This is a genomic window from Brevundimonas sp. (genome assembly GCF_035627475.1).
Classification (GTDB): domain Bacteria; phylum Pseudomonadota; class Alphaproteobacteria; order Caulobacterales; family Caulobacteraceae; genus Brevundimonas.
On record NZ_DASPLR010000058.1, the window covers coordinates 1 to 40,928 of the forward strand.

The 40,928-nt window shown below is 69.9% G+C and carries 38 protein-coding genes and 1 pseudogene; 15 read left to right on the forward strand and 24 right to left on the reverse strand.

All coding sequences use genetic code 11. The features are described from left to right. From VEA62_RS14975 to VEA62_RS15000, 6 genes are all read left to right on the forward strand, one after another. Window positions 1–121: hypothetical protein (locus tag VEA62_RS14975; RefSeq protein ID WP_324823350.1), on the forward strand; the 121-nt coding region annotated here is incomplete at its 5' end. After that, entirely contained in the window at window positions 121–1,233 is a 1,113-nt protein-coding gene (gene mraY, locus VEA62_RS14980; RefSeq protein ID WP_324823275.1) for a phospho-N-acetylmuramoyl-pentapeptide-transferase, read from the forward strand. The genes VEA62_RS14975 and mraY, both read left to right, overlap by 1 nt. Before the next feature lie 4 nt (window positions 1,234–1,237). Further along, window positions 1,238–2,662, forward strand: a complete 1,425-nt coding sequence (murD, locus tag VEA62_RS14985; protein ID WP_324823277.1) for a UDP-N-acetylmuramoyl-L-alanine--D-glutamate ligase — start codon at window positions 1,238–1,240, stop codon at window positions 2,660–2,662. After that, window positions 2,659–3,837 (forward strand): putative lipid II flippase FtsW, encoded by a 1,179-nt coding sequence (ftsW, locus tag VEA62_RS14990; protein ID WP_324823279.1) that lies wholly within the window; start codon window positions 2,659–2,661, stop codon window positions 3,835–3,837. The genes murD and ftsW overlap by 4 nt, the downstream gene beginning before the upstream one ends. Before the next feature lie 8 nt (window positions 3,838–3,845). Beyond that, window positions 3,846–4,931, forward strand: coding sequence for an undecaprenyldiphospho-muramoylpentapeptide beta-N-acetylglucosaminyltransferase (gene murG / locus VEA62_RS14995; RefSeq protein WP_324823281.1), 1,086 nt, complete (start codon window positions 3,846–3,848; stop codon window positions 4,929–4,931). A gap of 43 nt (window positions 4,932–4,974) precedes the next feature. Continuing rightward, on the forward strand, window positions 4,975–6,090 hold the full coding sequence (locus VEA62_RS15000) for a mechanosensitive ion channel family protein (RefSeq protein ID WP_324823283.1): 1,116 nt from the start codon (window positions 4,975–4,977) through the stop codon (window positions 6,088–6,090). Here the strand turns inward: VEA62_RS15000 and VEA62_RS15005 are convergent. Further along, window positions 6,053–6,535 carry a hypothetical protein gene (locus tag VEA62_RS15005; protein WP_324823285.1) on the reverse strand — a complete coding sequence of 161 codons (483 nt, stop codon included), beginning with the start codon at window positions 6,533–6,535 and terminating at the stop codon, window positions 6,053–6,055. The two genes, VEA62_RS15000 and VEA62_RS15005, sit on opposite strands and share 38 nt — an antisense overlap. A gap of 48 nt (window positions 6,536–6,583) precedes the next feature. Here VEA62_RS15005 and VEA62_RS15010 point away from each other — a divergent pair, with 48 nt between their 5' ends. Both VEA62_RS15010 and VEA62_RS15015 read left to right on the forward strand, forming a co-directional pair. Next, a complete protein-coding gene (locus VEA62_RS15010) occupies window positions 6,584–7,315 on the forward strand; it encodes a WecB/TagA/CpsF family glycosyltransferase (protein ID WP_324823287.1) in 732 nt (243 codons plus the stop codon). A gap of 31 nt (window positions 7,316–7,346) precedes the next feature. Further along, window positions 7,347–7,817: a GNAT family N-acetyltransferase gene (locus tag VEA62_RS15015; RefSeq protein ID WP_324823289.1), complete on the forward strand. Its 471-nt coding sequence runs from the start codon at window positions 7,347–7,349 to the stop codon at window positions 7,815–7,817. 294 nt (window positions 7,818–8,111) lie between these two features. Here VEA62_RS15015 and smc read toward each other — a convergent pair whose 3' ends face one another. The 7 genes from smc to VEA62_RS15050 form a co-directional block, all read right to left on the reverse strand. Continuing rightward, the gene (gene smc, locus VEA62_RS15020) at window positions 8,112–11,552 is read right to left on the reverse strand and encodes a chromosome segregation protein SMC (protein WP_324823291.1); all 3,441 of its coding nucleotides are present in this window, start codon (window positions 11,550–11,552) and stop codon (window positions 8,112–8,114) included. A gap of 12 nt (window positions 11,553–11,564) precedes the next feature. Continuing rightward, the gene (locus VEA62_RS15025) at window positions 11,565–12,203 is read right to left on the reverse strand and encodes a thioredoxin domain-containing protein (protein ID WP_324823293.1); all 639 of its coding nucleotides are present in this window, start codon (window positions 12,201–12,203) and stop codon (window positions 11,565–11,567) included. 7 nt (window positions 12,204–12,210) lie between these two features. Beyond that, entirely contained in the window at window positions 12,211–12,855 is a 645-nt protein-coding gene (locus VEA62_RS15030) for a thioredoxin domain-containing protein (RefSeq protein ID WP_324823295.1), read from the reverse strand. Window positions 12,856–13,032: 177 nt separating this feature from the next. Next, window positions 13,033–13,962 (reverse strand): TraB/GumN family protein, encoded by a 930-nt coding sequence (locus VEA62_RS15035; RefSeq protein WP_324823297.1) that lies wholly within the window; start codon window positions 13,960–13,962, stop codon window positions 13,033–13,035. 128 nt (window positions 13,963–14,090) lie between these two features. Next, complete coding sequence (locus VEA62_RS15040; protein ID WP_324823299.1) at window positions 14,091–14,507, reverse strand: hypothetical protein; 417 nt, start codon at window positions 14,505–14,507, stop codon at window positions 14,091–14,093. Further along, a complete protein-coding gene (locus tag VEA62_RS15045) occupies window positions 14,504–14,818 on the reverse strand; it encodes an autorepressor SdpR family transcription factor (protein WP_324823301.1) in 315 nt (104 codons plus the stop codon). Before VEA62_RS15045 ends, VEA62_RS15040 begins: the two co-directional genes overlap by 4 nt. A gap of 73 nt (window positions 14,819–14,891) precedes the next feature. Then, the gene (locus tag VEA62_RS15050) at window positions 14,892–15,458 is read right to left on the reverse strand and encodes a DUF721 domain-containing protein (protein WP_324823303.1); all 567 of its coding nucleotides are present in this window, start codon (window positions 15,456–15,458) and stop codon (window positions 14,892–14,894) included. A 21-nt stretch (window positions 15,459–15,479) separates the two neighbouring features. Here VEA62_RS15050 and VEA62_RS15055 point away from each other — a divergent pair, with 21 nt between their 5' ends. Next, window positions 15,480–16,532, forward strand: a complete 1,053-nt coding sequence (locus tag VEA62_RS15055) for an A/G-specific adenine glycosylase (protein ID WP_324823305.1) — start codon at window positions 15,480–15,482, stop codon at window positions 16,530–16,532. Here VEA62_RS15055 and VEA62_RS15060 read toward each other — a convergent pair. The 3 genes from VEA62_RS15060 to VEA62_RS15070 form a co-directional block, all read right to left on the reverse strand. After that, entirely contained in the window at window positions 16,529–18,676 is a 2,148-nt protein-coding gene (locus VEA62_RS15060; protein WP_324823307.1) for a glycogen debranching N-terminal domain-containing protein, read from the reverse strand. The two genes, VEA62_RS15055 and VEA62_RS15060, sit on opposite strands and share 4 nt — an antisense overlap. Before the next feature lie 116 nt (window positions 18,677–18,792). Beyond that, window positions 18,793–19,905, reverse strand: coding sequence for a glycosyltransferase family 4 protein (locus tag VEA62_RS15065; RefSeq protein ID WP_324823310.1), 1,113 nt, complete (start codon window positions 19,903–19,905; stop codon window positions 18,793–18,795). 123 nt (window positions 19,906–20,028) lie between these two features. Beyond that, the gene (locus tag VEA62_RS15070; RefSeq protein WP_324823312.1) at window positions 20,029–21,108 is read right to left on the reverse strand and encodes a site-specific DNA-methyltransferase; all 1,080 of its coding nucleotides are present in this window, start codon (window positions 21,106–21,108) and stop codon (window positions 20,029–20,031) included. A gap of 132 nt (window positions 21,109–21,240) precedes the next feature. Here VEA62_RS15070 and VEA62_RS15075 point away from each other — a divergent pair, with 132 nt between their 5' ends. The 3 genes from VEA62_RS15075 to VEA62_RS15085 all read left to right on the forward strand — a co-directional run bounded on the left by VEA62_RS15075 (window position 21,241) and on the right by VEA62_RS15085 (window position 26,483). After that, window positions 21,241–22,509, forward strand: coding sequence for an alpha/beta hydrolase (locus VEA62_RS15075; protein WP_324823314.1), 1,269 nt, complete (start codon window positions 21,241–21,243; stop codon window positions 22,507–22,509). A gap of 564 nt (window positions 22,510–23,073) precedes the next feature. Next, on the forward strand, window positions 23,074–25,764 hold the full coding sequence (ppdK, locus tag VEA62_RS15080; RefSeq protein WP_324823316.1) for a pyruvate, phosphate dikinase: 2,691 nt from the start codon (window positions 23,074–23,076) through the stop codon (window positions 25,762–25,764). Window positions 25,765–25,952: 188 nt separating this feature from the next. Then, the gene (locus VEA62_RS15085; RefSeq protein ID WP_324823318.1) at window positions 25,953–26,483 is read left to right on the forward strand and encodes a porin family protein; all 531 of its coding nucleotides are present in this window, start codon (window positions 25,953–25,955) and stop codon (window positions 26,481–26,483) included. Between the two features lie 61 nt (window positions 26,484–26,544). Here VEA62_RS15085 and VEA62_RS15090 read toward each other — a convergent pair whose 3' ends face one another. Next, window positions 26,545–26,808 (reverse strand): hypothetical protein, encoded by a 264-nt coding sequence (locus tag VEA62_RS15090; RefSeq protein WP_324823320.1) that lies wholly within the window; start codon window positions 26,806–26,808, stop codon window positions 26,545–26,547. A 131-nt stretch (window positions 26,809–26,939) separates the two neighbouring features. On the opposite strand from VEA62_RS15090, the gene VEA62_RS15095 reads away from it, so the two are divergent. Next, a complete protein-coding gene (locus VEA62_RS15095) occupies window positions 26,940–27,419 on the forward strand; it encodes a hypothetical protein (protein ID WP_324823322.1) in 480 nt (159 codons plus the stop codon). Between the two features lie 2 nt (window positions 27,420–27,421). Here the strand turns inward: VEA62_RS15095 and ychF are convergent, their stop codons facing one another. The 7 genes from ychF to VEA62_RS15130 all read right to left on the reverse strand — a co-directional run bounded on the left by ychF (window position 27,422) and on the right by VEA62_RS15130 (window position 34,142). Then, entirely contained in the window at window positions 27,422–28,519 is a 1,098-nt protein-coding gene (gene ychF, locus VEA62_RS15100; protein ID WP_324823324.1) for a redox-regulated ATPase YchF, read from the reverse strand. A gap of 73 nt (window positions 28,520–28,592) precedes the next feature. Further along, window positions 28,593–29,075, reverse strand: a complete 483-nt coding sequence (locus tag VEA62_RS15105) for a copper chaperone PCu(A)C (RefSeq protein ID WP_324823326.1) — start codon at window positions 29,073–29,075, stop codon at window positions 28,593–28,595. A 76-nt stretch (window positions 29,076–29,151) separates the two neighbouring features. After that, window positions 29,152–29,772: an aminoacyl-tRNA hydrolase gene (pth, locus tag VEA62_RS15110; protein ID WP_324823327.1), complete on the reverse strand. Its 621-nt coding sequence runs from the start codon at window positions 29,770–29,772 to the stop codon at window positions 29,152–29,154. Between the two features lie 76 nt (window positions 29,773–29,848). Next, the gene (locus tag VEA62_RS15115; protein ID WP_324823329.1) at window positions 29,849–30,535 is read right to left on the reverse strand and encodes a 50S ribosomal protein L25/general stress protein Ctc; all 687 of its coding nucleotides are present in this window, start codon (window positions 30,533–30,535) and stop codon (window positions 29,849–29,851) included. Window positions 30,536–30,681: 146 nt separating this feature from the next. Then, a complete protein-coding gene (locus tag VEA62_RS15120) occupies window positions 30,682–31,788 on the reverse strand; it encodes a hypothetical protein (RefSeq protein ID WP_324823331.1) in 1,107 nt (368 codons plus the stop codon). Between the two features lie 128 nt (window positions 31,789–31,916). Next, complete coding sequence (locus VEA62_RS15125; protein ID WP_324823334.1) at window positions 31,917–33,122, reverse strand: hypothetical protein; 1,206 nt, start codon at window positions 33,120–33,122, stop codon at window positions 31,917–31,919. Between the two features lie 84 nt (window positions 33,123–33,206). Further along, window positions 33,207–34,142 (reverse strand): ribose-phosphate pyrophosphokinase, encoded by a 936-nt coding sequence (locus VEA62_RS15130; protein ID WP_324823336.1) that lies wholly within the window; start codon window positions 34,140–34,142, stop codon window positions 33,207–33,209. Window positions 34,143–34,346: 204 nt separating this feature from the next. Here VEA62_RS15130 and VEA62_RS15135 point away from each other — a divergent pair, with 204 nt between their 5' ends. Together VEA62_RS15135 and recN are read left to right on the forward strand one after the other, a co-directional pair. Then, entirely contained in the window at window positions 34,347–35,207 is an 861-nt protein-coding gene (locus VEA62_RS15135; RefSeq protein WP_324823337.1) for an outer membrane protein assembly factor BamD, read from the forward strand. 91 nt (window positions 35,208–35,298) lie between these two features. After that, the gene (gene recN / locus VEA62_RS15140) at window positions 35,299–36,999 is read left to right on the forward strand and encodes a DNA repair protein RecN (protein WP_324823339.1); all 1,701 of its coding nucleotides are present in this window, start codon (window positions 35,299–35,301) and stop codon (window positions 36,997–36,999) included. Window positions 37,000–37,003: 4 nt separating this feature from the next. Here the strand turns inward: recN and VEA62_RS15145 are convergent, their stop codons facing one another. The 5 genes and pseudogenes from VEA62_RS15145 to VEA62_RS15165 form a co-directional block, all read right to left on the reverse strand. Next, entirely contained in the window at window positions 37,004–37,909 is a 906-nt protein-coding gene (locus VEA62_RS15145) for a cobalamin biosynthesis protein CbiG (protein WP_324823341.1), read from the reverse strand. 92 nt (window positions 37,910–38,001) lie between these two features. Next, entirely contained in the window at window positions 38,002–38,517 is a 516-nt protein-coding gene (locus VEA62_RS15150; RefSeq protein WP_324823343.1) for a hypothetical protein, read from the reverse strand. A gap of 2 nt (window positions 38,518–38,519) precedes the next feature. Beyond that, complete coding sequence (locus VEA62_RS15155) at window positions 38,520–39,317, reverse strand: exodeoxyribonuclease III (RefSeq protein WP_324823345.1); 798 nt, start codon at window positions 39,315–39,317, stop codon at window positions 38,520–38,522. Between the two features lie 107 nt (window positions 39,318–39,424). Beyond that, window positions 39,425–40,411 carry a hypothetical protein gene (locus VEA62_RS15160; protein ID WP_324823347.1) on the reverse strand — a complete coding sequence of 329 codons (987 nt, stop codon included), beginning with the start codon at window positions 40,409–40,411 and terminating at the stop codon, window positions 39,425–39,427. Between the two features lie 211 nt (window positions 40,412–40,622). Continuing rightward, window positions 40,623–40,928 (reverse strand): annotated as a pseudogene (locus tag VEA62_RS15165) (hypothetical protein); the annotation flags it as partial.

Genomic DNA, 40,928 nt, shown 5'->3' on the forward strand with positions numbered 1-40,928 from the left:
GGCGGCCCGCGCCGTGCGGCCGAACGATCTGGTGATGGTGAAGGGATCCAACGGCTCGAAGGCGTCGCTGATCGCCCGGGCCCTGGCGGCGCTGGACGCCGCCGCGGGGGAGAACGCCTGATGTTCTATCTGCTGTACCAGTCGCTGGCGGACTACAGCGACCAATTGCCGTTCCTGAACCTGCTGAAGTACCTCACGGTCCGCATCGGCCTGGCCCTGTTCACGGCCTGGATCGTCTGCCTGGCCATGGGCTCGCGCTTCATCCGCTGGATCCAGGCGCGCCAGGGCCGCGGCCAGCCGATCCGCGAGGACGGTCCGGAGGGTCACCTGCTGACCAAGCGCGGCACGCCGACCATGGGCGGGCTGATGATCCTGGCCGGAGTCACCGTCGCGACCCTGCTGTGGGCGGACCTGACCAATGTCTACGTCTGGGTCGTGCTGGGCGTGACCGTGGGCTACGGCATCCTCGGCTTCATCGACGACTACGCCAAGGTGACCAAGCAGACCTCGGCGGGGCTGTCGGGCAAGCAGAAGCTGTTCTTCCAGTTCCTGATCGCCATCATCGCCGTGGCGGTGCTGATCCTGCTGGCGCCGCGCTCGCCGTCCACGCCGGGGCTCGAGACCTCCGTGGCCTTCCCGTTCGTGAAGACCTTCCTGCTGGACCTGTGGTGGTTCTACATCGCCTTCGGGGCCATCACGATCGCCGGCTTCTCCAACGCCGTGAACATCACCGACGGGCTGGACGGCCTTGCCGTCGTGCCGGTCATGATGGCGGCCGCCGCCTTCGGCCTGATCTCCTACGCCGTAGGTCGCTTCGACTTCACCGAGTATCTCCAGGTCCACTTCGTCCCCGGCTCGGGCGAGGTGGCGATCATATGTGCGGCCCTGATCGGCGGGGGCATGGGCTTCCTCTGGTACAACGCGCCCCCGGCCAAGATCTTCATGGGCGACACCGGCTCGCTGGCGCTCGGCGGCGCGCTCGGCTCGATCGCCGTGGCCACCAAGCACGAGCTGGTGCTGGGCATCGTCGGCGGCCTGTTCGTCATCGAGGCGCTCAGCGTCATGATCCAGGTCGGCTACTTCAAGGCGACGAAGAAGCGCATCTTCCTGATGGCCCCGATCCATCATCATTTCGAGAAGATGGGCTGGCCGGAGTCGACTGTGGTGATCCGCTTCTGGATCGTCTCGGCCATGCTGGCCCTGGCCGGCCTCGCCACCCTGAAGCTGCGCTAGTGCGATGATCCCCGTCCCCGGCTTCGAAGGGCGGCGCATCGCGGTCTTCGGCCTCGGGAGGTCGGGGCTGACGGCCGCGCGCGCGCTCAAGGCCGGCGGCGCCCTGCCGGTGCTGTGGGACGACAGCGTCTCCAGCCGCATGCAGGCCGAGGCGGAGGGGTTCGCGGTCGAGGATCTGACGTCGGCCGACTGGTCCGGCTTCGCGGCGCTGGTGCTGGCCCCCGGCGCGCCCCTGACCCATCCCAAGCCGCACTGGAGCGTGGACAAGGCGAAGGCGGCGGGCGTCGAGATCATCGGCGACATCGAACTGTTCGCCCGCGCCCTGGCCGCCCTGCCGCAAGCGGAACGGCCGAAGGTCGTCGCCATCACCGGCACCAACGGCAAGTCGACCACCACCGCCCTGATCGGCTGGGTGCTGAAACAGGCCGGCATGACCGTCCACGTCGGCGGCAACATCGGCATCGGCGTGCTCGCCCTGCCGGCGCCGACGCCGGGCGCGGTCTATGTGATCGAGGTGTCCAGCTACCAGCTCGACCTGACGACGAGCTTCGCGCCGGACGTCGCCATCCTGACCAACATCACCCCCGACCACCTCGACCGTCACGGCGGCATGGAAGGGTATGCGGCCGCCAAGATGCGGATTTTCGGCGCGCAGGGGCCGGAGTCGACGGCCCTGGTCGGCATCGACGACCCCTACGGCCTGAACATCGCCGAGGATCTGGCGGGGCGAGGCGACCGGCTGACCCTGGTCACGACCCACAAGCATCATCACTGGGACGACTGGCGCATCGGCTTCGAGAAGGCGCGCGCGATCACGGCGATCGATGGAAAGCTGGCCAGCCTCGGGGAGTATGTCTGCGATCTGGCCATCGCCCGTTCCCTGCCGGGCCGCCACAACGCCCAGAACGCCGCCTTCGCCTGGGCCGCCGCCCGCGCGCTCGGCGTCAGCCGGGAGGCCGCCGTCGAAGGCCTCCTCACCTTCCCCGGCCTGGCCCATCGCATGGAGCACGTCGCCACGCTCGGCCGTGTCCGCTTCATCAACGACTCCAAGGCCACCAACGCCGACGCCGCCCGACAGGCGCTGTCCTCCTACGAGCGCAGCTTCTGGATCGCGGGCGGCCGCGCCAAGGCGGGCGGCATCGACGACCTCGAGGACCTCTTCCCGCGCGTGGCCGAGGCCTTCCTGATCGGCGAGGCGGCCGGGCCTTTCGCCGCACGGCTCGGCGACACCCCGCACCGCATCAGCGGCGACATGACCAACGCCGTGCGTCAGGCCGCCGAGGCCGCCGCCGCCACGGGGCGGGAGGAGGTGGTCCTGCTGTCGCCCGCCGCCGCCTCCTTCGACCAGTATCCCGACTTCGAAGCGCGAGGAGAGGCTTTCCGCGCCGCCGTCCTCGCCCTCGGCGCAACCCCGGCAGGTGGGTCATGAGCGAAGCCTACAGCCCCGCCTTTTCGCGCAACGACCAGAGCCCCATCGCCAAATGGTTCTGGACCGTCGACCGCGGCCTGCTGGCGGCGGCGCTGACGCTGATGGCGCTCGGAGTCGCCCTGAGCTTCGCCTCCAGTCCGGCGGCGATCAACGCCGACCAGTCGATCACCGACCCCTTCCACTACTCGTGGCGGATGATGGTCTGGGCCTCGATGGGGCTGGTGCTGATGCTGACCACCTCGCTGCTGTCGCCACGGGGAGTCCGCCGCATCGCCGTCCTCGCCCTGCTCGGCGCCATCGTCACCATGATGGCCCTGCCGTTCATCGGCGACGAGGTGAAGGGCGCGGCGCGCTGGATCAACCTCGGCCCGTTCAGCCTGCAGCCGTCCGAATTCGCCAAGCCCGGCCTGATCGTGTTCGCCGCCTGGATGTTCGCCGAGGCCCAGAAGGGGCAGGGCGTGCCCGGCGTCAGCATCGCCTTCGGCTTCTGGGCCCTGACGGTCGGCCTGCTGCTGATCCAGCCCGACATCGGCCAGACCCTGCTGGTCACCACCACCTTCATGGCGGTCTTCTTCATGGCCGGGGTGCCGCTCAAATGGGTGGCGGTGATCGCCGCCGCCGGCATGGCAGGGCTGGTGTCGCTGTATTTCGCCTTCGGCCACATGCGCGACCGCCTCAGCCGCTTCCTGTCGCCCGAGAACACCGACACCCACCAGATCGACCGCGCCTCCGAGGCCATACGCGCTGGCGGCCTGGTCGGACGCGGGGTGGGCGAGGGGGTGATGAAGCGCCACGTCCCCGACCTGCACACCGACTTCATCTATTCCGTCGGGGCCGAGGAATTCGGTCTCGTCCTGTCGCTGACCATGATCGGCCTCTACGCCTTCATCGTCGTGCGCGGCATGAAGCGGGCGATGAAGCTGAACGACGCCTATGAGCAGACCGCCGCCGCCGGCCTGTTCGTGCTGATCGGCCTGCAGGCCTGCATCAACATCGCGGTCAATCTGAACCTGATCCCGACCAAGGGCATGACCCTGCCGTTCATCAGCTATGGCGGCTCGTCGATGCTGGCCATGGGCCTGACCATGGGCCTGGCCCTTGCTCTGACCCGCCGCCGGCCCGGCGCCTACGAACCGGGCGCCACCTTGCCGCAGCGGCGGCGGATACTGCCGTAGGAGACCCGATGTCCAAGGTCTGCGTCGTCGCCGCCGGGGGCACCGGCGGGCATATGTTCCCCGCCGAGGCCCTGTCCCGCGAGCTGGCCGCGCGGGGCTGGCGCATCGTGCTGGCCACCGACCACCGTGGCGAGCAGTACGCCCACGCCTTCCCGGCCGAGGAGCGGATCGCCCTGGACGCGGCGACCGGACGCGGACCGATCGGACTGGCGAAGGCCGGTCTGACCATCGTGCGCGGCGTGGTTCAGGCCCGGCGCGCCCTGAAGCGGCTGGACGCGGCGGTGGTGGTCGGCTTCGGCGGCTATCCCTCGGCCCCGGCCCTGCTGGCGGCGCTGAGCCAGGGCCGTCCCACCCTGTTGCACGAGCAGAACGCGGTGCTGGGCCGCACCAACCGCTGGCTGGCGCCCCATGTCGGCGCGATCGCCTCGTCCTTTCCCAACCTGCAGAAGATTCCGCAGGGGGTCGGCGCCCGCGTGACCCTGGTCGGCAATCCGGTCCGCCCCGACATCCGCGCCCTTTACGAGCGCCCGTTCAAGGCCCCGCGGCCCGGTGAGCCGATCCGCGTGCTGGTCACCGGCGGCAGCCAGGGCGCCCGCATCCTGTCGGAGACCGCGCCCCGTGCGCTCGCAGCCCTGCCCGAGGCGATCCGCGCCCGGCTGAAGGTGCAGCAGCAGTCTCGCCCGGAGACGCTCGAGGCCGCGCGCCAGATCTATCTGGACGCCGCCATCGACGCCGAGGTCGCCCCCTTCTTCCGCGACATGGCCCAGCGGCTGTCGGCGGCGCATCTGGTCATCGGCCGGGCCGGAGCCTCGACCTGTTCCGAGCTGGCCGTTGCGGGCCTGCCGTCGGTCCTGATCCCGCTGAAGATCGCCATGGACGACCACCAGCGCTTCAACGCCGCCGGCCTCGCCGGGGCCGGCGGGGCCGAGGTCATTCTGGAGGACGACGTCACCGTCGAAGGCCTCACCGCCGCCCTCGCGGCCATCCTTGGGGACTCCGCGCGGCTTGAGGCGATGAGTCGCGGTGCGCGGGCGGCGGCCCTGCCGGACGCCACTCGCTCGCTCGCCGACATGGTCGAGGCGGCGGCGCGCTAGCCGTCGACGGCGACGCTTTCCCGGTTCGCGCGTTACCCGGCGCATGCCCCCGTTCATCACCGAACTGACCCACGGGGTCTTCCGCCTCTGGCGCCGGCTGTACTGGTTGCCCGAATGGGCGGTCGTGGTCGTCATCGTCGCCGGCTTCGTCTTTGTCGGGTGGGCGGCCAACCAGATCGTCTTCGCCCTGCTCAAGCTGGCGGTGCGCAGGCGGGATGTCTTCTGGCGCGGCGTCGTCGGACGGGCGCGGCTCAAGGTGCGGATCGCCCTGATGATCGTGGCCATGGCGCTGGCGGTCACCGTTTCACCGCTCGACCCGGGTCCGTCCGACGTGATCCGCCAGGCGCTGCTCTTCCTGTTCATCCTGACCATCGGCTGGATGGCGATCGGCGCGTCTGACATGTGGGCGGTGGTCTATCTGCGCCGCTTCAACATGGCGACGGAAGACAATCTGATCGCCCGCAAACACATCACCCAGACCCGGATCCTTCAGCGCGTCGCCTCACTGCTCATCGGCGTGGTCACTCTCGGCCTGGCGCTGCTGACCATTTCGGCGGTGCGCCAGTGGGGCATGAGCCTTCTCGCCTCTGCCGGCGTGGTCGGCATCATCGCCGGCTTCGCCCTGCAGCCGCTGCTGACCAATATGATCGCCGGGGTCCAGATCGCCACCGATCAGCCGATCCGCCTCGACGACGCCGTGATCGTCGAGGGCGAGTGGGGCACGGTCGAGGAGATCACCTCGACCTATGTCGTCGTGAAGCTGTGGGACTGGCGGCGGATGATCCTGCCGCTGACCTACTTCATCCAGAAGCCCTTCCAGAACTGGACGCGCGAGACGGCCCGCCTCATCGGCACGGCCTTCCTGTATGTCGACTACGAGGCGCCAATCGAGCGGTTGAGGGCCGAACTGGAGCGCATCTGCCGCGACAGCCCGCTCTGGGATGGCGACGTGATCAGCCTCCAGGTCACCGAAATCACCGACCGGGTCGCCCAGGTGCGCTGCCTGGCCAGCGCCCGCAACGGCTCGATCGCCTTCGACCTGCGCTGCGAAATCCGCGAGAAGATGCTGGCCTTCATGCGCGACCAGTGCCCGGAGGCGCTGCCGCGGGACCGGCTGTGGCTCAATTCGCCGCCCGAAGCGCCGCCCGCCCGACCCTGACAGCGTCCTCCAGATTGTCCGCGTCGGCCTCGCCCGCGGAGGCGGGATCGCAGGCCACGGCCAGAAGCTCGGCGGCGTCTCCTCCCGGCGCGGCGGGATAGGCCGTGGCGGCGTCCGGCGTGGCTGGCCCCTCTTCGCCGCCCTCGCGCACCGAGGCGAAGTCGAGCCGGTCGGCCGTGTGCGCCCGGCAGTCGAAGGCCCACCACGACCAGCCGCCCCAATAGCTCTGGCCGCCGACCGCGAAATTCTCTTCAGCCACCTGCAGAGCGCGCATCCGCGCCCTGTCGCCGTCCCGGCTGATCGTCGACAGATCGGCCAGCACCGCGAACCGGCCCACGCCGGTCAGCACCAGCCGCGGCCCCTCCTGCGGCGGCGAGGCCGGCTCCGCGCAGGCCGGCGTCGTCACCATCAGGCCGAGCAGGACCGCGTGCGTCGCTGTTCTCATGCGCCTGTCGTAACCGCGCGTTGACCGGCTGGCGAGTAGGCTTGGTCGATGACCCGCTTCATGACGCTCGACTTCGCCGACGGCGATCGGCCCGCCCTGCTGGCGAGGGTCGTCGGCATGGCGCGCGCGGAGGGTTACGCCTGGGTCGTCACGCCCAACGTCGATCATGTCATCAAGCTGATGGACGGCCGGGTCGAGGCGGACGTCTATCGCGACGCCGATCTGAAGGTCTGCGACAGCCGCATCCTCGCCCATCTGGCCCGGCTCAGGGGCAAGGCGCTCGCGGTCTATCCCGGCTCCGACCTGACCGCCGACCTGCTGGCCTCGCCCGCCTCCGACGGCCTGATCATCGGCGTGTTCGGTCCTGATCGGGCCGCCTTCGACGATCTGGCGGCCCGCCATCCGCGCCGTCGCCTCACCTTCATCGACGCGCCGATGGGGCTGACCCCCGGGACAGGGGCCTGGATCACGGCCGTCGATACGGCCGCCCGCGCCGACTGGGACGTCCTGCTGGCCTGCATCTCCTTCCCCAAACAGGAGCGTTTCGCCTACGCCCTGCGCGCCGCCGGCCGCGAGCGCGGCGTCGCCTTGTGCGTCGGCGCTTCGGTCGACTTCCTGACCGGCCGCCAGCAGCGCGCGCCGCGCCTGTACCAGCAGCTGTCGCTGGAATGGCTGCACCGCCTGATGACCCAGCCGCGCCGCATGTTCCGCCGCTATGTCATCGAGGGCCCGGCGATCTTCGGGTGGTTCATCCGGCACGAGGTGCTGGGACAGGGTTGAACTCCGCCGCCGCGGGCCTCAGCTTGGCCGTATGACCAGCTTCACCCGCATCGATTTCCGCACCTCCGGGACGCGATCCGCCGACGATCCCGCCGCTCGCCGGCCGCTGCTGCTCGAGGGCGAGGCTCTGCACCGGCAATTGCGGCCCTTGCTCGAAGCGGACTACCCCGCCCAGATCGAACGGCTGGCTCTCGAGGGCGCACGGCTGGCGCAGCTCGTGGACGAAGGCGAGGTCCGCGCCGTCGCCCTTTGGCGGGTGTTCGAGACCACCTACTGCGGCCGACGGCTGGAAATCGAAGACCTGGTTTCGGACGAGGCGCATCGCTCGAAGGGCTATGGCGCCGCCATGCTCCGCTGGCTCGACGAACAGGCGTTCGCCCTCGGCTGCCCCACCACCACCCTGCACTCTGCGGTCCATCGCGACCGGGCGCACCGCTTCTATTTCCGCGAGGGCTATCACATCATGGGCTTCCACTTCGTGCGGAAGACGGCGCGCGGTTAAGCGATGCGCCGATGGGGAGGAATTTATTCCTCCTCCCGCCTTGATCAGGGACCGGCTCTACCCACCTCATCTGTGAAGACGGTCTTTGAAAAGTCAGGACGGGCGCGACGAGCCAGTGGCGCTTTCGATGAGGAATTTCCGATAATCTGGCACGGGTCGGTCATTCCAGGGGGGAAGCGCATCCCGCAACGTGTTGATAGTGCTGCCCAACCCGCTGTTGGTGTGATGGCACGGTTGGCACGCCGGTTTCACAAAACAGTGCCACGGCCCAGCTCCGGTTCGCGGTGGCGAATGCTAGGCGGCCACGATCTCTTCCGCCTGCGTCAGGTCCACGCTGACCAGCTGGCTCACACCCCGCTCCGGCATGGTGACGCCGTACAGCCGGTCCATCCGGCTCATGGTCACCGGATTGTGGGTGATGACGATGAAGCGGGTGTCGGTCCGCTTCCGCATCTCGTCCAGCATGCGGCAGAAGCGATCGACGTTGGCGTCGTCCAGCGGCGCGTCGACCTCGTCCAGCACGCAGACCGGGGCCGGATTGGCCAGGAAGACCGCGAAGATCAGCGCCGCCGCCGTCAGCGCCTGCTCGCCGCCCGACATCAGGCTCATCACCGACAGCCGCTTGCCGGGCGGGCAGGCGTAGATCTCCAGCCCGGCCTCCAGCGGATCGTCGCTCTCGACCAGCTTCAGCTCGGCCTGCCCGCCGCCGAACAGCGCCTCGAACAGCGTCTTGAAATTCTCGTTGATGATGTCGAAGGCCGCCACCAGCCGCTCGCGGCCCTCGGCGTTCAGCTCGTCGATGCCGTCGCGCAGCTTGGCGATGGCCTGGGTCAGGTCCGAGCGCTCGACCTTCATCGTCTGCAGCCGGTCGCCGTATTCCGACGCCTCGTCCTCGGCCCGCAGGTTGACCGGACCGAGGGCCTCGCGCTCGCGCTCCAGCCCGTACAGAAGGCTCTCGGCCCCGGCGGCGTCCGGCGGCCGCGCGATGGCGTCGTCGGTCAGCTTCTGGCCCAGTTCCTCCGGCGACATCTGGGCCGTCTCGCGGACGTTGGCCTCGGTCTCCGCCAGCTTCTCGGCCGCCGCCTCGGCCCGCGCCGCCAGCCCGGCGCGCGCTTCCCGGGCCGAGGACGCCGCCGCCTCAGCCGCCCGGGCCGCCCGGTCGGCCTCTCCGGCCTGACCCTCGGCCAGCGCCAGCGCGTCCGCCGCCGCCTTGCGCCGGGTCTCGGCCGCGGTCAGCGCGTCCAGCAGCGACGATCGCTGCGCCGCCAGTTGTCCCGGCGCCTCAGCCGCCGCCTTCAGCCGCGCCGCAGTCCTTTCCGCATCCTTCTCAAGCGCCGCGATCCGGGCCGTCGAGTCCTTCGCCCGCGCCGCCCAGCTGTCGCGCTCGCGCTTCAGGCCGTCCAGCCGCGCCTGCCGCCCGGCGACCTCGCGCGCCTCGGCGTCGCGTTCGACCCGGGCCGTCGCCGCCGCGCTCCGGGCCTCGTCCGCCGCCGCCCGCGCCCCGGTCAGTTCGGCTCGCAGCCCCTCCAGCGTCTCCGACGGCGCCTCCGTCCCCTGCGCCTCGGCCAGCGCCGCCCGGGCCGCCTCCACCTCGTTGGCCAGCCGCGCCAGCGTCTCGTCCAGCGCCTGCGCCCGGGCCTCCCTGCGCGCCTGCTCCCGGCCCAGGGCCTCGACCCGGTCCCGCGCCGCCGTGACCGCCTTGTCGAGCGGGAAGGGCGCCGCGCGGGCGGTCTTCACCGCCTCCTCCGCGCGCCGGAACGCCTCGCTCGCCGTCTTCAGCGCCGCCTGGGCCTCTTCCAGCTCCGGCCGCCCGTGGTCGATTTCGGCCTCCAGCTCGGCCAGCCGCGTGCGCTGGGCCAGCCGCACCGCCGCCGGCCGCGGGGCCTCGGCGCGCTGCACGAAGCCGTCCCAGCGCCACAGGTCCCCCTCGCGCGTGACCAGCCGCGCCCCCACCGGCAGGCTCTTCGCCAGGGCCTCGATCCCGCCCCGTTCGGCCACGCCGCACAGCGCCAGCCGCGCCTTCAGCTGCTCCGGCGCCGACACATGATCCGACAAGGCGTCCACCCCCGCCGGCCATGACGGGGAGGGCGCTTCCGCCCCGCCCCAGTAGGCCGCCGCCCGCGCATCCAGCGCCGCGTCCAGATCGTCGCCCAGCGCCGCCGCCAGCGCCGCCTCATAGCCCTTGTCGGCCTGGACCCGGTCCAGCGCCGGCGGGTGTTCCCGCTTGCCCTGCACCAGCAGCTGGGCGAGGCCTCGCGCCTCGGTCTGTAGTCGGCCCAGCCGGTCCTCGGCGGCACGGGCCGCCTGCCGCGCCTCCTGTTCGGCCCGCGCCTTGTCGCCACGTTCGGCCTCCGCCGCCTCGACCGCCGCGCGCGCGGCCGCCAGCGCCGCCTGCGCCTGCTCCAGCGCCGCATTCGCCGCTGCGATCTCGGGGCTCTCAAGCGGCCCCAGCGCCTCGCGCTCCGCCTTTGCCGACGCCAGCTGCGCCTCGGCGCGCGCCACCCGCGCCTCCGCGTCCCGCTTGCGCGCCGTCTCCGCCGAGACCCGCGCCTCGACCGAGGCCACAGCCCCCGCCACCCGTTCCACCTCGGCGTCCGCTGCCTTGCGCGCTTCCTCCGCCGCGGCCAGGGCCGCTTCCAGTTCCGGTCCCCGTGCGGGCGCCGCCGAGATCTCGCCGGTCAGGGCCTCCAGCGCCGCGCCCAGCCGCTTCAGCTCTTCGTCTGCGTCGCCCGCCATGGCGGTCTCGCGCTCGATATCCGCCGCGATGCGCCCGGCCTCGGCGGTCAGCCTCTCGACCTCCGCCCGCGCCGCCTGCTCGGCCATGTCCAGCCGGTCGCGCTCCAGCGAGGCCCGGTGCAGCAGCGCCCCGGCCACGGCGTCCTCTTCCCGGGCCGGTTTCAGCGCCTCCTGGGCGTTCAGCGACACCGTCTGCGCCCGTCCGGATGCGGTCGTCGCCTCCAGCACCGCCCGGTCGGCCTCGGCCAGCTCCTTCGCCGCCGCCTCCGCCGCCACGCGCGCGTCGTTCCAGCGCACGAACAGCAGCGCCGCCTGCAGGGCCCGGATCTCGGCGGAGATCTTCTTGTATTTGTCGGCCTGCCGCGCCTCGCGCTTCAGCCGGGTCAGGGTCGTCTCCAGCTCGCGGCCGATATCGTCCAGCCGCTCCAGATTGGACTCGGCCGCCTTCAGCCGCAGCTCCGCCTCGTGCCGGCGCGTGTGCAGGCCCGCCACGCCGCCCGCCTCCTCGAGGATGCGGCGGCGGTTCTGCGGCTTGGCGGCGATCAGTTCCGAAATCTGCCCCTGCCGCACCAGCGCCGGCGAGTTGGCGCCCGTCGAGGCGTCGGCGAACAGCAGCTGCACGTCCCGCGCCCGCACCTCCTTGCCGTTGATCCTGTAGGTCGAGCCCTGGCCGCGGTCGATGCGGCGCGACACCTCGATGACGGCGCTGTCGGTGAAGGGCTGGGGCGCCTTCCTCTGCGCATTGTCGATGGTCAGCTGGACTTCGGCGTGGCTGCGCGGCGGACGGTTGGCGGCGCCGGCGAAGATGACGTCGTCCATGCCCTGGCCGCGCATGGCCTTGGCCGAATTGGCGCCCATGACCCAGCGCAGGCTTTCCAGCACATTGGACTTGCCGCAACCGTTGGGTCCGACAACGCCGGTCAGGCCCGGCTCGATATGCACCTCGGCGGGATCGACGAAGGACTTGAAACCGACGAGCCGGAGGCGCTGGAACTGCATCCTGCTAGCGGGTCACCGGCCGTCGAGCAGCGGCTGGATCAGGGGTTCGAACGCGGCCACGTCGCGAGACGGCATGGTGGCCGGTACGGGCTCGCCGTTGATGAAGAAGCTGGGCGTCGAGTTCACCCCGTCGGCGAAGGCCTGTTGGGCGCGGGTCTCGACGTCGGTGAAGGACGTCTCGCTCGCGAAGCAGGCGCTCATCTGGTCAGGCGTCAGCCCGGCCGCGGCGCCGCCCGCGGCCAGCCAGCCCACGACGGTCTCCTCGGACGCCGGACCGGCCTGGGCGCGGAGCAGCGGCTGCCCGCGGAACAGCGCCTCCAGCACGGTGTCGTACTTCTCCTCGGGCGCGCAGCGGGCCATCACCGCACCGGCGATGGCGATCTGCTGCGGCGGCGTCGGCAGGTCGCGAAACGCCACGCGGACCTTGCCCGTGTCGACATAGCGCGCCTTGAAGGCCGGGAAGTCCCGGGTGTGCCAGTCGGCGCAATGGCTGCACGTCGTCGACAGATACACCGTCAGCGTCACCGGGGCGTCCGCCGCTCCCAGCGTCCGGTCGCCCGGCCGGACCGGCTCGACGGTCTGGGCGAGCGCCAGCGCCGGCGCGGCCAACGCGATCAGCAGGGTCAGCAGGAAACGCGAAAGCCGCTTCACCGGACGATCAGCCCTTGGCCAGCTCGGCGTCGATCGCCTTGGACAGGTCTTCCATGCTCGGGCCCTCGCCGCCGGGGGTGATCACCTGGGTTCCGTTGACGAAGAAGGCCGGGGTGGTGGTCACGCCCGCCTTGGTGGCGGCCTGGGCGCGCTCGTCGGCCGCCTTCAGCGACGCCTCGTCGGTGATGCAGGCCTGCACTTCCTGTTCGCTCAGGCCCACCCCGTTGCCGACGCGCATCAGGGTCGTGCGCGGATCGGTGACGAAGGCGCGCTGGTCGGCCATCAGTTCGTGGATCACCTGGAAATATTTGTCCTCGCCCGCGCAACGCGCCACCGCGAAGCCCGCGACGGCCACCTCGGCCGGCGGCGTCGGCAGTTCGCGGAACACGTAGCGGACCTTGTTGGTGTCGACGTAGGCCGTCTTGAACGCCTCCCAGGTGGACTCCTGCCAGGCCGCGCAGTGCGGGCAGGTGACCGAGGCGTATTCGACCACCGTCACCTTGGCGCCGTCCGGCGCACCCATGGCCATGTCGCCCGCGGCGGCGCCGGTGGTCTTCGGTCCGCAACCGCTCATCGCGACCATGGCGGTCAGGGCGGCGGCGGTCATGGCGGCGCGGCGGCTCATCGCGGCGTAACGGGTGGTGGCGCTCATGGAGTCGTCCTCACTGGCAACGGGGGGTGGAGAGCATCGCGCGATTCCCCGAAATGCGCGCGCCCGGGTCTGGGGCGACAGACCGGTCGTCGACCAGTGTATCGCTGAACAGCCGATCTAGCCAAAGAAGATCGACTGCGCCAGCGGCTCTCGCCCCTGCCCCATTCCAGCTCCGGATCAAGGCGCGACCGTGACCTCCACGCCCCGGGCCCTCAGGATTTCCTGCACGCTGTCGTCGCCGCTCAGGTGCAGGGCCCCCACGGCGATGAAGATCGTGCCCGAGCCCTCCAGCAATGTCTGGATCTGGTTGGCCCAGTTGGTGTTCCGCCGCACAAGCAGGGTGTCGTACAGCAGAGGCGTTGCGCGCATGGGATCGACGGCGAGCGCCCGGACCGTCGCGGTGTCGCCCGCCGCCCAGGCGTCCACCAGGCGGTCGATCTCCGTCTGCGCCGCCCCGAACTCGGCGAGGGAGCGCCGCAGGTAGGCCAGTTGCCCCTCCTCGGGGAAGCCGGCCAGCATGCGTATCTGCTCCTCTTGCGTCTCGAATCCGCTGACCGCCATGCCGGCCGCCTCGGCCCGCGCCTTCAGGATCGGCTCGACGCCCGAGGCCGGAGCATAGCCGGCGCTGATGATGGAGGCGCTCTGCACCGTCACGCCCGCCAGCCAGGGACGCATGGCGTCAAGATCGGCCGCGGCGCCTCCCAGGGTGCGGGCGGCGGCGTCCAGGGTGGCGATCTCCCGGGCCGTCAACAGGGCGGACAGAGGCCGCTCCGGCGAGAGGCCGTACTGACGCATCAGCGGGCGCAGCGCCGCCTGATCCTCGGGCGTGTCGACCTCCATGATCAGTTGCGAGGCGCTGTCGAAGGCTGCGTCCAGCCGCGCGGAGCCCCAGCCGGTGGTCGGCCGCAGCAGGTGCATCGTGCCGAACAGGTAGAGGGTCGAATCGGCGTCCCGCACGATCCACAGGGCCGGTCCTCGCCCCTCGGGCGCGAGCGGGATTGCGGCTGCGGCGTCCTGGGCGAACGCGGGAGCCGGGCTCGTCCCGAGGAACAGGGGCATTGCCAGCGCCGCGGCGACAGCGGTTCTCAGGTGTCTGCGGAGGGTCATCTGGAAGTCCTGTCTGGTGGAACCGGCGTCGGCTGACGATCGGGCGAACGGAAGCGACGGGCGGATGTCGCCGTCCGGTCAGGAAGGGGATGGGGCGTCCGCGGGGGACGTGGTTCAGACGGGGTGAGTCAGTGGCCGGTCGAAGCGCCGCCGGCGCGCCGGCAGGACATGAAGGCCCACACGGAGTAGCCGAGCGTCAGCGCCGTTGCACCGCCGACAACCACGATCGAGGCGATATTGGCGATGTTCAGCGGTGCGAAGGCCCAGAGGCCTGCATAGGCGAGGGCGGCCAGCGTCATCGACCAGCCCCCGACCCTCAGCGCGGCCTGGGCGGCGGCCTCGGCGCGCGGCGAGCCGCGAGGGCGTCCCGGTTGCTTGGGCATCATGTTGGCGTAGCCGGCGAGCATCAGTCCAATCAGGACCTGCATGGCCCGCCTGGCGCCCTCGTCGCCGATCCATCCGGCGCCTTCGGCATGACGGAGGGCGAGAGCGGCGGCGACGATGAAGGCGGCGAGGGCGATCGCCGGAACGAGGCGACTGATCATGGCTGGATTTCCTTTCCGGGAACGTCCGTCTGGTCGGCGGGGGTCGCGGCGGCGCCGATGCCGAAAGCCTGGCTGAAGCCGAGCAGCGCCTCTTCGAGCACCGACAGCTTGAGCCGATAGGTGATGGTCGTGCCCTGCTTGTGGGCGTCGACGAGGTCGGCCTCGCGCAGGACCGCGAAATGCGCCGACAGAGTCGGTTTGGAGACCGCGAAATGCTCGCTCAGTTCGCCTGCCGTCATGGGCCGCTGGCGCAGCAGCTCCAGCACCCTGCGGCGGGTCGGGTCGGCCAGAGCCTTGAAGACCTTGTTCATGTCTCGTTGTTTAGCTAAACATCGAAATATGTCAAGCGCCGATGCGCGCGGGCCGCAAATCCGCTGCGGCGGCTCATTCTCCGGAGCGGTCCCGGCCCTTGTGCGGATCGCCCATCACGGCGCGGCCCAGCCGCTCCAGCGGCCCCTTCAGCGCATCCGGAGCATCCGCCACGGCGGCCTTGAGCTCCGCCTCCTGATGCGCGGGCAGGGGCGCGGGGCCGGCTCGCGGCCTGACCGGCTTCGGCAGGCCGACTGGCGGCTTCACCGGCCCTTGGGCGATCCTCAGCTTGTCGACGCTGCCGGGGCCGAGGAACAGATTGACCCGCTGCAGGATCTCTTCCGACTGGTGCTGGACCAGCAGGGCCGCAGGGCCGGCCACGCGCAGCTCCAGCGTCCCGCCCGTCCCGCCGCGGCCCTTGCTCAACTTCTGCGGTCGCGTCACGCGGGCCAGCCGCTCGCCGACGATCTCGGTCCAGCGCGGCTCCAGAGCCGAGGCGCCCCGGCCGAATTTCGCATCGAGCTCCCTGATCAGCCCCTGCAGCGCCCGACCCGCCTTCGGCGCCGGGCGGGGGGCGGGGCGCGTGCGCCGTCGCGACAGGATTTCGCGGGCCTCGGCGTCTGTGGGCAGCGTGCGGCGCATTTCCGGTCTATAGCGCGGGGAATGTCCGCCGTCCCGGTTCAAGTCCCCTTCCAGCTGCCCGATGGGGCGCCCGATCTGCGCGCGGCCCTGCTGGACTGGTACGATATCCACCGGCGGAGGCTCGCCTGGCGCCCGGCCGCGGACGAGGCGCGCCCCGATCCCTACCGCGTCTGGCTGTCGGAGATCATGCTGCAGCAGACCACCACGCCGCATGCGACGCCTTATTTCGAAGCCTTCACCCGTCGCTGGCCGACGGTGTCGGATCTGGCCGCGGCTCCTGACGCCGACGTCATGGCCGCCTGGGCCGGGCTGGGCTACTACGCCCGCGCCCGCAACCTGCTGGCCTGCGCTCGCGCCGTCGCCGGCGGGCATGGCGGCGTCTTCCCGGACACGGAGGCGGGTTTGCTCGCCCTGCCCGGGGTCGGCGCCTATACCGCCGCCGCCGTCGCCGCCATCGCCTTCGGTCGCCCGGCCAATGTCGTCGACGGCAACGTCGAGCGGATCATGGCCCGCTTGTTCGCGGTCGAGACGCCGCTGCCCGCCGCCAGGCCAGAGCTGAAGCGGCTGGCTGGCGTCCTTGTGGCCGATCACCGGCCGGGCGACTGGGCCCAGGCCCTGATGGACCTGGGGGCCACGGTCTGCCGTCCCGGCAATCCCTTGTGCGACCGCTGCCCGCTGACCGCCTGGTGCGCCGCCTTCCAGTCAGGCCAGCCCGGCTGCTGGCCCCTGAAGACGAAGAAGGCCGACCGCCCCCGCCGTCACGGGGTCGTCTGGGTTCTGCGGGACGACCGGGGCCGCGTCGCCCTCGTCCGGCGACCGGACAGGGGCCTGCTCGGCGGCATGATGGGCCTGCCGACCTCTGACTGGTCGGCCGCGCCCGTCGAGGCCGCGCCGCCGGCGCCCGCGGACTGGCGCGTCGCCGGCGCCATCGACCATGTCTTCACCCACTTCGCCCTGACGCTGGAGGTACGGGCAGGCGAGGGGACCGGTGATTTCGTCTGGACGCCGGTGGACGAGGCCCTGGCCGCCCTGCCGACCGTCTTCCGCAAGGCGCTGGAGCGGGGCCTCGCCTAGCCCAGCGTCCGCACCGACAGCCGCCCGACGGTCCGGCGCGGCATGACCACCGTGTGGGCTCCCATCTGCTGGAAGGTCAGGTCGACCTCGCCCTCGCCGACCTGCAGCCGGGTGATGTTCAACCGGTCGATGCCCGAGGGCAGCAGCGGCTTGTCGATCTCCACCACGCCCTCGATAGCGTCGATGCTGACGCCCAGAGCCGCCTGCAGCATCAGGAAGACCGAGCCCGCCGCCCAAGCCTGCGGCAGGCAGGCCACCGGATAGGCGATCGGCGGCTCGCCCGGGATGCGCTCGAAGCCGCAGAACAGCTCAGGCAGGCGCAGGTGGAAATGGGTCGCCGCCGCATAGATCTCGCCCAGCAGCAGGGCCACGGCCCGGCGCTCGCCGTACTGCGCCATGCCCGCCGCCGCCATGGCCGTGTCGTGGGGCCAGACCGAGCCGTTGTGATAGCTCATCGGATTGAAACGCGCCTGCCCCGTGGCCAGCGTCCGTACGCCCCAGCCGGAACGGAACTCGGCTCCCAGCATCCGCTTCGTCACCAGCCGGGCCCGTTCCGGCGACGGCAGACCGGTGAACAGCAGGTGCCCCGCGTTCGATCCGATCGAGCGGCACTGCTCCCCGTCGCCGTCCAGGGCGATGGCGTAGAACTGCTCGTCCTCCATCCAGAACCGCGCCTCGACCAGCGCCCGCACGGCGCCGGCCCGGGCGGCCCATTCGGGCTGTCGCTGATCGCCGATGGTCCGGGCCATGTCGGCCATGGCCTGCCAGGCGGCGTAGGCGTAGCCCTGCACCTCCAGCAGGGCGATGGGCCCCTTCGGGAAACGCCCGTCGCGGTGGAAGATCGAGTCCTCGGAGTCCTTCCAGCCCTGGTTCGACAGCCCCGTCTCGGCGGCGCGCTGGTAGCTGATCAGGCCGTCGCCGTTGACGTCGCCGTGGTCCTTCATCCAGCCCGTGGCGGCGATGAGGTTGGGCCACAGGGCCCGGATCGTCGCGACGTCGCCGGTCCGCTTCAGATAGGCCCCGGCCAGGGCCACGAACAGGCAGGTGGTGTCGACGCCGCCGTAGTAGAGCCCGAACGGCACCTCGCCGAGCGCGCTCATCTCCCCGCCGCGCGTCTCGTGCATGATCTTGCCCGGCGCGGAGTCCTGGAAGGCCGAGAAGTCGGTCGCCTGCCGCATGGCCAGATAGGTCAGCACCCCCTTGGCCAGGCTGGGATCGATCCACAGCATCTGCCAGGCGGTGATGATCCCGTCGCGCCCGAACGGCGTCGAGAACCACGGCACCCCGGCGTAGGGATAGGGTCCGGTCGGCAGGTCGGTGGTCAGCAGGGCCACGTCGGCCCGGCTCTGGTCCAGCCAGTCGTTGAAGCGCGGGTTGCGCGGCCCCCGGATCGAGGCTCCCCGCCGCCGCCGGACGCGCATCTGGACCCGCGCCTGCACCGCATGCAGCCTGAACCGCGCCTCGTCCGGGGCGTCGCAGGCCCCGGCGCCGCACTCGATATAGAGGTCGACGCGCCGTCCCTTCGGTAGGCTGAACATGAACTCGGCGCGCGAGGCGGTCAGCCGGGCGGGCGGCTCCGAAAAGGCCAGGCAGCTGCTCCGCCGCACCCCGTCGACGCCGAGGTAGCGGAACGTCACACGGCGCCCGTCCACCGCCGGCGTCTCCTGCGACCCCCGCTTCGCCCTTGGCGAACCGCGCACCTGGAAGATGTCGGCGAAGTCGGCGGCGAAGTCGAAGGCCAGCGGCAGCAGCACGTCCTCGACGCCGTGATTGACGATCCGCACCCGCTCGAACATCCGCCGGTCGCGGATGAAGCGCCGCCGCTCGATATGCAGCACCCCCGCCGGGGCCGAGCGCCCGCCCATCGGCGGCAGCGGCCGGTTGGTCGAATGGGCGGTGAAGAAGACGTTGTCCTGGCTGATGCCGGAACTCAGCCGCGACGGCCGCGCCAGCCCGGCCGTCATCACGAAGCGCGACAGCAGCCGGGTGTCGCTGTCGAACAGGCCGTCGGCCCCGCCCTTCATGTCGCCCCAGAGGTCCGCCACCGCGAAGGTGTCGGCGTCCTTCAGCGCCATCAGCTGTTCGAGGCCGTCCGCGTCCTGCGACTCGGCGGCGGTGACCTGGACTGTATAGGCGTCATCCATGCGGAAGCTCGAAGCGGTTGCGGCGGGGCCTGCCAGCGTGGTGGCGGAATGCGGACCCTTGATGACGGCAATGGTACGCTAATGGACAAGACCGCCGGAGGTTCAGGCCATCGTCGTCAGCCCACGCTGGCGAAGCTGCGGTCTTCGGCCGGGCGCAGCGGCGTCACCACGTCCGCCAGCGGCTCCTCGGCGAAGGGCCGGCGGGCCAGCAGGTCGCCATAGACGTCCAGATAGCGCCGGGCCATGGCCGTGGCCGAGAAGCGCAGTTCGAACCGGGCGCGGATCGCCTCCCGGTCCAGCAGGTGGGCCCGCCCGGCGGCGGCGACCGCCTGCTCGAGCGTGTCGACCAGATAGCCGGTGGCCCCGTCCTCGACGATCTCCGGCACGGAACCGCAGCGGAAGGCCACCACCGGCGTGCCGCAGGCCATCGCCTCGATCATCACCAGGCCGAACGGCTCGGGCCAGTCGATCGGGAACAGCAGCGCCTCGGCCCCCCCGAGGAAGGCCGACTTCTGGTGATCGCCGATCTCGCCGACGAACTCGACCAGCGGATTGCCCTCGACCATCGGCCGGATCACCGTCTCCCAATAGACCTTGTCCGCGGGATCGACCTTGGCCGCCATCTTCAGCGGCTTGTTCAGCCTGGTGGCGATCTCGATGGCGCGGTCGGGGCGCTTCTCCGGCGAGATGCGGCCCAGGAAGGCCAGATAGCCGCCGGGCGCTTCCGAGAATTTGTACAGGTCGCCGGGCATGCCGTGGTGGACCGTGGCCTTCCAATTGGCCAGCGGCAGGGGGCGGCGCTGGTCGTCCGAGATCGACACCAGCCCGAACTCGCCCCACCGCTCATAGACGCCGGGCAGGTCCTTCAGGTCCAGCCGTCCGTGCAGGGTCGTGATCGTCTTGTCGGCGTGGCGGGCGAAGAAGGGGAAATGGATCATGTCGGTGTGGAAGTGGATCACGTCGAAATCGTCGACGCGCTTCAGCACCTCGGACAACTGGCTCATGTGCGCCGCCAGGTCCGACTTGAGCGGGCTGGGGTCCAGCCGGATGGCCTGGTCCCGCACCGGAACAAGCCGCGCCCGGGTCTCCGCGTCGGCGGCCGCGAACAGGGTCACCTCATGGCCCAGATCCACCAGCGCGTCGGTCAGGTGTGCGACGACCCGCTCCGTGCCGCCGTACAATTTGGGAGGGACCGCCTCATAAAGAGGCGTGACCTGGGCGATCTTCATGGCGCGCTCTCAATGTCGGAAATCAGACTCGGGATTTAACCTTCGCACCTGCGAAGGGTTCCTCGCCAACTGGCGAATTTCCGCTGCCCCACCGGGCCTTGCAGCGCTACCGCGAACGCGCCGTCACTGCATCCCGGCGCGAACCTCGGCCCGCAGCGTATCGATCGACCGCAGGCCCTGGTCGGACTTGAATCGCCAGTAGGTCCAGCCGTTGCAGGCCGGGGCGTTCTCGAACAGGGCGCCCAGCTTGTGGATCGAGCCGCTCAGCGATCCCGACACCAGGGAGCCGTCGGCCCGGACCCGCGCTTCGCGCTCGCCCTTGGGGCAATACAGCCGGTCGCCGGGCCGCAGAAGGCCGGCTTCCACCAGGGCGCCGAACGGCACCTTCGGCTCGGCCCGTTTCGACCCCATCACGGCCAGGTCCTCGGGCGCCGCCGGGATCACCGCCTTGATCCGTTTCTCGGCCACCCTGGCATAGCCCTCGTCGCGCTCGATGCCGATGAAGTGGCGGCCCAGCCGCTTCGCCGCCGCGCCCGTCGTGCCGGTGCCGAAGAAGGGGTCCAGCACCACGTCCCCGGGCCGGGTCGCCGCCAGCAGCACCCGGTGCAGCAGCGCTTCCGGCTTCTGCGTCGGATGGGCCTTCTTGCCGTCGGCGTCCTTGATCCGCTCCTCGCCGGTGCACAGGGCGAAGGTCCAGTCCGAACGCATCTGGGTGTCTTCGTTGAAGGCCTTCAGGGCGTCGTAGTTGAACGTGTAGCGCTTCTGTTCGCGCGACCGGGCCGCCCAGATCAGCGTCTCGTGGGCGTTGGTGAACCGCGTGCCCTTGAAGTTCGGCATCGGGTTCGACTTGCGCCAGATGATGTCGTTCAGCACCCAGAAGCCGAGATCCTGGATCGCCGAGCCCAGCCGGAAGACATTGTGATAGCTGCCGATCACCCAGATTGAGCCCTCCGGCTTCAGCACCCGGCGGCATTCGGTCAGCCAGGCGCGGGTGAAGGCGTCGTAGGCTGCGAAGCTGTCGAACTTGTCCCAGTCGTCGTCGACCGCGTCGACCAGGCTGTTGTCGGGCCGCAGCAGGTCGCCGCCCAGCTGCAGATTATAGGGCGGGTCGGCAAAGACCATGTCGACGGAGGCGTCGGGCAATCCCTTCAGCACCTCGATGCAGTCGCCCCTCAGAACGACATCGGTCTTCAACCCGGACATATCACTCGGCCCCGTACAGCTTGGAGAGCGAGTGGTGAATCATCGCGGTTAAGGGCGGGTTAGCCCGGCGAATTTCACGGAACGAACATAGGTCCGCCGGTGTTGGGCTGGCGCCTCCCCGAAAGTAGCCCGATGATCCTGTTCGCCTTTCTCCAGCGCCTGTTCGCAATCGCGTCGGTGGCGGTCTTCGCTGTCGCCGCATGGCTGCTGTGGCGCTGGTATGACGCCGATCATCTGGCCGGGACGCTCGGTTATGCCGAGCCCTCCAGCGCGGGCCTGTGGTGGGGCGCCGGCCTGATGGTCTTCGGTCTGTTCGGCCGCTTCCCGATGCTGATGCTGCTGGGTCATGGCAAGAGCACCGCGCTCGCTCGCCGGGCCGACAGCGTGAATATCCCCGGTGCTGACGGGGCCGTCCTGCATGTAGAAATGGAGGGCGCCGCCACCGGGCCGATCCTCGTCTTCACCCACGGCTGGGGCCTTTCGGCGCGGATCTGGGCCGAGGCGCGAGCCGATCTCGGCTCCCGCTTCGGCCTCGTCTTCTGGGATCTGCCGGGCCTGGGCCGCTCGGGCCGGCCGACCGCGGGCTATTCGATCGAGGGTTTCGCCGAGGACCTGCACGCGGTGATCGACAGCCTGCCGGGGGACCGGCCGGTCATCCTCGTCGGCCACAGCATCGGGGGCATGACCGTGCAGACCTTCTGCGCCCGTCACCCCGAGCTGCTGAACCGGCGCGTCGCCGCCATCGTGCTGGAGAACACCACCCATACCAATCCGCTGGAGACCATGGTCTTCTCGCGGGTGTTCAGGCCGCTGCAGCCGATGATCGAACTCGCCTCCAGGCTCGACATGGTCCTGTCGCCGGCGCTGTGGGTGATGAACTGGCAGGCGTACCTCAGCGGCTCGACCCACCTCGCCGCGCGGCTCGCCGGTTTCGGGACCCGCCCGACGCGCGAGCAGCTCGAGCGCACGGCCCGCCTGCCGACCAAGAACTCGCCGGCGGTGCAGGCGCGCGGCAATGTCGCCATGATGCACTGGTCCGTGACCGACCGCCTGCCGCGGATCGATGTCCCGGCCCTGGTCTTCGTCGGCGGCCGCGACCTGATCACCAGGGATCACGCCGGCGAGACGATCGCGAGCGCGCTGCCCCAGGGCCGGCTGGTCCGGGTCGACGACGCCGGCCACATGGGCCCGGTGGAAAAGGCCGCCTTCTACAATGAGCAGATCGGCGATTTCGCCGAATTCGTCCGCCTGCTGCGCAGCCGCGCGCCCGCGTCCGCGCCCTCGCGCCGATCCTTCCTTTCACCCGACGCCGACCTCGCCCCGCCGGCGCGGCTCGACGACGAGCCGGTGGACCGCGACCGTCCGGGCGTCGGCGCCCGTCCCGCGGCCCGACCGATCTAGCTCCCCCGTCATCCTCTGGCCTGACCCGGGGATCAGATGCGGGGCCGGGGTGTGCGAGGAAGACGGCCACGCAATCGCGACCGCAATCCGACCACGGTGCACCGGACGGTCTGATCCTCGGGTCAAGCGACCTGATAGCGGACCACCACGAACCGACCCTGCCATCCGGTACCCTGCCATCCCGGCCATTCCGCGCCATTCCCTGCCATCCCGTACCTTGGCGAGTATCGGCGAATTGCCCGGTGTGGGGGCCTGCGTCCGCTTCTGACGTCGGCGCGTGCTTTCATTGGGCAACAGGAACGGACGTCCTTGCAGAGGGCCGATCGCGGCCCTCCACGCGCGAGCAGCGTCCGAAGAAAGGGAGGAGACGAGGGTGCGGGAGTGTCGGAATGACAGGGTTTCGCGATTTTCGAATGACAGGGTCGGTCAGGCCGGAACCGTCACAGCCGCTCACGTTTTGTTACACCCTCAGCCTCGCCTTGCCGCCTCCGGCGCGGTAAGCGGGGCCTGCACCGCGAGGGGATGCGAGTCCCCCGCGACGGACAACGGCTCAGGGGCTGGTGAATGACTCAGTGGGTGTACGGCTTCGGCGGCGGCTCCGCCGACGGCGACGCGTCGATGAAGAACCTTCTTGGCGGCAAGGGCGCGAACCTGGCCGAGATGTCGTCGCTGGGCCTGCCGGTGCCGCCGGGCTTCACCATCACCACCGAAGCCTGCGTCCACTATTACTCCAACGGGCAGAGCTATCCCGCCGACCTCGCCGGCCAGGTCGCCGCCGGCCTGAAGAAGGTCGAGGCCGTCGTCGGCAAGACCTTCGGCGATCCGAAGAACCCGCTGCTGGTCTCGGTCCGCTCGGGCGCCCGCGCCTCCATGCCCGGCATGATGGACACCGTCCTCAACCTCGGCCTCAACGACGAAACCGTGGAGGGGCTGGCGGCCCTCAGCGGCGACCGCCGCTTCGCCTTCGACAGCTACCGCCGCTTCATCACCATGTACTCCAACGTCGTGCTGGGCCTCTCCCACGACGACTTCGAGGAGGTGCTGGACGATCACAAGGATCGTCTGGGCGTCACCATCGACACCGACCTGTCCGCCTCGGACTGGGAGAAGGTGGTCGCCGACTACAAGCGGGTGGTCGAGGACAATCTCGGCCACGCCTTCCCCCAGGATCCGAACGACCAGCTATGGGGCGCCGTCTCGGCCGTCTTCGCCAGCTGGATGAACGACCGGGCCAAATTCTATCGGCGCATGCACGACATCCCCGAAAGCTGGGGCACGGCTGTGAATGTGCAGTCCATGGTCTTCGGCAACATGGGCGACACCTCGGCCACCGGCGTGGCCTTCACCCGCAATCCGTCGACCGGCGAGGCGAAGCTGTACGGCGAATTCCTGATCAACGCCCAGGGAGAGGATGTCGTCGCCGGCATCCGCACGCCACAGTCGCTGACGAAGGCCGGCCGCGAGGAGATGGGCGAGACCGCCCCCTCGATGGAAGAGGCCATGCCCGAGGTGTTCGCGCAGTTCGTCGACGTCGTCGGACGGCTGGAAAGCCACTACCGCGACATGCAGGACATCGAATTCACCGTCGAGCAGGGCCGGCTGTGGATGCTGCAGACCCGCAATGGCAAGCGCACCGCCAAGGCCGCGCTCAAGGTCGCGGTCGATCTGGCGGCCGAGGGAGTCATCTCGGAAGAGGAGGCCATCGGCAGGGTCGAACCCTCGGCGCTCGACCAGCTGCTGCACCCGACCCTGGACCCGAAGGCTGAGCGCAAGGTCGTCGCCGCCGGCCTCCCGGCGTCCCCGGGCGCCGCGACCGGCAAGGTGGTGTTCGACGCCGACGAGGCCGAGCGCCTGTCCCAGCTGGGCGACGCCGTCATCCTGGTGCGCGAGGAGACCAGCCCCGAGGACATCCACGGCATGCACGCGGCGCGCGGCATCGTCACCGCCCGCGGCGGCATGACCAGCCACGCGGCGGTGGTCGCCCGCGGCATGGGACGGCCCTGCGTCTCCGGCGCGGGCGAGATCCAGATCGACGCGCGGGCAGGGACCTTCACCGCCCGCGGCCGCACCTTCAGGGCGGGCGAGGTCATCACCATCGACGGCTCGAAGGGCGAGGTGCTGGACGGCGCCGTGCCGATGATCGAGCCCGAGCTGACCGGTGACTTCCAGACCCTGATGGCCTGGGCCGACAAGGTTCGCCGGCTCAAGGTCCGCGCCAACGCCGAGACGCCGCTCGATGCGAAGACGGCCCGCGGCTTCGGGGCCGAGGGCATCGGCCTGTGCCGCACCGAGCACATGTTCTTCGACGACGCCCGCATCGCCGCCGTGCGCGAGATGATCCTCGCCGACGACGAGGCCGGGCGCCGCGCGGCGCTGGCGAAGATCGCGCCGTTCCAGAAGGCCGACTTCGTGCAGCTGTTCGAGATCATGGCGGGCCTTCCCGTCACCGTCCGCCTGCTCGACCCGCCGCTGCATGAGTTTATTCCGCACAGCGAGGCGGAGATCGATGCGCTGGCGGCGACCCAGGGCCTCGACGCCGCCAAGCTGAAGCGCCGGGCCAGGGAACTGCACGAGACCAACCCCATGCTCGGCCACCGCGGCTGCCGTCTCGGCGTCGCCTACCCCGAGATCTACGAGATGCAGGTGCGCGCCATTCTTGAGGCGGCGCTGGAGGTGAAGAAGACCGCGGCCGAGGCCCCGATCCCCGAGATCATGCACCCGCTGGTCGCGCTCGGCCTGGAGATGAAATACCTGCGCGAGCTCACCGACCGCACAGCCGGGGCCGTGTTCGCCGAGGCCGGCGACCGGGTCGACTATCTGGTCGGCACCATGATCGAGCTGCCGCGCGCGGCCCTGCGCGCCGGCGACCTGGCCGAATACGCCGAGTTCTTCTCCTTCGGCACCAACGACCTGACCCAGACCACCTTCGGCATCAGCCGCGACGACTCCGGCCGCTTCCTCCAGGCCTATATGGACAAGGGCATCTTCGAGACCGACCCCTTCGTCCGCCTCGACCAGGAGGGCGTCGGCGACCTGATCCGCATCGCCGCCGAACGCGGCGGCGCGGCGCGTCCCGACATCAAGATGGGTATCTGCGGCGAGCATGGCGGCGATCCCGCCTCGATCGCCTTCTGCGAGCACGTCGGCCTCAGCTACGTCAGCTGCTCGCCCTACCGGGTCCCGATCGCCCGCCTCGCCGCCGCCCAGGCCGCCCTGCATGAGAAGGCTGGCACGGAGCGGGAGAAGGACCGCTAGGAGTCGGATCGCCAGAATAAGAACACGATAAGGTCACCTTTGGCGTATCGTTGTCTGTGTCATGTCGTGCACAGTCATGCGGCAGTCGTCTGGTGGTACTGGAACGCCTTCCACCACCGCCCATTTGTGTCTCCGCTGGATGGGGCTGGTCACCGCAGAAGTGACCACATCTAGAGGATACAGAAACAATGCGTAACGTACTTCTCGCGACCGCCGCTCTTACTCTCTTCGCCGCTCCGGCGATGGCCCAGAGCTTCTCCGACCCGCAATGGACCGGCTCGGTCGGCTACACCCACCTCGACAGCGGCGATGAGAGCCTCGGCGCGATCACCGGTCGGGTCGGCGCCAAGCTGTCGCGCTATATCGGCGTCGAGGGCGAGGCCTCGTTCGGCGTCAAGGACGAGGACGTCACCATCGGCGGCGTCGACGGCACGGTGGAGCATGAATACGACGCCGCCCTCTACGCCGTGGGCTCGGTGCCGGTCAGCGAGAACTTCGAGCTGTTCGGCCGCGTCGGTTACGGCACCACCTCGATCAAGGCCGACGTCGCCGGGGTCACCGCCAGCGAAGACGGCGAGAGCCTGAACTACGGCGCAGGCGCCAACTACTTCTTCGATGGCCAGAACGGCCTCCGCGCCGACTGGACGCGCCGCGACTTCACCGACGACCAGGGCGGTGAGATCGACACCTACGGCCTCAGCTTTGTGCGCCGCTTCTAGGTTCCGGAACGACGAAGGCCCGCGGCGATCGCCGCGGGCCTTTCCCGTCGATGGAGGCCGTTCAGGCCACGCCGGGCTGCAGCGCCCACCGCATCGAGCCTTCGCCGAACGGCTTGAAGAACAGGTCGCGATATCGCTCGAACACCTCGACGATCCGGTTGGCCAGGTCCTGGGCCACGGTCTCGCCGCGCTGTCGCTTCATCGCGCAGACGCACTGGACGACGTCCTTCTGGTGAGCGGAACCGCCCATGCGCTTGAGCACCGCGGCTATGTCCTGCGCCAGCGGATCGATCTGCGTTGCCCACGGATTGGTGTTCTGAGTCATTCGGGACACCCCCTTGTTCTCGACACAGAAGAACGGGTCGCAAATACTGGCGGGGGATGCAAGCGTGACCGCGAATTCGTGATCGGGGCGAGAATCGCGGAGCCCACCGCTCACAGCCGCGTTCTGGCGCCATGACCCTCAGCCGTCTCAGCCTGATCGCCGCCTTCGCCGTCGCCGCCTGCGGCCCCGGCGAAGCCAATCCGCCGACAGACCCCGCCGAGCCCATCGAGACGCCCGGGGCTGCCGCGCCGCCGGCGGCGCCACCGCCGGGAGCCGGCTCCATTCTGCCCGGCACCGGACCGCGCAGCTTCGTTGGCCGCTGGGCGGCCGACGTGTCCTGGTGTCCGAACACGACCGGACCGCAACGCCCCATCGAGATCACCACCACCCGCTTCGAAGGCTATGAGAACAGCTGCGCCATCGGCTCCGTCGACCAGGTCGCCGATGGCTATGAGGCCGCCCTGACCTGCGCCGCCGAGGGCGCCGTTTCCACAGAGCGGGTGCGGATGGCCGTTTCGGAGCAGACGATGCGTCTGACCTGGCTGAACCGCGACAACGCGGTGGTCACCCTGACGAAATGCACCACGCTGGAGGAAACTTCCGCCGGCTAGGATCAGCCGTTGAAGAGGAAATGCATCACGTCGCCGTCCTTGACGACGTAGCTCTTGCCTTCAGCCCGCATCTTGCCGGCCTCCCTGGCGCCCTGCTCGCCCTTGAGGGCGACGAAGTCGGGATAGGCGATGGTCTCCGCCCGGATGAAGCCCTTCTCGAAGTCGGTGTGGATCACCCCCGCCGCCTGCGGCGCCGTCGCTCCGATGGGGATGGTCCAGGCGCGGGCCTCCTTGGGCCCGACCGTGAAATAGGTCTGCAGACCCAGCAGGGCGTAGGCCTCGCGGATCAGCCGGTTCAGGCCCGGCTCCTCCAGCCCCATGCTCTCCAGGAACTCGGCCTGCTCCTCCGGCTCGAGAACGGCCAGTTCGGAATCGATCTTCGCCGAGATCACCACCGCCTTGGCGTTGTCGGCGGCCGCGCGCTTCGCCACCAGGTCCGACAGTTCATTGCCCTTGTCCGCTGACCCCTCGTCGACGTTGGCGACATAGAGGGCGGGGAGAGACGTCAGCAGCTGCAGCATATGCCACGCCTTCTCGTCCTCCTTGTCGACCTGGACCACACGGGCGGGCTTGCCGGCGCGCAGCGGCGTCAGCGCCATGTTGATGAGACGCAGCGTCTGCTGGGCTTCCTTGTCGCCGCCCTTGGCCTTCTTCTCGACGTTGACCACCCGCTTCTCGAGGCTTTCCAGGTCGGCGAGCATCAGCTCGGTCTCGATGATTTCGAGGTCCGAGATCGGGTCGATGCGGTTCTCGACATGGGTGATGTCGTCGTCGACGAAGCAGCGCGCCACGAAGGCCACGGCGTCGCAGTCGCGGATGTTGGCGAGGAATTGGTTGCCGAGGCCCTCGCCCTTCGACGCGCCGCGCACCAGGCCGGCGATGTCGACGAAGGTGATCCGCGAGGGGATGATCTCCTTCGAGCCGGCGATGGAGGCCAGCACCTCGAGCCGCGGCTCGGGCACGGCCACGTCGCCGGTATTCGGCTCGATGGTGCAGAAGGGATAGTTGGCCGCCTGGGCCGCCGCCGTCTTCGTGAGGGCGTTGAACAGGGTGGACTTGCCGACGTTGGGCAGGCCGACGATCGCGACTTTCAGAGCCATGGGGGCTGGGTTTTCCTTGGTGAGCGCGAGCCTTTAGCGGGTCGCGGCCGGTTTGTCAGGCTCAGGCGCCGGCTCAGTGCGTGGCGTGGCCGGAGTCGCTTGTCGCGGGCTGCCCGACGGCGGCGGTCACCTCGACGGGAGCGGCGGAGGCGAAGGTCAGGGTGAGGGGAACCGTGTCCCCCGCCTTGAGCGGTTCGGCGACGCCCAGCAGCATGATGTGGTTGCCGCCCGGCTTCAGCTCGACGGCCTGGCCGGCCGGGAGAGGCAGGCCGCCCTCCAGCTCGCGCATCATCATCATATTGCTCTCCATGCGGCTCTCATGGATCTGGGCGCGTCCCGCGACAGGGCTGGCGACGGTCAGAAGCCGGTCGTCGGTGCTGGCGGTGAGGGTCAGATAACAGCCGGTGGTCCTGCGGCCGACGGGGGTCGGCCGGCACAGGGCGCCCGAGATCTCGACGGCGCCGGACCTGCCGCCGGCTTCCTTGTCGCCGGCTGTGCAGGCAGCCAGGCCGCCGGCGAAGGCGATCAGGGCCAGGAGAAGTGGGGCACGGGCCATCTGGAACGCCTTCTGAGGGATGGCGGGGGTCTAACGTCGGCGCCGGGCGGCTGCAAGACGGCGTCCTGTCGCGCGCTCAGCCTTCGCCGCGCGCCGCCTGGCGGGGACTGAATTTCGGAGCCGGAGCAAGGCGCATGACCTCCGCCTGGTAGCGGTCGTCGTCGCCGACCAGCGCGAAGGGCAGGGCGTCGGCGGCGGCGGACAGCATGGCTTCGAGCCACGGCTGGTCGGCCTTGTGGAAGTCGCTGAGCACATAGCCGTGGACCAGCTGCGGCTCGCCGGGATGCCCTATCCCCATGCGTGCGCGGCGGAAATCGGGGCCCAGCTGGCTGATCAGGGAACGGACGCCGTTCTGTCCGGCCGCACCGCCGCCCGCCTTCATGCGGAAGCGGCCGGGGGCCAGATCGATCTCGTCGTGGAAGACGATGACTTCGGAAGGCTTCACCTTGTAGAACCGCGCGGCCTCGGCCACGGCCCGCCCGCTCTCGTTCATGTAGGTCTGCGGTTTCATCAGCAGGACGCGGGTGCGGCCGGACGCCGTCTCCACCTCGCCCTCGCGGATGACCGACTGGAATTTGGCGCGCTCCGGCCCGAAAGACCACCGTCGGGCGATCTCGTCGGCGGCCATGAAGCCGATGTTGTGGCGGTTGCCCTGGTATTTCGGTCCCGGATTGCCGAGGCCGGCGATGATGATCATGGCGGGTTCCGGATAAGGAAACGGCCCCGTCCGTCTCCGGATGGGGCCGTTCCAGTAGCAGCTTGTCGCGAGAGGATCAGCCCTCGGCGGTGTCTTCCGCGGCGGCGTCTTCGGCGGCGGCCTGTTCGGTCGCCTCGACCTCGGCGGCGGCTTCGGCCACTTCGGCGTCGTGCGCTTCGTCCGCGGCGGCCGAGATGGCGGCCGAAGAGGTCTTGATCGAGGCGATCACGAAGTCACGGTCGGTGATGGTCGGCTCGACGTCGGCCGTGCCCTTCAGGTCGGTCCAGCGGATGGTGTCGCCCAGCTTGTGACCGGCCAGATCGACGATCAGGTCTTCGGGGATGTGGTCGGCGCGGACCTTCACCTCGACCGAGTGACGCACGACTTCCAGCGAGCCGCCCTGACGGAAGGCTTCGCACTGGTCCTGGTTGATGAAGTGGACCGGGATTTCGATCTTGATGGTCTGCTTCTCGTCGACCCGCATCAGGTCGAAGTGCAGCGGACGATCCGACACGGGGTCGAATTGGACGTCGCGGGCGATGACCGGCTGGGTCTCGTCGCCGTACTTCAGCGTCACCAGGTGACCGAGCAGCTTGCCGGTGTAGAGCGACTTGCGGAAGTCGCGCTCGTTCACCGAGATCGCCACCGGGGCCTTGTCGCCGCCGTACAGGACGCCCGGGACCATGCCCGCGCGACGCGCGGCGCGGGCGCCGCCGGTGCCGACGCCGTCACGGACATCAACGTTCAGAATGATCTCGGCCATCTGGCTCGCCTCAACAAACAGAAACGCCGCGCTGACGCAATCGCCCGCGCGACGGGGTCCTCGAACCCTCGAATTCAAGAGGGCGGGCTATTACACGCAGACGCCCGGTGACGCAACCGTCCGGGCGCACGGAACGCGCCGCGGGCTCAGCCGTCGCTGTTCAGGGTCGCCGTGGCCGAGGCCGAGGCGGCGGCCGCGCCGGCGGCGACCGCCCCGGCGGCGACGGGGGTCTGGACTACGGCAGGCTCGGAGCCGGCCACCTCGGTCGTCGGAGCGGCGATCGGCGCCGGCTTGATGTTCTGCGCCGTGCAGGTCGCCAGATCCCGCGCCACGTGCCGGCCGATGCAGAAGATGTCCTCGTAGCTGGGACGCGAGGCGGCCAGGCACTGGAACAGCATCAGCTTGGACATGTTGAGGCAGAACTCGCTGTTCTGCTCGACCGTGAGGGCTTCGGTATTGGCGCGGGCGTCCTCGCCCCCGGCGCCGAGCGCCGCGAGGGCCGCAAGCGCCAGCGAGCGCACCACCGCCGGCGTATAGGGCGGTCCCGATCGGGCTGGCGTCACGGTCAGGCCCGAGCCGCTGTTGGCGGCGGCGAACAGCCGGGCAGACTCATCGGCGGATGGCAGCATCTGAACCGCCGACAGCGCCTTGGCGCCCTGCAGGCGGGTGTCGCGGTCGGCGATATGGACCGTGGCCCAGCGCCGACGCGGGTCCGACCGGCCCTGAATGGTATAGGCGTCCTCCTCGACCGCGTCGGCGATGGCCAGCATCGTGGCGGAGTCCCGCCCGATGGCTTCGATGATCAGGCCGGCCGCGGCGTCGGCGCCGGGCAGGGTGGCGGCGTAGGCGGGATCGGCGATGATGCGGGCGACCATCTCCTGCCGGACGGTCGGATCGACGGCGTAGGTCCGCACGCCCTGGACGAACTCGGGCGACTGCAGGGCCAGGATCGAGCCATAGGCGATCATCCCCCGCGACAGCTGGGCCGGCTCGTACGATGCGCCCTTGCGGATCGCGGCCTGGATCGACTCGGCGGTCGGGAAGCCGGCCTCGATCGTGGCCGCGTCGCGCATGAAGGCGACATAGATGGACGCGGCCTGCGCCACGCCCTCGTTCAGGCTGACTGCGGGAGGCGGCGGCGGAGGCGGCGGCGCCGGTTCGGGTTCCGGCTCCGGAGTGGCGCAAGCCGCCAGAACGGCCATCGCGGCAATGGCGGCCAGCGACAGGCCGCGGCGAAAACGAGCCTCAAGCATACGAGATCCCCACCCTGGACACACGGCGCCACCTTCGGACACCGGACCTGGAAACCCTTATAACGCGGCCAAAGTGGTTCTCCGAGGGTTAATGCCAGCTTGGCTGGAGCGTGCGGCGATATGCGTCTCTAGTCCCCGGAAGGGCGTACGGGCTGGGTATTCAGCCGTTCCGTCAGCGACGGGGCCGGGCGTGGGGGCGCGGCGGGCGTCGGAACTGGCGAAATTGTGATCGGCCGCGCAGGGGCCGGCGGCGGGACCGGCCGGATGACGATGGGCTCGGCCGCCGGGGCCGGCGGGTCGGCGGGCCTGACGTCCGACACGGTGACGATCGGCGCTGGCATGGCCGCGCCGCGCGAGCAGGTGGCCAGATCGCGAACGATGTGGCGGCCGAGGCAGAACATGTCTTCGTAGTTGGGACGTGAGGCGGCCAGGCACTGGAAAAGGTTCAGCTTCGACATGGCGAGGCAGCCTTGGCTGACCCGGTCGAACTGGAGGGCGTCGGTATTGGCGCGGGCGTTCTCCCCGGCGTAGCCGAGGGCGGCGAGCGCCGCGAGCGCCAGAGCGTTGACGACAGCCGGGGGATAGGGCGGGTTGCGGGGCGCTCCGCTGACGGGCAGGGCGCCGCCGCCGCTGTGGGCGGCCGCAAACAGTCGCGAGGCCTCTTCGGCCGCCGGGCGGAATGTCTGGGCCGAGCGGGCCTTGGCGGCTTCCAGACGTCCTTCGCGATCGACGACCTCAGCCACGCCCCATGCCCGGCGGGGATCGTACCGCGCCTGAATGGCGTAGGCGTCGTTCTCGATGGAGTTCGCGGCGCGCCCCAGCGCGTTGATGTCGGCTGACAGCGTGGCCATGACGAGGCCCGCAGCGGCCTCCGCCCCCGGCAGCGTCGAGGCGTAGCCGGGGTCGGCCACGATGCGGGCCACGATCCGTTCCCGCGTCACCTGATCGTCGGCGAGCCCGCGCACGCCGGAGACGAACTCGGGCGACTGCAGGGCGAGGATCGAAGCATAGGCGACCAGGCCGCGCGAAATCTGCTCGGGATCGTAGGCCGCGCCGCGTCGTAGCGCCGCCTGAATCTGTTCGGGACTGGTGAAGCCGCCTTCGAGCGCGGCCATGTCCCGGCTGAACGCCATGTAGACAGCCGCCGCGTCGGCGACGCTCTGGTTCATCCGGATCGCCGGCGGCGTTCGCGCGGCGATCGCGGCGGCTTCCGCCGCGATCTGGGCGGCCTCGATCTCCGCCCGGGTGGGGGCGTCGGACGCGCAACCCGCCAGGATCCCGGCGGCGGCGAGGGCGGCGATGTAACGGCTGCGGCGCGTAAGGACCGGACGCATCAGGACTCCTCGGATTACCGGCGTCCAGCAACGCCCAATCTGAGGGCGCAAATGGGGCGGGCGCCGATAGGGTTCCGTTGAACCTTAGTCGAACAGCTTCGAGACGGATTCCTCGTTGGCGATGCGCCGGATGGCCTCGCCGATCAGCGGCGCCACCGAAACGCGGCGGATCTTCTTGCAGTCGACGACCTCGTGGGGCGACTCGATGGAGTCGGTGATGACCAGTTCCTTCAGGGGGCCGTCGGTGATCCGCTGCACGGCCGGACCCGAAAGAACGCCATGGCTGATATAGGCCGAGACCTCCGTGGCGCCCTTGTCCATCAGGGCCTGGGCGGCGTTCACCAGCGTACCGCCGGAATCGACGATGTCGTCGAACAGGATGCAGCGTCGGCCCTCGACGTCGCCGATGATGTTCATGACCTCGCTCTCGCCCGCCTTGGGGCGTCGTTTGTCGACGATGGCGAGGTCCGCATCCAGGCGCTTGGCGAGAGAACGCGCCCGGACGACGCCGCCGACGTCCGGAGACACGATCATCAGGTCGTCGCCCCGATGGTAATGTTCCTTGATGTCCTGGGCCAGCACGGGTGTAGCCAGCAGATTGTCGGTGGGAATGTCGAAGAAGCCCTGGATCTGGCCGGCGTGCAGATCCATCGTCAGGACGCGGTCGGCCCCGGCGCGGGTGATCAGGTTGGCTACCAGCTTGGCCGAGATCGGCGTCCGGCCACCAGTCTTCCGGTCCTGCCGGGCGTAGCCGAAATACGGCATTACCGCCGTGATCCGTCGTGCCGAGGCCCGCACCAGGGCGTCGGTGATGATCAGCAGCTCCATCAGGTTGTCGTTGGCCGGGTAGCTTGTCGACTGGATGACGAAAACATCCTCGCCGCGGACGTTCTCCTCGATGACGGCAAAGACCTCGTTGTCGGCGAATCGCTTCACGTCGGCCTTGGTCAGCGGCATGTCGAGGTGCGCCGCGATGGCCTGGGAGAGCGTCCGGTTGGAGTTGCCAGAGAGCAGCTTCATGTCCGGTCATCCTTTCGCCGTCATCGCCCGGCTCAGAATGCCGCCGTCGCGTTGGCGCGCTACATATCAGGGGACGGCTCAGCCACAAGCGCCGAGAGTTCTTTTTGGCCGACTTCTTCCCGCATTGGCGCGGGGTTGTTCGCTGGTGTAGAGATCGCGTCTCGTTTTCGGGGGCGCCGACGGGTCGATGCCCGCCGGCCCGTTATGTTGAGGTCGTCCTTGCCTGCTTCCAAGTTCCGCACCGGCCTGATCCTGTCGGCCGTGGCCGTGTCGGCCCTGACGATTTCGGCCTGCTCGGGCCGCGGCAACCGTCCGCGCCTTGCCTATGAGGAGCGTCCGGTCGAGGCGCTCTACAACACTGGCTATCAGCGCCTGCAGAGCCGGCGTTGGAGCGACGCGATCGATTATTTCCAGGAGGTCGAGCGCCAGCACCCCTATTCGGAGTGGTCGCGCCGCGCCATCCTGATGCAGATTTACGCCTACTATCGCGGCAACGACTACGCGGAGGCGATCGCGGCGGCGGACCGGTTCATCCAGCTGTTCCCGGGCAATCCCAGCGCGCCTTACGCCTTCTACATGAAGGCCTTGTGCAATTTCGAACAGATCACCGACGTGGGCCGCGACCAGGGTTACGCCCAGGCGGCGCTGGACGGCCTGCGCGACGTGGCCCGCCGTTATCCGGGGACCTCCTACGCCATCGACGCGACGGTCAAGATCGACATGGTCAACGATCAGCTCGCCGGCAAGGAGATGTCCATCGGCCGGTACTACCAGCGCGCCGGGCAGCCGCTGGCGGCCATGAACCGCTACAAGGCCGTGATCGACAACGAAGCCTACCAGCGCACCTCGCACACGCCGGAGGCCCTGTTCCGGCTGGTCGAGGTCAACCTGCAGCTCGGTCTCAAGGAAGAGGCTGTCCGCAACGGCTCGGTGCTTGGCCACAACTATCCGGGCAGCCCCTGGTACGCCGAGGCCTACGCCTTGCTCAGCGAGGAGGGTCAGCGTCCGGACGTGGCTCCGGAGGGACGGCGCGAAAGCTGGCTGCGGCGCATCATCCCGGGCTGACGTCCGATTCTGTCGCAAGGGGCGGCCATAACCGGCGTTCGCCGCTAGACTGACGAACCATGGCGAATCAGACCCGGACGACCGCGCCCATATGCTGACCGCCCTCTCCATCCGCGACATCGTGCTGGTGGACGCCCTCGACCTCGAGGTCGAGAGTGGCCTGACGGTGCTGACCGGCGAAACCGGAGCGGGCAAGTCGATCATTCTCGACGCCCTCGGCCTGGCGCTCGGCGCCCGCGCCGATGCCGGTCTGGTTCGCAACGGCGCGAAACAGGCGTCCGCCACCGCTGTCTTCACCGCCCCTGACGATCCGGCCCTGATCGCGATGATCACCGAGCGCGGCTTCGAAGTCGTCGCAGGCGAGGAACTGATCCTGCGCCGGACCCTGGCCGCCGACGGCCGCAGCCGGGCCTTCGTCAACGATCAGCCGGCCGGCGTCGCCGCCCTGCGCGAGATCGGTCAGGCCCTCGTTGAGGTCCACGGCCAGCACGAGACTGTCGGCCTGCTGGACTGGAAGACTCACCGCGCCCTGCTCGACAACTACGGCGGCCTGCAGCCGCAGCTTTCGGGCGTCGCCGCGGCCGCCGATCGGCTGAAGGCTGCCGAGCGCGCCGTGGCCGACCTGAAGACCGCCGCTGCCGACGCCGCCGCCCATCGCGAGGAACTGGAGCAGAACCTCGCCGACCTCGACGCCCTCGACCCGCGCGCCGACGAAGAGACGGAACTGGCGGGAGAGCGGGCCCTTCTGGGCGCGGCGGAAAAGGCCATCGCCGACCTTGCCGACGCCAGGGCGTCGCTTGGCGGGGACAAGCTGTCGCGCAACCTCGCCGCGGCCCTGCGCGCCGTCGAGCATGCGCGTCAGCGTGCCGGGCAGGCAGGCACCGACCCCGAGCATCCCCTTGTGCAGAAGCTCTCCGCCGCCGCGGAGGCCATCGACCGCACCCTCGTGGAGGCGGAGGAGGCCATCGCCTGCGTCGACGCGGCCGCCAACGCCTTCGACTTCGAGCCGGGCCGCCTCGACAAGACCGAGGAGCGGCTGTTCGCCCTGCGCGCCGCCGCCCGCAAGCTGAGCACCTCGGTCGAGATGCTGCCGGTCCTGCGCGGGCGTTTCCGCGAGCAGCTCCGGCTGATCGAGGATGGGGCGGAGGCCATCACCGCCGCGGAACGGGCCGCCTCCCTCGCCCGCGAAGCCTATGATGTCGCCGCCATGCTGTTGACCTCCGCCCGCGAAGCGGCCGCGGACCGGCTGACCTCGGCGGTCATGGGCGAGCTTGGGCCTCTGAAGCTGGACCGGGCTCGCTTCCGGGTCGCATTCGAGCCCGTGCCGGAGGGACGGCGAGGGGCCCTGGGGGTCGAGACGGTGCGCTTCGAGATCGCCACCAACGCCGGCGCCGACTTCGGCCCGCTCGACGCCATCGCTTCGGGCGGAGAGCTGGCCCGCTTCGCCCTGGCCATGAAGGCGGCGCTGGCCGGTCGGGAGGACCAGCGCCAGCCGGTGATGATCTTCGACGAGGTCGATCAGGGCGTCGGCGGAGCGGTGGCCGAGGCGGTCGGCACGCGTCTGCAGCGCCTCTCGCATGGCGCCCAGGTTCTCGTCGTGACCCACAGTCCTCAGGTCGCCGCACGCGGCCACGCCCACTGGAAGGTCCGCAAGGCCGATCACGCCGGGCAGACCACCACTACCGTTGACACTCTGGACGCCGCCGCCCGGCGGGAAGAGATCGCGCGGATGCTGTCCGGCGCCATGATCACCGACGAGGCCCGCGCGGCGGCCCGGGCCCTGATCGGCTAGACCGTCAGGCCCCCAGAATCCAGCCTTCTTCCTGTTCGACCCGGGCGATCAGCGCCTCGTCCGCGCCCTTCGGCGGGGCGAATGCCTTCGAGAGGTCGCCGGCCTCGTCCATTTTGGCCAGGGCTTCGGCGGTCGCGCGAACCTGGGCCTGGTCCTTGAACTCGCCCGGATTGGGCTTGCCGTCGAACATCGAGGGCCAGACCTCGACCACCAGGGCCGACAACGGCTCGACATCGGCCGGCTCAAGTGCGCGCCAGCCGGTCCCGAACGGCCACACCGCGCCGGACGGCCCGAGGCTCTCCAGCAGGCGGCGCACGGCCGGAATGCCCACGAGCGTCTGGCCGCCGACCGCGCCCGCGCCGTGCATCTGCCAGACGCTCTTGGGCTGCAGCCGGCCCTTGCGGACGGCGTCCTCGGTGGCGCGGAACTCTGGGATGTCCGCGCCGGCGCCCGCCGGAGGCTTGGTCGTGGTCAGCCAGCGCTGGGCCTGCTTGGCCGGCGCGCCCCACATCGGCCAGGCCTCGTCGGTCATCAACCGGTTGATCTTGGCCGCCACCTGGTAGCGGTTGTTGGTGTTGTCCGGCTTGTCGACCACGTTGGCGGCGATGAATTTCCACATCGCCTGCCACGGCGCGCCGCTCAGATTCAGCCGTTCCGCCGTGCCCGCCGGATAGCCGAAGTTGAAGTCGAACCCGACCAGCACCCGGTCGCCGCGCTTGCGGTGATCGGCCAGCAGGGTCGCGAGCAGCTTCTCGCCCTCGGCCCGCGTCGCGACGTTGTGCGTCTCGGTGTACAGGCGGAAGCGGACGTCGCGCTTGGCCACGCCGATCCAGACGGACTGGTCGCCCAGCTTCTTGCCCTCGGCGGCCGTCCAGTCGGCGATGATGTAGGCGTCGAACAGACGGGCCACGGGGGCGCTCCGGGTTACTCGGTCACAAAGGGATGGGGGCTTCTAGCGTTCCGGCGCCGGAGGCGGAAGGGCGATCTCCGCCCGCGCGGGTGTCAGCCCTTCAGCAGCGCCTCGAGGTGTGACAGCCAGCGGCGGCCCAGGCGCAGGGCCTCGCCCGGCGAACTGGTCTGCACCGGCAGGGTGGCGTCCCACAGGGCCAGTTCGAACTCCGGGTGGCGCGCGTCGCCGAACATCAACCGCAGCACCACCTGCTCTGCATCAGGGGCGAGTATGTCGAGCGACTTGCGGGTTTCGCCGCGCCGGACGCGGGCGACGACATGTCCATCGACGATGATCTCGCCGCCGTCGATCTCCTCGAAGGCGTAGACCAGCCCGGCGGCCCCGCGATTCCACAGCACCGCCACCTGGGCGCCGTCGAAATCGAGTCCGGCGGCGCGCCCTTCCGCGGGCGACAGGGCTTCGGCCTCTGGGGTTGCGCCCAGCGACCGCAGCAGGGCCCGGCGCATACGGCGCACCGGCTCCATCCACCAAGCCAGCACGAGGGCGGCGGTGGTCAGCGCCGCCGCCGCCAGCGCCACGAGCAGGATGACCCGGAGCGCCTCGGCCATGCCTAGTCTTCCAGTTCGATCACGACCGGGACGTGGTCTGAGGGCTTGTCCATGTCGCGGGCGTCTCGATGGGTCTCGATCGACCGGAAGCGGTCGGCCGCCTGCGGCGACAGCAGGTGGAAGTCGATGCGGATGCCATGGTCGCGCTGCCACGCGCCGGCCTGATAGTCCCAGAAGGTGTAGGTCCCGGGCGGCTGACCGCCCAGGTCGCCGGCGTCGGCCAGGCCGAGATGGCGTAGCGCCCGGAAGGCGGCCCGGCTCTCGGGCTGGAACAGGGCGTCCCCGGTCCATGCGGCCGGGTTCCTCGCATCTTCGGGCGTGGGAATGACGTTATAGTCCCCGCACAGGGTGAACGGCTCCTCAAGCGCCAGCAGGTCCCGCGCGTGGGCGTGCAGCCGCTCGAGCCAGGCCAGTTTGTAGGCGAATTTCTCGGTTCCGAGCGGATTGCCGTTGGGCAGATAGATGCAGCCGACCCGCACGGGACGCGCCGCCTCCACCACGGCCTCAATATAGCGGGACTGTTCCGCGTCCGCCTCGTAGCCGGAGCCGTCCACGCCCGGCAGGCCCCGCCGAACGTCCGACAGCGGATGCTTCGAGAGGATGGCGACCCCGTTGTAGCTCTTCTGCCCGTGCGTCTCGACGTTATAGCCCAGGCTCTCGAAGGCCTCGCGGGGGAATTTCTCGTCGACGCATTTGATTTCCTGCAGGCAGGCCACGTCCGGCATGGCCGCCTCCAGCCATGCCAGCACTGTGGGCAGGCGGGCATTGACCGAGTTCACGTTCCAGGTGGCGATGCGCATCGTGCATGATTACGGCGCGTCGGGGGCCTCTGTGAAGCGCCGATCGCCCAAACGAAAACGCCCCGGGAATGTCCCGGGGCGTCGCTCGTTCGATGAAAGAGCCGGCGCTACTGCTCGGTCGCCGCCGCTGCCGGGGCCGCGGTGGTCAGGGTGCAGCCGCCCGCGATGTGGGCCGCGGTCGCGCAGGCGTGGACGCGCTGGGCGGTGAAGGTCTCGCCGATGCGGGCGAAATAGCCGTCGCCGGCTCCGCATTTCACTTCGTAGACCTGCAGGCCTTGGGCATCGATGCCCACCTTGCGGGCCTGCTGAACATCGCAGGTCGCGGCTTCGGTGCCGGCGAGGACGGCTTTCCAGGCCTTCAGGTTTTCCTCGGGCGTCGTGTAACGGCAGGCGGCGTTGTCGAGCGTCCGCGCCCAGCACGGGTTCTTGACCCATCCGGTGGGCGCTTGTTCGATCTGGTAGCCGTCGGCATCCGTGCAGCCCACCTCATAGACGAGGCGGCCTTCGAGGCGGCCGATCGCGGCGCCCCGGTCAACCGTGCAATCGATGCCGGCCTCGCGCGCATAGGCGGCGATGATCGGCACAATGTTCTGGTTGGCCGGCAGGGTGCACTGCTGGCCGACGTCGGCGGCCGGATCGCGCAGGCGGTTGGTTTCAGCCTGTCCCGCCAGTTCCAGGCAGTTGAAGGTCTGCGGCGGAGTGGACCCGACGGCCAGATAGCCCGGCCCGCTGGCGCAGGTGGCCTCATAGGTCGTGTGCTGCTCGGCGGTCACGCCGAGGACGGCGGCCTCGCTGACCTGGCAATTGACGCCAGCGGCCGTCAGGAGAGCCTGGGCCGCGGCCTTGTTCTCTTCGGGCGTCGGGGCGGCGGGACGTTCCTGCTCCTGCTCCCTGCGGTCCCGCCGGCTGTTGCGGCTGCGATCGCCGCCGATGCGGCCGGGCAGAACACGTTCGCCGCGGATCGCGCCGCTCGCGCGGTCTGACTCGGTGCGACCCCCATCGGACGGGGTCTCCTGGGCCATCACGGGCTGGGTCGAAAGCAGCGCCAGCGCCATCGCGCCGCCGATCAGCGCGAGCAACTTCTTGTGGAACACGGGAAAACTCCGGGAAGGGAAATCGTCGATGGGATTCCTTGGCGGCCGCTTGTGGCGGGGTCAAGGCGACAGTCGCCAACGCGCCCTGGATATGCATTCGGCGGGATCAGGCCCAGGCGTCGATCACGAATGGATGAAGGCGTCGAGGCTCACGAAAAGCGCCCCGGGACTTGGGTCCCGGGGCGCTCCGCCTGGTTTCGAAGCGGAAACCCTATCCGCGATTTTCAGAGAAGCGGCAGGTTTCGCCTGCCGAGACGATCACCTGACAGGTCTGCAGCCTCCAGCCGTCGCTGGCCCGTTCCAGCCAATAGCCATCAGCGTCGGCACACCCGACCTCGTAGATGAGATTGCCGTCCACACTCCGGCCGACGGCCGCCGCCTGGTCGATCTCGCAGGTCACGCCGGACTGGCGGGCCCAGCCGCCGATCACGGCGAGGCTGTTCTGGTTGGCGGGCAGTTCGCACTGCGGCCCGCCGGCCACGGCGGCGAGTTCGAAGCAGGTGTAGGCTTGGGTCGG

Bases quoted from the DNA above. Each gene is read 5' to 3' on its own strand.
- VEA62_RS15120 (WP_324823331.1), bottom strand. From the start codon at position 31,788: ATGCTTGAGGCTCGTTTTCGCCGCGGCCTGTCGCTGGCCGCCATTGCC.
- pth (WP_324823327.1), bottom strand. From the start codon at position 29,772: ATGATCATCATCGCCGGCCTCGGCAATCCGGGACCGAAATACCAGGGC.
- VEA62_RS15045 (WP_324823301.1), bottom strand. From the start codon at position 14,818: ATGAACAAGGTCTTCAAGGCTCTGGCCGACCCGACCCGCCGCAGGGTG.
- VEA62_RS15115 (WP_324823329.1), bottom strand. From the start codon at position 30,535: ATGGCCGAGATCATTCTGAACGTTGATGTCCGTGACGGCGTCGGCACC.
- ftsW (WP_324823279.1), top strand. From the start codon at position 2,659: ATGAGCGAAGCCTACAGCCCCGCCTTTTCGCGCAACGACCAGAGCCCC.
- murG (WP_324823281.1), top strand. From the start codon at position 3,846: ATGTCCAAGGTCTGCGTCGTCGCCGCCGGGGGCACCGGCGGGCATATG.
- recN (WP_324823339.1), top strand. From the start codon at position 35,299: ATGCTGACCGCCCTCTCCATCCGCGACATCGTGCTGGTGGACGCCCTC.
- VEA62_RS15095 (WP_324823322.1), top strand. From the start codon at position 26,940: ATGACCCTCAGCCGTCTCAGCCTGATCGCCGCCTTCGCCGTCGCCGCC.
- VEA62_RS15090 (WP_324823320.1), bottom strand. From the start codon at position 26,808: ATGACTCAGAACACCAATCCGTGGGCAACGCAGATCGATCCGCTGGCG.
- VEA62_RS15010 (WP_324823287.1), top strand. From the start codon at position 6,584: ATGACCCGCTTCATGACGCTCGACTTCGCCGACGGCGATCGGCCCGCC.
- VEA62_RS15040 (WP_324823299.1), bottom strand. From the start codon at position 14,507: ATGATCAGTCGCCTCGTTCCGGCGATCGCCCTCGCCGCCTTCATCGTC.
- VEA62_RS15125 (WP_324823334.1), bottom strand. From the start codon at position 33,122: ATGCGTCCGGTCCTTACGCGCCGCAGCCGTTACATCGCCGCCCTCGCC.
- VEA62_RS15075 (WP_324823314.1), top strand. From the start codon at position 21,241: ATGATCCTGTTCGCCTTTCTCCAGCGCCTGTTCGCAATCGCGTCGGTG.
- VEA62_RS15015 (WP_324823289.1), top strand. From the start codon at position 7,347: ATGACCAGCTTCACCCGCATCGATTTCCGCACCTCCGGGACGCGATCC.
- VEA62_RS15000 (WP_324823283.1), top strand. From the start codon at position 4,975: ATGCCCCCGTTCATCACCGAACTGACCCACGGGGTCTTCCGCCTCTGG.
- VEA62_RS15005 (WP_324823285.1), bottom strand. From the start codon at position 6,535: ATGAGAACAGCGACGCACGCGGTCCTGCTCGGCCTGATGGTGACGACG.
- VEA62_RS15050 (WP_324823303.1), bottom strand. From the start codon at position 15,458: ATGCGCCGCACGCTGCCCACAGACGCCGAGGCCCGCGAAATCCTGTCG.
- VEA62_RS15105 (WP_324823326.1), bottom strand. From the start codon at position 29,075: ATGGCCCGTGCCCCACTTCTCCTGGCCCTGATCGCCTTCGCCGGCGGC.
- VEA62_RS15155 (WP_324823345.1), bottom strand. From the start codon at position 39,317: ATGCGCATCGCCACCTGGAACGTGAACTCGGTCAATGCCCGCCTGCCC.
- VEA62_RS15060 (WP_324823307.1), bottom strand. From the start codon at position 18,676: ATGGATGACGCCTATACAGTCCAGGTCACCGCCGCCGAGTCGCAGGAC.
- ppdK (WP_324823316.1), top strand. From the start codon at position 23,074: ATGACTCAGTGGGTGTACGGCTTCGGCGGCGGCTCCGCCGACGGCGAC.
- ychF (WP_324823324.1), bottom strand. From the start codon at position 28,519: ATGGCTCTGAAAGTCGCGATCGTCGGCCTGCCCAACGTCGGCAAGTCC.
- mraY (WP_324823275.1), top strand. From the start codon at position 121: ATGTTCTATCTGCTGTACCAGTCGCTGGCGGACTACAGCGACCAATTG.
- VEA62_RS15065 (WP_324823310.1), bottom strand. From the start codon at position 19,905: ATGAAGATCGCCCAGGTCACGCCTCTTTATGAGGCGGTCCCTCCCAAA.
- VEA62_RS15150 (WP_324823343.1), bottom strand. From the start codon at position 38,517: ATGGCCGAGGCGCTCCGGGTCATCCTGCTCGTGGCGCTGGCGGCGGCG.
- VEA62_RS15030 (WP_324823295.1), bottom strand. From the start codon at position 12,855: ATGAGCGCCACCACCCGTTACGCCGCGATGAGCCGCCGCGCCGCCATG.
- VEA62_RS15130 (WP_324823336.1), bottom strand. From the start codon at position 34,142: ATGAAGCTGCTCTCTGGCAACTCCAACCGGACGCTCTCCCAGGCCATC.
- smc (WP_324823291.1), bottom strand. From the start codon at position 11,552: ATGCAGTTCCAGCGCCTCCGGCTCGTCGGTTTCAAGTCCTTCGTCGAT.
- VEA62_RS15035 (WP_324823297.1), bottom strand. From the start codon at position 13,962: ATGACCCTCCGCAGACACCTGAGAACCGCTGTCGCCGCGGCGCTGGCA.
- VEA62_RS15135 (WP_324823337.1), top strand. From the start codon at position 34,347: ATGTTGAGGTCGTCCTTGCCTGCTTCCAAGTTCCGCACCGGCCTGATC.
- VEA62_RS15070 (WP_324823312.1), bottom strand. From the start codon at position 21,108: ATGTCCGGGTTGAAGACCGATGTCGTTCTGAGGGGCGACTGCATCGAG.
- VEA62_RS15055 (WP_324823305.1), top strand. From the start codon at position 15,480: ATGTCCGCCGTCCCGGTTCAAGTCCCCTTCCAGCTGCCCGATGGGGCG.
- VEA62_RS15085 (WP_324823318.1), top strand. From the start codon at position 25,953: ATGCGTAACGTACTTCTCGCGACCGCCGCTCTTACTCTCTTCGCCGCT.
- murD (WP_324823277.1), top strand. From the start codon at position 1,238: ATGATCCCCGTCCCCGGCTTCGAAGGGCGGCGCATCGCGGTCTTCGGC.